The sequence below is a fragment of the Lysinibacillus sp. 10T31 genome (assembly GCF_056394365.1).
Genome location: NZ_JBFTHS010000014.1, coordinates 57,672 through 115,342 on the forward strand (window position 1 = coordinate 57,672; position 57,671 = coordinate 115,342).

Below are 57,671 nucleotides of genomic sequence, written 5' to 3' on the forward strand. Positions count from 1 at the left end.
CATTTGCCGCTGTCGCTTCGCTTTCGCGCAGAAAACATTTGCCGCTGTCGCTTCGCTTTCGCGCAGAAAACATTTGCCGCTGTCGCTTCGCTTTCGCGCAGAAAACATTTGCCGCTGTCGCTTCGCTTTCGCGCAGAAAACATTTGTTGCCTAAGCGGCTCATCTGACGCCCCCAGTCGGAACGGAAATCAACCACCGTTATGATGATTTCATCTTATTTTTTTACAATATAGATTAATTATGGAAATTAAATATTGTAGTTTCCCCTATAACTCAAAGTTTTGGACTTATAAAACAATACTATTTTTATGAATAACTTTTTCGACAAACACTTCTACTAAATTAGGGTCAAACTTAATACCCTTCTGTTCTTTTAAATAAGAAAGAGCTTCTTCTTTTGTCCAAGCTTTTTTATAAGCTCTATTACTTATTAAAGCGTCGTATACATCTACTATTGAAAGGACTCTCGCCTCAAAAGGAATTTCTTCTCCTTTTAAACCCATTGGATATCCTGTTCCATCCCAATTCTCATGATGATATTTAATAATATTTTCAGCCATTTTTTTGTCATCAAAAACTTTATTGTTCATTTCTTCAGATAGTTTATTCAATACATCTACCCCCATAAGAGGATGCATTTTCATAATTTTTTTCTCATAGACTGTTAGTGGCCCAGTTTTATAGAGAATCGATTCTGGTATACCTGTTTTTCCAATATCATGTAAAACGCTGTATTCTATAACTTTATTTATATACTCTAACGATAAATTATATGTTCTATCTTCAAAGAGGCTTAGTAAGAATTCCTCTAATAACTTTTGCACATTTAAAAGGTGTTCTGCTATACTTACATCGCGCATTTCACTTGATAGAGCTAACAACTTAAATAGCTCCTTTTTGTCAATTTGGTTCTGATTCACTTCTTCTATCAATAATTGTTCCGCTAAGCGCATTACTCCTATATAATAAACAATTCCTTTTATTTCAATTGGCGTAATCGTTATAAATGAGTACCTTAGCTCTAATGATTTGTTGATATTCACCATTGTCCCAGACCATGGTTGTCCTTTTTTTAATGTACTTTTTAACGATTTATACATAACGAATGGTGTTACACTCGATTTTAAACATTCTACCGGTAATCCGATAAGAAATTCTCTTTTATAGCCGGTGATCGTTTCATATTGTTGATTTACATCGATAATTAATTGATCTTCATCAATGATTACAACAGCATCACCCAATTTTAAATAATACGTTAATTCCTTCGGTATATTTTTACACATTTAGACGACTCCTCATCAATTGTTTAATTCATTAGCAAAACTAGCAAGCCGGTCAGCCTACAAAGCAACCTCTTCAAATGCTCTACCTAACTCATTTACAACATTGGCAAAAATATTAATTTCTTCTTGTGAATGTTCATTATGTTCTTGCGCCGAAAGAAGCTATTGAAAAATTAATCATTTTTATTTGTTTCTCTATTTCACTACCAATTTGAATATTCATTTTTATATTACTGTCGAGTAATAAAATGCCGTTACCTATCTCCTTCTCTTTACTTTTCCTAAACATAATTCAACCTCCATCCCCGTTAATTTCTTTAAACTTCACTTAATAAAGTTTTCAATAATAGCTTATTTGGCTGTTGGTATTTATTGAAATAGATTTCCTGTAGTTTTCTTGCTAATCTATCATAGTCTCTTCTGTCTGGAACTGTATTCCATACAAATATATCTTCTAAGTTTTTGTTAATATTTAAATATAAGCGATCTGTTATAATTAATTCCGCCTCTTCATCCTCAGAACATAACTCAACATGGATAAAAAGACGTTTAACTTGACTGAATAGATAAGGAACATCATTTATCATTGAAAATATTTTAATTTTAATTGAATCTCTATTTGCAAAATCAATTGTTTGTTTTAGTAATTTATGATATCTACCAATTAATACTTCTCTGCGTTTAAATACGATGGCGAAAGCCTTATTTTCTAATAGTCGATCATAAAACTGATTCATGATTTCTATTTGAGCAGTTTCATGCATTTCTAATCGCTTTTTATAAAGGTCTTCTTTAAATAAATTGGCTGGACCAGAAAAAGATAAAATAAAATAATGAAGATGCAGTAAGTTTACAAAGAGTGCCCCATATTCTTCTACATCTAAAGTAACTGAAAAATGCTCCACGAATATTTCCATCCAATATATAGTTGCTTGTACAAATAATTCCTGATTATGATGCTGTGCAAAGTTCATCAATGAACTTACTGCAGTATCTTTTTTCTGATAATTACGCATGCAACTAATTATGGAAAATGAAAACATTGTTTCCAATTCAATTTCTCCGTCTGATAAATCAGTAAATTCTTTAAATATATACTTAATTTTTTTTGATAATTGCTCATAGTTATGATGATGTTTCGTAAAGTTAGCATACATGGGATGATATTCAATTAAGCAACTTAGTTTTGCCCGCGTTAAGCAAATAGCCAGCCAATATAAAAGATGTTCGGAATAGGCTATGTCTACTTCTTCCATTAATTCTAGGATTTCTTCTCTTGAAACTAGAGTAAATGGCCATTCCTCTCCCCAACACGAATTCCAGTAGAACAAGAAATAAAAATAACGAAATTGCTTTTCTGTCCCTTCAAGACTGACTTCCGCATAAGATGTATACTTCAAGTGAAATTGATCTAACAAAGGCTTAACTTTTTTTATTCGTCGATACACGGATGCAGGGCTAGTGAAATTGTCCAAAACAAACATGTTAATATCAAAAAATTTATTGTAAAACATCTCATCAAAAGCTTTATATGTTAATGAGTTTTGTAAATAATATCTTTCTATAGTCTTCATAGAAAAATTATCTTTATAAATTAATTGAAAATACTTAAGCTCTTCTTTTTGGATAACAGCAGATTCTGTAATAAAATCTAAATCAATTGCTATCTCATCTACTATTTTCAAAATTGTTCTTTCAGACAAACCCATCATTTGAGATAACTCTAAACTTGAATATAGCCTCTGTTCTTCATAAATATGATGTAGAATTTCCACCTTCTGCAAAGATGTACGATCCAAAAAATTATACATAAATACACCTCAATGTCTTCCACCAGTAAACCCAGCTGTGTCATACTAATAAACCATTTATTTGAATTTAGATAAGTTTATATAACTCTTATCAATAAATTCTATTCCCGCTTTTTTACAACACTAAACATTAAAAAGCATTATTTTTAATACTTTATAACTACTCAGACAATAAATCAGATGTTAATGACTATTTAAATTTTCTTGCAAACGACAAATGCAGCTTATTTTCATCACATTCACTCATTTTGGGAAACTGTGAATATAGCCTCTTGTTTTCAAGCTTATTTACACTATAACAAGCATTTTAAAACAAGCAAAATCACTTTTTGTTCGTTTTCGTGCAAAACTTGATAATCCTATAAATCCATTCAAAACATCTATCTTTTAGGGATTTTCAATTCTAATTTTTCATCTTAAAACCATATCATCTACAGAATTTTTTATCGTGAGAGGGTGTTTCTCAGCGCCATAGACTTTCTCAAGGCTAGATGTAAAATTGAACATATGTCATAGGCACTTTTGAAGAAAACTAAAATATTTTCCTTGTAAAATACAAGTGGTGGTATACACATATCCCTTGATTTATCCTTATATCCTACAATGGCAACACTACCACTCAAACTCTCTATTATATAATCACCTTTACTATACCGTGTTCGTAAGTTGATAGATTATTAAGTGATTTTCCATTTACAAAAAATCTCTTTAATGTATAAATCAATAAAATCATACTTTGTTAGTTTTCGAGCAAAATTTGATAATCTTTTTTCTTGCAATTTTAAGTTTCATCAAAATCAGCTTCATTTTGTACGTTTACTAACTAAAACCCAAAGATATTTTATTTATTTTAGTAACCTATTCCGCATGATTCCATAGATTCGAGGTTAACTTCGGAAACTTGTTCTATCATTCGCTATCGGAGTTTAAACAATTTTTCTATTGAAGCCGATTTGACAAAAGTAACAACCTTTTGATAACTTTAAGTTGTTACTTGTTAATATTTAGATATATCTCATCCTATAATAAAGAGAGGGAGATTCTATGAGATTCAGTAAATTATTGAAGGTAGGATTGGCTTTAGCATTCATGTTCGTATTAACTGCTTGTAGCTCAGATAGTGAGGGCACGAAAAATAAAGAAAAAAATGAAGTGAACTTAGCCTATGTTGAGTGGGATACTGAAATTGCTTCTACAAACGTAGTAGGACAAGTTCTAGAAGATTTAGGATATGATGTAACACTAACACCATTAGATAACGGAATTATGTGGGAGGCTCTTGCCAAAGGAGAGGTCGATGGCATGGTGTCAGCTTGGCTACCACAAACACATGCTCCACAAGTTAAGAAGTACAAGGATAAAATAGACGATTTGGGTGAAAACCTAGCAGGCGCAAAAATTGGCTTAGTTGTCCCTAGTTATATGGATGTAAATTCTATCGAAGATTTAACAGATGAAGCTGGTAAAACGATCACTGGCATTGATCCAGGAGCAAATATGACAGCAACTACGGAAAATGCTTATAAAGAATATAGTAACCTTGAAGGCTGGAATGTAGTTACTTCATCTGCAGGCGCAATGACAGCAGCCCTTACTCAAGCCATTGCGAAAAATGAAGAAATCATCGTTACAGGTTGGTCTCCACACTGGAAATTTAACGCTTTTGATTTAAAATATTTAGACGATCCTAAGGGTATATACGGAACTGAAGAATATATTGGTACATTTGCACGTAACGGATTGAAAGAAGATAATCCGGGAGCGTATAGTGTTCTTAACAACTTCCACTGGACTCCAGAAGATATTGAAAGTGTTATGTTTGATATTATGAAAGGCACTGATCCTAAAGAGGCTGCAAAAAAATGGATTAAAGACAATGAAGATAAAGTTTCAGAGTGGACAAAAGATGCAAAATAATACAAATGATAGGCTTTTATATACTCTATCCAACAATTTGACTTTGAAATATGAAATTCAGGTCCTACATATAGTGTCATACAAATACTCACGCTAAAAGTTAGAGTACACTAGCGATACACGTAATTAACGAAAAAGCTCCATTCACTGAGCAATCAGTAAATGGAGCTTTTTATGTTAATACCTCCGGATGGAAATGACTCTCTTAAGTAAAGATACATAGGATTCTTGTCTAAACAAATGAAATTTTAAAATGAAACTATTTACTAAAAAGAGCAGACCAGCCAAAAAAATAACCCCTTTTATGTGGATTATTCCACTTAAATATCCCCCAAGTAAAGGACCAATTAGATTTCCTAAAAATAGAGCACTATGATAATAACCGAATGTTAAACTTTCCATATTTTCAGGTGCATTTTTTCGTATTAAACTTATTACCGACGGAAGAAGACCACCTATAAATATCCCCATTAAGAACCTAGCGAGCAGAAATAGCCATATAGAAGAAACTAACGCTTGGGAAACATAACAAATAAAATTCCCTAACAAAGAAATTAACAAAATAATTTCAGGACCCACTTGATCTGCTTTCCTACCTAAAATGGGAGAAAATATTGTAATAGAGAAACCCGAGATAGAAACCGCTAAACCTACCATCGTTGTTAAAAAGACATCATTGTTCCACATACTTTCTACATATGTGGCCAAAAATGGTGAAGTACTCATCGTTGAAAACTGAATAAGAAATCCAACCATAAACAAAACTCCAATTAGAGGTTCTTTCGTAATTTCCCGTAGTTCAGAGAAAAAATTAATACGTCCTCTCTTAGGAATAGGAACTTTCAATGTACTTGGTTCAGGTTTATTAATTTCTGTTAAAAAGAATAAAATAAGTGCCCCTGATATCAGTAACATAGCGCTAGACACATAAAGGATTTTATAAAATCCTATCCACTGTCCCAAAACTCCACCTATTAACGGTCCAAAAATATTCCCGGTGTAAGCACCCGATTGAGCTATACCGAGTGCATAACCTATTTTTTCTTTAGGCGTATTCATTGTGATGAATGGAGAAGAGGCAGGGATAAAACCACCAAAAATCCCTAAGATAAAACGTAGAACTAATAAGTGCCAAGCTGTTGTGCTATAGGTCATTAAGAATGTGGCAAATGCCATTCCAATGGCTGAACGGATTAGTATAGTTTTCCTACTCGTTCGATCTGCAATCTTTCCCCATATCGGCTGAAAAAGAAAAGCAGATAAAAAAGTAGCTCCAAAAATCATCCCTGTCCAAAGCTGAATATCAGTTTGAGAGTGAACATTCAAATCACTTTTAAGATACACTGGAATAAAAGGTATAATTAAGCTAAATGCAGACATGACTAAAAATTGTGCAATGCTCAAAATATACATATTCTTTTTCCAAACTTCCAATTATATAGCCTTCTTTCACTGATTTAATAGTTTCATAGAATGTACAGGATATCTATCACCAGCTGCTGAACCTACAGGTATCGCTTTATCTATGAAATCCTTTACATCCTTTGGCAATTCAAAATCTATTGCAGCGATATTTTCTTTTAAGTAGGATCTCCTTTTTGTCCCTGGTATAGGGATGATATCTAATCCATTAGACATCAACCATGTTAATGCTAGTTGTGCAGGACTAATATTCAGTTGGTTTGCTATATCTTCTAGCTGTCGAATCAAAGAAAGGTTTAGATTGAAGTTGCCTCCCTGAAATCGAGGTGCGTTCCTTCTAAAATCGTTCTCTACGAATTTATCGACTGACTTAATTTTTCCAGATAAAAAACCTCGTCCCAGAGGACTATATGGTACAACGGCGATATTTAGTTTACGGCAAAGTGGTAATATTTCCTCTTCAATATCTCTAGTCCATATTGAATACTCTGTCTGTAATGCAGCTATAGGATGTACTTTTTGTGCTCGTTTTATCGTTTGAGAAGATACTTCTGAAAGCCCAATATGTCGTACTTTACCTTCTTCAACTAATTCCTTCATAGCACCAACTGTCTCTTCTATGGGAACACTGGGATCTACACGGTGTAGATAATATATATCGATGTAGTCAGTATTTAACCGTCTTAGGCTTGCTTCACAGGCCTTTTTTACATATTCCGGGCTACCGTTAATTTTAATTACCTTCCCACTCTCATCTCTTTCAAAAGCAAATTTGGTAGCTATGTTGATCTGTTGTCTGACATTTTTTAATGCTTGACCGACTAATTCTTCGTTTTTCCCCACTCCATATTGATCAGCTGTATCAAAAAAGTTAACACCGAGTTCTAATGCGTAATGCAATGTAGCAATCGATTCCTCATCATTTTGAGTTCCATAGTACTCTGACATGCCCATACATCCTAATCCTAAGGATGAAACACTTAAATCTCCAATAGATCGATATTTCATTTTTTCTCCTCCAATCTTTCTTCAGCATGAAATTATATCGATTAGAGTGCACTCTAAGGCAAATGTATTTTTTCCCATTTCTCATAAAAAAAAGACCTTTTAGAAAGGTCTCTATCAACGTATTTAATTATATTACTTAACTTTTTCCTCCAAATTTTTATAGTAGTCAATTTTTTCATTAACCTTTATTAAACTATTTTCTAATTGCTTAATTTGGTTAAGAACGTTCTCTTGATGAGCTTCTAATAGTTCTCGTCTTTCAGTAACGGTAGAATCACCTTGACGTCTTAGGTCTGCAAATTTTTTCATGTCTCTTACAGGCATTTCTGTGTTACGTAACATAATGAGAAAGTCTATACATAAAATATCGCTCTTTGAGTATTTACGATATCCATTTTCATCTCTTTCAATCTCACATAAAAGACCAATATTTTCATAGTAGCGTAAAGTGTAAGAACTAAGACCAGTGATTGAGGATATATCCTGAATAGTTAATAATTTTTCCATATTTTTATTATATCACACTTGCTTTATAGTGCACTCTAAGGAGTATCTTTGATTCCAGATTCATTTTTTAATAGTTTTTAGGAGGAATTTTTAATGAATATAGGAATTTTTGTTTTAGCACTTGCCACATTTGTTGCTGGTACAGTGGAGTTGGTGATCGCTGGGATAATCAACATGATTGCAGAAGATTTACATGTTTCTGTAGGAGCAGTCGGTCAGTTAGTTTCAGTTTTTTCATTGGTTTTTGCCTTTGGGGCTCCAGTACTTATTGCTTTAACTTCTAAAGTAGAAAAACGTAAATTACTGCTCATAGCAATGTTAACTTTTCTAGGAGGTAATATTTTATCTATATTTAGTCCGAAGTTTACAACCTTATTAATAGCCAGAATTATTCTTGCAGCTAGCTGCTCTATCGTGGTTGTCACTTCCGTAACAATGGCTGCCAATACTGTTGCAACGGAATTAAGAGGAAGAGCTATTGGATTAATTTTTATGGGTTTAAGTGCATCATTAGTGTTAGGTGTACCACTAGGAACTATTATCGGTGAAAATTTTGGTTGGAGGATGACGTTCGTATTAGTTGCAGTCTTAAGTATTGTTTCTATGGTAGGAATCATTAAATTTTTACCTAAGGTTCCACCACAACCAGCAATTCCTTTACTTAAGCAAATAGCCACATTAAAAAGTAAAAAAATCGCATCAATACAGCTCATATCAGTTTTGGAGCTGACTGGTCATTTCATAGTTTATACTTATTTCACGCTTTTTCTTAAAACATCAATGGACTTATCAACAAATATGATTAGTATGGTCTTACTTGTTTTTGGTATAGCTGGAATAATAGGTGGTTGGATAGGTGGCTGGGCATCCGATAAGTTTGGAGGAGCAAAAACTATACTTACATTTCTTATACTTTTTGCCGTTTCCTTGTTCTTATTACCTTATGCAACAGGATCAATGCTCAGTTTATTGATCGTTGTCGTACTATACGGTGCGATGGTTTGGGCTCTTAGTCCAGCAGTACAAAATTATCTAGCCGAGTCTGCTCCCGATTCCTCAGATATCCAATTAGGTTTAAATACTTCATTTTTACATCTTGGAGTAGCTTTAGGTTCTGGTTTGGGTGGTATACTTGTAGATCGCTATTCTGTAACTATCAACACGTGGGTAGCTGGTATTATGGTAGTCTTAGCCCTCATCTCTGCTATTTATTCGCTAACGATAAACCGTAGAGGAAGTTCTTCGATTCAGGGGCTATAACTAAAAGGGTAGGAAGACGCCCACATGCCCATCATCAAGCTAAGATTTTAAAGTACCCCCTAATGGAAATTTTGTGTTTTTATAGTACCGAAGTTTATTTTTATCGTTTTGGGGAACAACAGATTTTTTAACTTGCTAGCAATGCGGCAGGACCTCTATTTACAATAACAAACGAATTAAAGGAAAATAAAAAGGAATGAGCCCTGTCCAATACAGAGTTCATTCCTCAATAACTGCTTAAAATATGTGTCTAACTTTTTGGGGTCACTTCATTTGAAGATCCTTATAAATTCGTTATCTTACAGGTTCTATAGATGAGATCCGCCACTTGCATCGAGCAATTGACCAGTTACCCAACGGCTGTCTGAGGAAGCCAGAAAGGCAGCAATATCTGCCACATCCTCGGGTTCTCCCCATCTGTTGAAGATTGAAAGACCAGCCGCATATTTTTGTCCATCAAGGTTTTCCAAAGTCTCAGCATTCATCTCTGTATTAATAATTCCAGGCTGGATGGCGTTTACCGTAATATTACGGCTCCCTAGTTGTTTGGCTAGAAGACGCGTAAATGTGTCGATAGCACCTTTAGACATACTGTACGTGAAGACACTTGGAGAAGCTGCACGTGTCACAAAAGATGAAATATTAATAATGCGTCCTCCATCTTTTAAACGTGGCAAAGCTTGTTGAGTAACAAAAAGTGGTGCTTTGACATTAATCTTCATAACCTCGTCAAATGATTCTTCCGTCGTCTCTTCTAAACTGATAATTTGACCAATTCCAGCATTGTTGACAAGAATATCGAATCCGTCACCGCCCATATATTCCCGAATTGTATCATCCAAAGTAGTAAATAAATCTTGAATGCCATCTAGAGTACTAAGGTCAGCACCAATCGCGCAAGCATTTCCTCCGCTTTGCTCGATCTGGTGAACAACTGCTTCTGCCTCATTACGTCTTTTCCCGTAATGAACTACGACAAAGGCTCCCTCTTGTGCCAGACGCAATGCAATACTGCGGCCAATTCCTCGACTTGATCCTGTAACTAAAGCTATTTTGCCTGCTAACTTACTCATGCTTCCATCTCCTTGTTCAAACATAGTTAAATTACATAGATAGTTATATCATGGAACATTATTTGAAATGTTGCTCTCCTATTCGGTTTCAAGGGGGCGTTTGCTTCAGATAACTTAGTTCATCGCTTGATTGCCAGCATTGCTTATATAAATCTTGAATACGTTTTTGACGATGTGCATCATATTGTTTAAATGCTTGTTCAACATAGTTATTTCTTTTAACACATTTTGCCAAAATATTTACATCTTTAATTGCTTGGTAAGCGTCTTGCCTCATAGAGGCATGGTTGCTCCTTCTCCCCCTATATGCGGGTTTTCTATTAAGAAAAGCAATGCTTATAGGGGGAGAAGTAATCCTACTAATAGATTCATAGTGACTTTCCCATGTAAAAACATAATCAGCTAGAGAAATCTACTAAAAAACGTGTTAATTTTTTCATACTGCTTATTATGTTCTTTGTAGAACTTGCGTGGTAAGCAGAATTTTGATGAAGCAAAAGGATTCCATTTATTCACAACTATATTTTGTGAATAAAAAAAGGACCGCCCTCAAAAGGCATTTTTCATTGCCTTTTGGGACAGTCCCTTGATTAATATCTTCTATTTTAATACTTCCGGATGGAAACCATCTTTTTGGAAATAATTTTGGTGTGACCAAATATTTAATTTTTCTTTTTCTGCATCTTGCTGGATTTCTCTAAATTGATCCTCAAACGTATTGTTTGGCTTATGGATAAAACGCACTGCTGCAAGTCCTTCTTTTAATAAAGATTCCTGTAGCATTACATCATCAATAAAGACATAGGCTAATAAACGATCATAATTATCTGTTTCTGGTCCAACATCGTAAACCGCTTCAACCTTTTTGGCGTGTTCTAACAATTTAATTGTATAGTCCTTTGCCTCTTCAGCATAAGGCTGCGCTTCACCTTTGTTATAATTCATCTCTGGTGTATCTACCATCAATAGGCGAATTTTTTGTTTCTTGCCATTTATTGTCGCCTGAATTGTATCACCGTCATATGCTTTAATATAATCTACATCAAAGCGTTTATTTCCTGTTTTTTCTTCAACCTGTTCAATCGAAATAGTACTATGCTGGTCAGTAGATGTTGTATCCTTTTCTTGGGCTGGTGATCTGCCAAAAATCATATACAATGCAACAGCGAGAATGATTGTACCACTCGTAATTAACGTTTTTATATCTTGCATTTTCATGTAGTAGGTCCCTCACAACTATTCATCTTCATTACACTTTAAGGAAGCTTCTAAAAGAATCCATCATTCATCAAAAGTCCTAAAAAGTTTCACGATGTTTCTATTGTAAAATATCAGGCTACTACATTCAAGCTATGTAGCTGCAATGGCAACCCAATGATTTGGGGATACTTCAACAAGCTCACTATTTTCTATCTCATAGAGTGTTTGTATGTCCTTAATTTCGGTATCCATATATTTTTGCTTTTCTATTGCTGGATCTGGAATCGGTATGGAGTGTAATAAAGCTTGTGTATATGGGTGCTGTGGATTAGAGTACAGCTCCTCACTTTCTGCAAGCTCTACAATCTTCCCACCATACATAACAGCTACACGATCGCTAATATGTTTAACCATAGACAAATCATGTGCAATAAATAAGTAGGTCAATCCCAGACGCTGCTGTAAATCCTTTAACAAGTCTACAATCTGCTTTTGAATAGAGACATCAAGTGCTGAAAGTGGTTCGTCACAAACAATAAAATTTGGCTCCACTGCTAAAGCTCTTGCGATACCAATACGTTGACGTTGTCCACCTGAAAATTCATGTGGATAGCGCATTGCATGTTCTTTATTTAAACCTACAAGTTCAAGTAATTCCTCCACACGTTGTTGACGCTCTTCATTCTTTTTAACGAGTTTATGAATATCTAGAGCTTCCCCAATAATATCTACTATTTTTTTTCGAGGATTCAATGAGGAGTATGGATCTTGGAAAATAATTTGCATATGACGACGCATTGCTTTAAGCTGCTTTTTCGTTAGTCTTGTAATGGGAACACCTTGATATAAGACTTCTCCATTCGTAGGCTGATGAAGCTGTAAAATAGTTCGACCTGTCGTAGATTTCCCTGAACCTGATTCACCTACTAAACCTAACGTTTCTCCTGGGTATATATGGAACGATAAGTCGTTGACGGCCTTTACTGTTTGACCATGTCCTAATGCGAATTCCTTTGAAAGATGTGTTACTTCAATTAAAGGTTTATTTTTATCTATTCCAAGTTGTACATTGGCAATTGGTTTAGGCTGCTTTTTCTCGTGGAGCTTTGGTAGAGCATTTAATAGTTTTTTAGTATAAGGATGTTGAGCATTTTCAAAGATTTCCTCTGTTGTACCTTGCTCAACAATCTCTCCTTCCTTCATAACAATAATGCGATCGCACATACCAGCAACAACACCTAAATCATGTGTAATTAATATGATTGAAGTGCCCATCTTTTTTTGCATATCTCGCATTAATTTCAAGATTTGCGCTTGAATAGTTACATCAAGGGCTGTAGTCGGTTCATCTGCAATTAGTAAAGATGGACGGCAAGCAAGTGCCATGGCAATCATAACACGTTGGCGCATTCCCCCTGAAAACTCATGCGGATATTGTTTATATCGTTCTTCTGCATTTCGAATGCCTACAAGCTTTAATAACTCTATTGTTTGCTTATATGCCTCAGCTTTGGACATTGACTGATGCTTTATTAAACTTTCAGCCACTTGTTCACCAATACGAATAGTTGGATTCGTAGATGTCATTGGATCTTGAAAAATCATACTAATATCTTGTCCACGGATTGCCTCCATTTGTTTTTCGCTCAATGAAGTAATCTCTTGTCCTTTAAACAAAATATTTCCTGACTTTAGATATGAAGGTGGTGATGGTAATAGGCGCATTATTGAACGAGCCGTTACACTTTTTCCACTACCTGATTCCCCCACAATTCCGAGTGTTTCACCTTGATTTACATGAAAATTAACGCCTTTAACGGCTTCAAACTCTGTCTCTCCCGTAATAAAAGATACACGAAGATCGCTGATTTCTAGAAGCTTTTCACTCATTCGATCCATCCTTTTGTAAATTTTGTGATTGACTTAATTATTAGTATAATCCATACTTTACAATACTGATAGGAATTATACAATATAATAATATTGAATCTTTCATCCTGCTAATTGTTCAATAGACCATACAAAAAATAAGCTGGCTAAGCGTGTGTTGATGTTGTTTTCCACACTCTATTATTTTACTTACGTCTGGAGGAAATGCATGGTTATTTCAAAAGCTCGTTCTACAACTAAGGAACATGTATTCTTTTTTTCAGTTTATCAAAAGCTCATGCACCATAAGTCATACAATGCACTACTCTTTCTTTTCAGTATTTTAGTACACCCATTTACATACTTATTTTATCGAACAAGAAAACATTCACACCAATACCGCCAAGCTTTTGAGCAACGAAGTCAGTACTACAAAGAAAAGGGTTTGTTTACACAATGGCAAGCTACATTTGCTGAGCAAGAATTAGCCAAAGCTACATTCTTTCATGAATGTGTGTCAGAAAAACAATTACAGGAAACTGCTTCGAAATTAGCAGAAACAAAAATGCAGCAGTTAGTAGAACAAGATTTATTGAAGGATGGTTTAGAAGATCCATCCTATTTACAATTTTTTAGCCAACAACTTAAAAATAAAAACTTTGTGGCCCTTACTTTTTTACCTGCTGTGTTATTTTATGTAGTCCTTCTATTGTTTGCGAATCCATTTCTGCAATTTGCCATTGAACGAATACTACAAAGTTTCATCGTTATTGTAGGTGTCGCGACACTAGTGTTTACAATTTTGTATTTGTCACCTTTCGATCCAGCAAGAAACTTACTTGGCGTTACGGCAACGCCTGAGCAAATAACTAATTTTAATCATATTCACGGCTTGGATCAGCCATATTTATCTCAGTTATGGAATTCATTATCTGGTCTCTTCACATTTGATTTAGGTACTTCCTTTGCAGGGAAAGAAAATATTACAAATAGCATTGTAAACAAATTTCCTATCACACTTGAAATAGCTATCCTATCACTATTAATGGCTATCGCTATTGCTATTCCAGTCGGCATTATATCCGCTGTTCGTCCGAATTCATATTTGGACTATACATTTATGTTTATCGCCTTGATTGGATTATCCATTCCAAGCTTTTGGCAAGGATTGATATTTATTTTAACGTTTGCATTAAAGCTACAATGGTTCCCAGCTACATACAATCCTCAAAACTGGCTATCTTTAATAATGCCCGTCGTTGTCTTAGGAACATCCATTACGGCTTCCATTGCCCGTATGACAAGATCCAGTATGCTTGAGGTGATACATGAGGATTACATTATTACTGCGAGAGCTAAAGGCTTGAATGAATTTAAAGTGATTTCAAAGCATGCTATTCGCAATGCCATGATTCCTATTATTACAGTGATTGGACTTCTTTTTGGTGGAATGTTAGGTGGGGCATCTGTTACAGAAAAGGTTTTCAATATTAGTGGTATTGGTAGCTATATTGTTGACAAGCAGTTTATTCCGGACATTCCAGCTATCCTTGGTGGAGTCGTCTATATTGCTATTACAATTTCGATCGTTAATTTATTCATCGATATTTTGTATGCCTTTTTCGATCCACGCATTCGCTCGAAAATGAAGAAGTCTTAAAGGGGGATCACCATTGAAAAACAGCTTACATGCCAAACTACTTTTGAAGATTACACAGGAATATGTCAATTCACATTTTACATTTGTCTTTTCCTTACTGTTTTCTTTATTGTTTCTAGCTTATAGCTATAATTTCTCTACTCAAAGCTGGCGACCAATCGTCTTAATCTTTTTCGTCATTTATGCAATTACCACAGCCTATGTTGGTTTCCTGACTTTACGAATTAAACAAGATTTAGCCAGCCATAATGACATACAAAAAAGCACTCGATTACTCAGTTATCCACTGTTATTGACGATAGTTTCAGGCAATATTTTTTCTACATCTTTTGCTTTTTTGCTTATGTCAAAAAGTAAGACAGCTGAATATACTTTTGCAGCTTATGCATTCATCACTCAGCTTTTTATTATCGGTATTTCAGCACTGAACTTATTTAAACCGTATGTCACAGATACGTTTTTACTAGCAATGGGGCTTTTCTTACTCCTTGCAATCTTTTATATCGTGATGTTAATTCTATGTACAAAATTTGTAACTTCCGAGGCTGCACCGAAATGGATGCTGTTTCCTGGCATTTTGCTGCTTATTGCCTCTTTGACTGGCAATCTATTTGCAACATTGCTAGGGTATAGCCTTATTCAAAAAGCTCGAAAGTCGAATCCATCTACAATTGAAAAATGGCAGAGAATTTGGGAAAAGATTTTACGCAATACGATGGCAGTCTTCGGGTTATTTTTCATAGTATTTATGTTCTCCTTATCCGTAACAAGCTCTTGGACATTTGACTATGACTTCGCTATTGAAAATAACTATGGAGCATTGTTACAAACACCTTCTTTAGAATATCCACTAGGCACCGATAATTACGGACGTGATTTATTTTCTCGCATTGTTTTCGGTGCACAAATATCGCTTATTGTCGGGCTTTGCTCAACGATTATACCTGCATTTATCGGCGGTACGCTTGGAGCATTTTCAGGTTATTACGGAAAAGCGACAGACAACATAATCATGCGAAGTCTTGATATTTTATATGCCATTCCTGGAATTTTACTAGCAATTGCTATTATCGCGGCGTTTGGTGCCAATACCATTAATTTAATCATCGCACTAAGTGTTGGAGCAATTCCAACGTATGCCCGTACCATGCGCGCTAATGTAATGCAGCTCTCTAATTTCGAATTCGTGGAATCAGCCAGAGCATTAGGAGCATCTGATGCTGCAATCATTTTTAAGCATATTGTTCCTAACTCTCTAGCACCGATGATTGTCAAAGCAACATTAACCATTGGTGGTGCTGTGATTTCAACAAGTAGTTTAAGTTTCTTAGGGCTCGGCATTGAGCCACACATTCCTGAATGGGGCAATATTCTAAAGGTTGGTAGTACGTACCTGGAAACACATTCCTATGTCGCTATTTTCCCAGGTCTTTGTATTATGCTTCTCGTTCTCTCCTTTAACTTCTTAGGAGATGGGTTACGAGATGCTTTAGATCCAAAATCAAATTAATAATGGAGGTTTTTAAATGAAAAGATTACTTGTATTCTTATTCATAGCAGTATTAGCATTAGCAGGCTGTGTACAAACAAAAACTGAAGTAGAAGGTAGTAAAGATGATTCAAAAGGTAAAGGTAAAAAAGCAATTGAAGTATTAGGAATGGCCGCTTCTGAGGAAGACATGAATATTGTTCGTGATCAACTAGTTAAAAATGGCTTTGATGTTAAACTAAATATTCAACCTGATTATGGTTCATTTTCAGCACAAAAAGAAGCTGGCAATTATGATTTAGCGCTTTCGAGCTGGACAACAGTAACAGGAAATCCTGATTATGCTGTTCGTGGTTTATTTAAAACGGGCGGTGACTATAGTATTCTATCTGATTCAAAATTAGATGCTCTCATCGAAGAAGCAAGTACATTATCAGGTAATGAAGCTACTGCAAAATATAAAGAATTAGAACAGCTCTTAGTATTCGATCAAGCTTATATTGCGCCGTTATATATTTCAAATAAATATCAAGGAATTTACTCTGAATTAGTAAACCCAAAAACAGTGCATCTACCAAAATCCCGTGCGCAAGTGTGGGAAAGCATTGAATTCAATGACACTTCCAAAAATGCAACTGAACCATTGATTTTACATCAAACAATTAGTTCGTTAACATCGCTTGATCCTATTAAAGGAAATGATGGTTCTATTAATACATTAAATACAAATATGTATGTACGACTTGTAAACTTAACAGATACAGATGACGTCGTTTCTGATGGATCATTATCTTATAATCATGCTGTTGCTGAAGGTAACCAAGAATATTATTTCATTTTACGTGATGATATTAACTTCGCTGCTGTAAAAGACGGTGCCGCTGTTGATACAGGTGAATTAGTTTCAGCAGAAGATGTTGTATTCTCATTAAATCGTGCAAAAGATCCAAAATCAGTGCCAGACCATCGCACATATAGTCTTCACGAAAATATTGAAAAAGTCGAAATCGTTTCTGACTTAGCTGAATTACAAAAGAAAAAAGTTGCGGGCTCTGATCAGTCTGTGTTTGATGCATTATCTCAACACCTTCCTGCTTCCGTATCGCAATTAGCAAAAGATAAAGGGACTGTTAATAATGCAGCTGGAGCATACCAAGTTGTTAAAATTACAACACCAACACCATTCCCACAAGTGTTAAACTATTTAGCACACCAATCTGGTGGTATCGTATCTGAAAAACAAGTAACAAGCATTAACACATATGATGTAGCAAACTATAATCCAGATAAGGATATCGCCTATGGTGATCAAACTACAGTGACGGAAGGCTCAGCATACAACAACCATCTTTATGCAAGTGGCCCTTACATTCTTGTGAAGAAAAATGATTATGAAGCACAATTTGTAAAAAATCCTGCTTACCGTGTAGGTAGTGAATATGAACCGAAGATCGCAAAAATTAATGTTCGTTTTATCGCTGATATCGATAGTGCTTTATCAGCATTACGTAATGGTGAAATTCATATTCTCCAGTCAGTACCAGAAACAAAGCTAGACATTGTAAAATCTGATAATAAACTAACGTTACACACTGCTGACAGTAATGCAGTATCATATCTACTAATGAACACATCTGGTCGCGCTGTATCAGATTCAGTAGACCTACGTAAAGCAATTCTTTACTCTATTAATCAGGATGAATTTATTAGCTACTATCAAGGCAATAAAAAACCTGCTGTATCTACTGTTTCACCACTAGTTAATACAGGATTAAAGCTTGAGGCAGACAGTGCAAAAGTAAAAGAATATTTAAAAGCCTATAGCGATTAATTATTAAAATTAAGTGTATGAGTATACGTATACAAAACAATTCATTAAGTATATTAAATAAGCAGAGCCTCCTCATATTATTGAGGAGGCTCTGTTTAGCTTTTCGGCAAAACGAGAGGTTGATTTCCGTTCCGACTGAGCGCTTTGCCGCTGACGCTTCGCTTTCGCGCAGAGCAGAGCTTCCTGGGGGCGTCCGATGAGCCGCTTCACTCGCGCTGCTCGCTCCAGGGTCTCATCTGTGACGCTGATCCCCGAGGAGTCGCTCAGTCTCCACTCCAATCAACTACTTTTACACAGCATGTCACTTTAATTTATAGTGAAAACGAAACTTCAGCAACATTGTTTTATTTGTGCGAAAGCGGCTCGACGCTCCAAAATGCCGATAATCGCTGATAACATCGAGAAAATACAAATTTATTTTTCAACACTAAAAAAACAGAGCCCTCACATACTTAAAGAAGGCTCTGTTATCTATAGTAATACTCTGACATCCGCCGGAGGATTTAACATCTTTCAGCGGGTGCTGAAAGATGTTAAATCTCATTATGTGATTTTGGTTTTGGTCCTAGCTCTTCGGGTTCAATATCAGCAAATGTCCCGCCCTCTTCTTCCAAGTCACGCATACGATGTGCAATACGGGATGCGGCAGACGCTGCAATACTGCCTACTAAATCATCTAAAAATGTATTTACATGATGGCCAGGTTCTGTATCCAACTTCTTAATTATCCCTATTTTTTGCTTATCTAAATGTCCGAAAGTCGTTACTGCTATGCTACCATATGTAAAAACAGATCCAAGTGCGATTGTTTCGTCCACACCAAATAAACCCTCATCGGATTCTATTATTTGCTGTAATGGTGCCGATAATAACTTTTTCTCTGCAAGTTCATCTAATTCAATTCCTACTAATAAAGCATGTTGAACTTCACGCTTACGTAATACACGTTCGACAGAATGAACACAGTGGTCTAACGTTAAACCTTCATTATAGGATTTTTGCATTTCATAAACGATTTTAGCAATATCCTCTAGCGATACACCACGACGAATAAGTGCAGCTTGGGCTGCCTTCGCTACTTCATCAGAGTGTATGCGAGTATTTTTATCATGCATAACTATCCCTCACTTCGATTTTATTGCTAGAATAGTGCTAGCCCAACCTATTATACCTTTACTTTGGGTATATGGTACAATTTCGTTACAAACACGAGAAGGAGTGTCATCATTGGATAAGGGAACTGTACAGGATTTAAAGTTCTATAGTGAAGCATTACAGGAGGAATTACAGCTCTATATTTATGTTCCTGCAAATTATTCCCCACTATATAAATATAATATTTTAATTGCATCAGACGGAAAAGATTATTTCCAACTTGGAGGTATTACAAAACTTGCTGATGAACTTATCGATGACTATGAAATCGAAAACTTAATCATTGCCTTCGTTCCTTATAAGGACATTAAGGATCGACGTCATAAATATATTCCAAGTGGAGAGCAACATGAAGCATATCTTCGTTTTTTAGCACATGAGCTTGTGCCGTATCTAGACGCTGAATACGCAACATATCAAATGGGAATGAGTCGTGGGGTCATTGGTGACTCAATGGCTGCAACCGCTTCCTTAATGGCCGCATTAAAATACCCAAGTATTTTTGGCAAGGTCATTTTACAATCACCGTATGTTGATGAAGATGTTTTGCAAGCTGTAGAGAATTTTAAAGATCCAGGTGCAATTTCCATTTATCATATTGTCGGAAAAGAAGAAGATAAAGTTGTCACGATGGATAAAACAGTTAAAGATTTTTTAACACCAAATCGTCAGCTTCATAATCTCATGTTAAACAAAGGATTCTCTTTATTTTATGAAGAATTTGATGGCAATCATACATGGAAATATTGGAAACCTGATCTACGTCGCGCATTAATCGAAAATTTTAATTAATTTAGACGATTCAAATTACGAAATCGGAAAGTTCTGTTATACTTAAATAAAAAATTGTTTATTTTCGGGAGGTAATGGCCTATGAAATATGGTATTGTGGCATTTCCATCAAAAAAATTACAAGATTTAGCGAATACTTATCGAAAACGTTACGATCCTCATTATGCGAAAATTACTCCGCATATCACATTAAAGGATAGCTTTGATGCAACGGATGAAGATATTCAATCTGTCGTAAAACAATTAAATGGGCTTGCTGCCAAATATGCACCTTTAAACATTCATGCATTACGCATAAGTTCATTTTTCCCAACAACAAATGCGATTTATTTCCGCATTGAACCAACTGAACAATTAACAGCATTCCGCCAAGCTTTAGAAGAAAAAGTACCTTTTGGTGAATCAAAACACGTATTTGTACCACATATTACTATTGCTCAAAAAATGACAGATTCCGAGCACGATGATATCTTTGGGCAATTACGTATGACAGGTGTTGACGAAAAAGATACAATTGATCGCATTCATCTTTTATACCAATTGGAAGATGGCTCGTGGACAACATATGAAACTTTCCGTTTGTCAGGAGCTGAGTAATCCTGTATACCGTTAAGATTGTTGAAACAGCAAAAGAACATGAGGATGCGTTTGCAGTCCGCAAACAGGTTTTTGTTGAAGAGCAAGGTGTGCCGCTTCATCTAGAGTGTGATGCTGAGGATGCATCTGCAACGCATTTCATTATGTATGAAGACAATGACCCTGTAGGTGCTGCACGTTTACGAAGTATCGAGAATGATACTGCAAAAATTGAACGTGTTTGTATTTTACAAGATCAACGAGGTAAAAAACTAGGTGCTTTAATAATGAAGGAAATGGAGAAGCACGCCATTTTAATTAATAAGAAAAAACTAAAACTTAATGCACAAAGCTATGCGATTCCGTTTTATGAAAAGCTTGGCTATACGGTAACATCTCCTGAATTTATGGATGCTGGTATCCCACATCGTGCTATGGAAAAAATAATCTAACAAATAGGTGTTACGAAATGCTGATGCATATCGTAACACCCTTTTTATTGCACTACAATGCTTTAAAGGTTGATTTATAAATGAAAATCCATTTAAATCAACCTTTTAAATATATTGCTTTGCATAGTAGATTCATGTTATTTCATCATTTTAGTAATTTTATCTAAATCTAGTGAATTACCATCTTGAATAATAGATTGTACTAATTTATCTTCTAGCTCTTGCGTAATTTGTCTCTTGGACATTTTACTTACGCGTCGTACGATTTTTCTTACTTGTTTTTCATTTTTAAAATCAGCATGTTGAATTTCATTTGCTAATGCGAAGATTTCATCCATTGATACCCCAGTTTTTTGTTCAATAGAATTAAAAAGCGAGCGATTCATGTTCCCCCTCCTATCAGTTAAAATTCGAAATTTATTTGTTCTCGTGCACAAACATATGACAACTAGTGAAGGCTTTAAACTTTATTCAGAAAATGGAGCACTCTGAAGAAAAGCTAAAGCCTCTATCTACTGTCACAATCAATTATGCCTCGGCATAATTGCGTTCGGAATCGGCTTTGTGCTTGCACAAAGAACTCCTTTCCGATTCCGTAACATCCGCCGGAGGCTTTAGGCCAACACGAGGTTGGTCACTCAGTCGTTGCCACAGGACGTGGCGTTCTTAGACTGAGTTCCTCTATTTCAGCAAATGTTTGGACATCCGCTGAAAAATAGCTAAACCCGCATTCATCTCACCACCTATAAAGGTGGGAGACTTCTGCTGAAAGAGTTAATCAAATTATATGCAAGCAGCACCGACAATGATCAGAAGAATGAATAAGACAACAATTAAGATAAATGTTGAACTATTCCCATGTCCGTAGCCATAGTAACCTCCATGGCCACCGTCATGGTGACCTCCATAGTAACCGCCATAATCTCCTCCGTAACAACCATCAGCATGCCCTCCATACGGATGCGCACCCCAGCCTTGATATCCCATAAAAATACCCCTCCCTTCTACAACCTATAATATGTTAGTGTTGTAAAAATGGGTGGGGTATTCGTCTAATCAACATTTCCTTTAGGTTTAAATATTAATGCTCCGATAAAGCCAAAAACAACGGCAGCACTGATTCCTGAGCTTGTCACCTCAAACATCCCAGTTAACACACCTACAAGCCCATGTTTTTCTGCTTCAACAATTGCACCATGCGTCAAGGAATTTCCAAAAGATGTAATAGGGACAGTTGCACCGGCGCCAGCAAAATTAATAAGTGGTTCATACAAACCCATTCCGGCAAGAATTGCACCAGCTACGACTAAAGTACTCAATGTATGTCCAGGCGTTAGTTTACCAACATCCATTAATAATTGACCTATGGCACAAATAATGCCTCCTACAAAAAATGCAAACACAAATGTCATAACCATAGTTTTTGCCTCATTCCATTGTAATTTCAATCGCATGTGCCGTACATGGGATTGTCTCGCCTTGCTGAAATGTAAGCGGAGACAGTAATGCTCCTGTCGCCACAAGAAGTACTCGTTTATAGGTACCTGCTCGCATTTCTTGGATCACATAACTTAAAAAAACAGCTGCCGAGCAACCTGCACCACTTGCACCTGATTGGAATGTATCATCCTGTCCGTAAAACTCCGCACCTGCATCACGTAAAGGCTGTAACTCCTCACTCTTTATGCCACTTTCAACAAACATTCCTTTCAGAAGTTTTAAGCCAAGTTGACCTAAATCACCTGTTAAAATTAAATCATAGTGGTAAATTTTTTGATTACGCTGTTCTAAATGTGATTGAATCGTCTGAAAAGCGGCTGGTGCCATTGCAGCGCCCATGTGAAATGGATCATCCATTCCGTAATCAACCGATTTTCCAACAGTTGCTGCTTCAATAGAAGGGTATTCCTCATGATGTTTACCAATTAGAGCATATCCAGCAGCCGTTACAGTCCATTGAGCAGTTTGGGGCTTTTGTGAGCCATAATTGATTGGATAGCGGAATTGTCGCTCAACCGAATTGTGTTGACTAGATGCACCAGCTAGCGCTAAATTGGAGGCACCCACTTCTGTTAAAAGGCTCGCAACAATTATTGAAGATATAGAGGTGGCACATGCTGAGAATAATCCGATAAAAGGAATATCTAAGTCTCTGGCCGCAAAATTGGTTGGTGTCATTTGATTAACTAAATCGCCGCCCATAAAGTAATCAATATCCTTATTTTTCACGCCTGCTTTTTTCATGGCAAATTCACAGGCCTCTTCAACCATTTTTCGATGGCCTTGTTCATTTGTTTTCATTTGCCAACGTTCATCATCGTAGGTCGCATCAAAATATTGACTAAATATACTGCGTTTCTCTAGTGGACCTGCTACCACACCACCTGCTATTAAGGAAGGCTTGGATTGAAAGACAATTACCATGAAACCACTCCTATCGTCACAAGAATGAATTTAATAAGTGCAATAAAAAAGGCGGAAACAACACCAAATAATACAACTGATCCAGCTAATTTAAATAAATTCCCACCGACACCAAGTACTAATCCTTCAGATCTATGCTCAATGGCAGCAGAAATAACAGCATTACCAAACCCTGTTACAGGCACAGCTGATCCAGCTCCAGCAAATTGACCAATTTTTTTATATAAGCCAAGCCCAGTTAAAATCATAGCGAAAAATATCATTGTTGCAACTGTTGGATTTCCGACTGTCGCTTCGGTAAAATCAAAGAAAATCATATAAAAAAGGGATACGGCCTGTCCGATTGTACAAATGAGTCCACCTACTAGAAACGCCTTTGCAACATTTTTAAAATAGGGTGGATTCGGCGTGACATTTTTCTCTAATTGCTGGTATTGTTCTTTTTCCACTATGTTTCCTCCTTTGCAAGCTTTTTCAATTTCGTAATTTTCTCTTTCAGTTTATTATCTTCAACTTGTTCCCTTTTTATTTTATTGGCTTCATAAAATATTTTATAATCAGCTGAGACAAAAACATCTTTGTTTGGATATTTTTCCTCAAATTTCTTTTGCAACTTTTTCTCTAATTTAGCCTTTTTCCACTTATCCCATTGTTTAATTTGCACCGCTACAAGCATACTATTGTCATATTGGATAACCGTAGTTTTGTCTACATAGTCCTGTTCTTTTATAATTGCTTCAACTTCCTTTTCATTTTCCGGTGAACCATAGACAATAACTTTTTCTTTTTCACCGCAACCACTTAAAAGCGATAAACTGACTAATAGAGGTAACATAATTCCTAATAGCTTCAAGCTTTTACCCTCCTTTTCTTTAAAGTTTCTCCATACATAAAAAAACTATTCATTTAACTATATATACGAAAGCCCGAGTCCATTTTTCATACGCACATATTGTAGAAGTAGTAACAAGGAAAGGAGGTGACAATATGGGTTGTGGCAAGCCAACAAATCCTATTGGACCAATCCATTCAGCAGGCTGCGTTTGTGACGTAGTACGCGCTATTTTAGACATTCAGAATCAAGCGGTGAGAGATGAATGTCAACCATGTACAGCTAACTGTTTCTTAGAACCACTTGGAGGCATTGTAAGTCCTGCACGCTCTCATGCAGATACACGTGTATTTATGTTAATAACAAAAGACGGTACTCCTTTTAAAGCATTTTTCAGTTCACCAACAGCAGATCCATGTATATGTACATCAGTATTTTTCCGTGTAGAAGATATGTTCGATGAATGCTGCGCTACTTTGCGTGTTTTAGAGCCTTTATGTTCATTTGACTCCAGCGAAAGTACAGTAGATCTATTAAGTCGAGATGGTTGCTGTGTCAACATGAAAAAAATATGTAAAGTAGACGATTGGAATTCAACTGAGAGCTGTATCACTGTAGATTTATCATGCTTCTGCGCTGTACAATGTATTGCTGATGTTGACTTAGGGATTTGTGAATAGTCTTTTCTCCTTTGACACACTACACATATAAAAAAAGTGTACAGCATCCTCTGCTGTACACTTTTTTCATAAGGTAGGTAATTGTTTACCTCGCCATAATACTTGAGTTATGTCCTCAAAATAGATAATCTCTTGCGTCTTTAATTCGAAAGAAGTAAGCATCAATGAATCGGTCTGTACATCAGATGCACTACCACGTAATTCTCTACCATCCTTTAAACATATAAGTAACGGTTGATAGGCTTTTTGCCGAAAAGGCTTCTCTAAAAATTGAAGCTGCTTTAGTAAATACGGATCTATTTGTACCTTTTCAACCACTTCTTCTTTTTCTTCAATAGTCTGCTCATTGAAATAGCCGTCCTTTGTATACACTGACGTACTTTCATCCAATTCAAGTTCATGTAGCATCTTGGAGATATTTAGAAAATATGATGGTGACTTTATAAACAAGCGTGGTTCATGACCCACATTACTCACTTCCCTTTTTTCATACAATATGCAAAAGGAAGAAATTTGGTTCTCAGCCTATTTGACTTAAGAATACTGTTGCTAAACCTAAATAAATTAAAATACTTGTAATATCATTTAACGTTGTAATAAATGGACCTGATGCGACAGCCGGATCAATCTTCAGGCGATGCATTAGTAGTGGAATAAAAGAACCTGCAAGTGTTGCTACTAAAATAGAACCACAAAGCGCTGCTCCTACCAGCATTCCAAGAATCAACTCTTGTTTCCAAACATAGATGATGCCGATTACAATCAACCCACAAACAATTCCAGACATTAAGCCTGTACCGGCTTCACGTAATAGTAATTTTAGTTTGCTATGTTCTTCGACGTCTCCTGTTGCAATTCCTCGAATAGCTACCGCTAGTGCCTGTGTTCCACTATTTCCAGAAGTACCTGAAATGAGAGGGATAAACACTGCAAGTAACGCAACCTGTTCTAACGTTGCCTCAAAGTGTCCCATCAAATTTGCTGTCAACATCCCTAAAAATAATAATATAACAAGCCATGGTAAACGCTTTTTAGCCGCTTGGAACGAGGTTGTATCAAATTTATCCATATCGGAAATACCCGCTAATTTTGAGTAATCCTCCGATGCTTCCTCATCAATAACGTCGATAATATCATCGACTGTAATAATCCCTAGTAATTCTCCCTTATCGTCAATAACTGGTGTCGCTAAGAAGTTATAGTCCTTCATAATTTGAGCAACCTCTTCTTGGTCATCCCCTGCGTGCACCATCACAACACGTTCATTCATAATCGAACGTATAAGGGTATCTTCATCAGCAATAATTAAATCACGAAGCGTAATAACGCCTGTTAATCGATGTGCTTCATCAACGACAAATATATAATAAATAGTTTCGGCATCAGGCGCCTCTTTCCGTAAAATCGCCATTGCCGAACGAACAGTTGAATTTTCTGGTATCGCTACATATTCCGTCGTCATGATAGAACCAGCTGTACCTTCGTCATAGCTTAATAACTCATTAATCTCTTCTGCTGTTTCCTCATCCATCATGCCTAAATAGCTTTCACGTTGTTTCGTATCCAACTCATTTAAAACGTCTGCTGCATCATCTGCATACATATGAGAAAGCATTTCTGCACCATATGACGGATCCATCTCAGCTAAATATGCTGTGTATTCATCATCATCTATTTCGATTGCCTCAAAAATATCAGCCATTTCCGTCGGAGACAAGAACGAATAGATGATCTTTCGTATATCAGGCTCCACCTTCTCATAAAACGTTGCCTGATCATATGGATGAAGCTCTAAAAACTCATCGCGGAATGCGTTTATATCATGTGCTTCGAGCATTTCTCGCAAACGTGCTTCGTCGAATTGCACATCATTCTTTTCATTTCTTTCCTCTATCATGCTTGTCCCCTCCTTCCGAGCAATCAATTATGCCTCGGCATAATTGCGTCCAGAATCGGCTTTGTGCTTGCACAAAGCACTCCTTTCCGATTCAGTGACATCCGCCGGAGGCTTTAAATTATTTCAGCGGGTGTTTGACCAACCGCCGAAAAATAAATTCATTTGTACCTATCGCTTTGCTTTCTGTACAGAAAACATTTGCTGAAATAAGTTAAATCATTGATACGGCCACGCCGTAAATCTACCTTTTATATAATAGTGTGTAATATGCCTTTTCTGCAAACCCTTTTTTTACTACTTAACAATCTACGACATCACTGCAATCTAATTGGATAAATCTGTGGATGAATATTTTCTATTTTTCACCTTTGCTGAATAAAAAATGGATTATCAATAAAAGTTGGAAAAGATATTTATTATAACGTATGAAATGGATATTAGTTGATTGGAGTGGAGACTGGGCGACTCCTTGGGGTTCAGCGTCACAGATGAGACCCTGGAGCGAGCACAGAGAGGAACGAAGGCTAAAACCATCACGTCCTGTGATAACGCCTTCGTGACCAACATCCTGCTGCTGACGCTTCGTTAGCACTACGCTTTCACGCAAAAAACATCCTGCTGCTGCCGTACGTTGCACTACGCTTTCGCACAAAAAACATCCTGCTGCTGACGCTTCGTTAGCACTACGCTTTCGCACAAAAAACATCCTGCTGCTGACGCTTCGTTGCACTACGCTTTCGCGCAAAAAACATCCTGCTGCTGACGCTTCGTTAGCACTACGCTTTCGCACAAAAAACATCCTGCTGCTGCCGCTACGTTGCACTACGCTTTCGCGCAAAAAACATCCTGCTGCTGACGCTTCGTTAGCACTACGCTTTCGCGCAAAAAACATCCTGCTGCTGACGCTACGTTGCACTACGCTTTCGCGCAAAAAACATCCTGCTGCTGACGCTTCGTTAGCACTACGCTTTCGCGCAAAAAACATCCTGCTGCTGACGCTTCGTTAGCACTACGCTTTCGCGCAAAAAACATCCTGCTGCTGACGCTACGTTGCACTACGCTTTCGCGAAAAAAACATCTGTTGCCCCAAGCAGCTCATCGGACGCCCCCAGGAAGCTCTGCTCTGCGCGAAAGCGAAGCGTCAGCGGCAAAGCGCCCAGTCGGAACGGAAATCAACCCCACATTGTGGTAATGGCCTAAAAAAATCCACTACTTTACTATACCCTACAATTACTTTTTGTTCTGTTAACGTGCTGTTAAGAAAAACATATTACTCTTATTGAGCTATAAAATGATAAAGAGATGCCCGTTTGTGCGAACATCCCCTTAAATATATAACATATTCAGTAATAGTTTTCACTCTTAGTGAACTAATGAAGTCTTCGTTCATAAATAGGTTTTGTGCCGAGCTTCAAACTAAGGAATCATTCAATAATCGCTGCATATCTTCATTTAAGTTACTTGTAAATTGTAAACTCTCATCTGTCAAAGGGTGAAGCATCTTCAAGGACACACAGTGTAGGGCTTGTCTATTTATATGTTCGCGACTTCCACCATATAGTTCATCTCCAACTAGAGGATGTCCCACATAGGCCGTATGCACACGAATTTGATGCGTACGCCCTGTGTGCAATTTTAGTTGTATATGTGTCATCGGTTCATTCTGTAAATAAAAGCGCCTTAAAACTGTCATATCTGTATGCGCAAATTGACCGTCCTCACGCACCTCTCGCTCAATGATACTCGTCTCCTTGCGTCCAATAGGAGCGATGATTGATTGTACATCCTGTGCCACATGTCCATGTACAATTGCTTGATATTGTCGAGAAATCTCTCCACTGCGTTGTGCAAGTCCCGTTAAATGATGAATATGAGCATGTTTGGCAATGCATAGTAAGCCAGAAGTATCACGATCAAGTCTCGTTACAATATGGGCTGTTGATGCTAGACCTTGCTGTTGAAAATGACCACACACTAGATTAGCTACGCTATATGTTGGATGCTCACGCGAAGGAATCGTACTCTGATGTGCTGGCTTATTAAGCACTAAAATAGCTTCATCTTCATAAATAATAGAAAGTTCACCATGTTCAACAACAAGCCCTTCACTTTTCTCTTCAGGAGGGAATTTAACTTCAACTTGATCCCCAACGTGAAGGGGATGTCGAACATTGCGCTCAACATCATTCACGGTCAGCAAGCCTCCATCAAATTTAATTGCCGTTAAAGCTCGCTTGGAGATGCGCCATTCAGATAAGGCCTCCCTTAATAGTTGGCCTTCCTTTTCTGCTATAAAATGCAGTGTAAATCTTGTATCCATTTTACTCATTTGCCACGAATGATTCATGTACTCGTTCCCAGAATGGGAATGGACGGAAACGAGCAAAACGTACTCTTTCAGTTGCTACATTAAAAGCAATCGACTTCACATCGCCTTGCGTAACTTGTAAATGATCAACTGTCATATTAAAGTTTTGTTCATTTACTGGACGTAAAACACAATGATGGTGTGCTGGTAAAATGAGTGGTGAACCAACTGTACGGAAGACACGGTTATTGATAGATGCTATCTCCGTAATTTGGAGTGCCGCTAAAGTTGGGTGAATAATTGCTCCACCGAGGGCTTTATTATAAGCTGTACTACCAGAAGGAGTTGACACACAAAGACCGTCTCCACGGAAACGTTCAAACTGATTACCATTTAACTCCACATCCATAACAAGCGTGACATCAGGTGATTTCACAGTTGCTTCATTTAACGCTAAATACGTATTGGATTCCGCATTATGATGCTCCACCTTTACCTCTAATAGTGGATACTCAACAACGTTAAAGTCCTTTTTGGCAATGGACAAAACAAGCTTTTCTAATTCAGATGGCTTCCAATCCGCATAAAATCCTAAATGTCCAGTATGGATACCTACGAAGGCAACCTGATCTAGTAAATGAGCATATCGATGAAAGGCATGTAGTAAAGTGCCATCTCCTCCAATAGAGATTACGATCTCAGGAGCCTCTTCATCATAAGTTAACCCAAAGTCCTGCAAATACGTTCTTGCTAGCTCCATTAATTCGTTCGACTGTGCATCTCTACGTGATTGAATGGAAAATTTCATTTTGTGTCACGCTCCTTCTCCGATAGTAAATTAGGATTCGATGCTTCTTTGTATTCACTAAAATAGGCCTGCGCTTCTTGTATCTCACTACGAATGGACGACATTTCCTCATCCAATCGGAAGGCGGCCTCTGCTGCACTTTGAAGGCGATTTTTAATCTCCTCAGGGAACATGCCTTTATATTTATAATTTAAAGAATGCTCAATAGATGCCCAGAAATTCATAGCTAGTGTTCTTATTTGAATTTCAGCTAATACCACTTTTTTCCCCTGTATCGTTTCTACAGGATATTCGACAATCATATGATATGAACGGTAGCCACTTGGCTTATTATGTGTAATATAGTCACGCTCTTCCACTACACGCATATCTTTACGTTGACGTATTAGCTCTGTAACTGTTGAAATATCATCTACAAATTGACACATAATACGTAAGCCTGCGATATCCCCCAGCTCATCACCTAGCTGTTTAGAAGGCTCAAATGAGAGTCCTTTTTCTAATGTTTTATCGTATATACTTGCTAAAGGTTTTACACGTCCTGTCACAAATTCAATTGGTGAATTTGCATTAACAATACCAAACTGTGAACGCATACCCTTTAATTTTACTTTTAACTCATCTACCGCTTGTTTATAAGGACTTAAAAATATTTCCCATTGTCCCATCGTAAAAACCTCCCGACATTCGGTATCGAACAAAACCAACACCGTCTGTTCGTTTTGTCTTTTTATTCAGCAAGAATTGTCTTGAAGTGTTGTTCCACCTCTTGGACAAATTCCGCCCCATAATTGTAATTTCCTTCAATATTATATACGAGCATTTCCAGTTCATCGTAGAAATTTGTAAGCTCGATAACTTCTGCACCTAGTTGTAGCTTTGGATTTTGCTTTTTTTGTAAAATATGTACAAGTTCATCCCAACTACTTGGTGGAAAACGCAAGTAATGATAATTCTCTCCTGCATCAAGTAAATAAATAAACGCAAAGTCATCAGAATCTGCTATTAATTGCGCAGCAGGTTTTAACTGTAAATTTGCTTCAATGTCGTTTAAACTAAAATGAAGTTGCTCGTTTTCAAAATTCAATGTTTCTATTGTATAAATTTTACGCACATGCGGTTCCCCTTTTCGTCGTACTCTTCCTCTTATTTTAGCATAGAGGGTAAATAGTTGCAGTGTGTAAATACTAAATCAATGAAATAACGAACTAAACTTTTTATCATAGCGTGTAGTTGATTTCCGTTCCGGTTGGGCGCTTTGTTGCTGTCGCTTCGCTTTCGCACAGAGCAGAGCTTCCCGGGGGCGTCCAGTCTCCACTACAATCAACTAATTTTGAGCTAATTTAAAAAGTGCATTGACGAACTATTCAGAAAATAGGAAGGTTAACTTTTTCTAAAAGGTGTAACACAGCGTTGGTTACTTTGCGAAAAGGAATAAATCATTTTAATCCTTTCTTTCTCTTAAGCAACAAACGCAAAAAAATTTAAATAAACAGGTGAGCGTAATGGCACAACAACTTGAAATAGAATTTAAAAATCTCTTAACAAAACAACAATACGAACATTTATTGCAAGCTTTCGACATTCCCGAAAATGCTATTCATCGTCAAACAAATCATTATTTCGACACACCCTCACAAGCTATTCGGAAACTACAAAGCGGGCTTCGTATTAGACAAATCGACAAATATTTTGAATGTACTTTAAAAGAAAAAAATGCAGAGCATGCTCATTTAGAGACAACTGACGAATTGACTGCTGAGCAAGCTACGAAAATGCTTGCTGGAGAAGGTTTCTATGCCCAAGAAGTAGGAAAAAGACTAGCTCTCTTCAACATTCCTATCGAAGAATTAGCAGTATTTGGTTCACTGACAACCGATCGTGTCGAAATTCCTTATAAGGACGGTCTTCTAGTATTCGACCATTCTTTCTATTTGCAGTGCGACGATTATGAGGTAGAATATGAATCAAAAGATGCAATAAAAGGAAATGCAATCTTCGACGAATTTCTACAGCAATATGGTATTGAAAAACGGGCTACAGATAAAAAGATCGCACGTTTCATGAAAGCATTACAAATGAATAATTAACAGTAGCTTTACTAGTTTACAAGAAAGGGTGGAAATTCCTTGGATATCCAATCACTCAGAACTTTACTTGACATTCAAGCATTACAAACACTAGGATCTTCAGAAAATTCATCGTCAAACAATCTTACAGACAGCAATTCTATGTTTTCTGATATGATTAGCGAATTGCTCAGCGACTCAACTACTACTAACAATGCAAAATTATCTAGTTTGCTCGGGGGCGTATCAAGCGCTTCGTCATTGATGAGCCAGTTTAGTAGTTTAAATGGGTTATCTGAAAACATGCAAAATAGTGCGTATCAATCATTACTTTATAATGGTTCTAATGACGTTTTTATACCTTCTGCTGTACAGACGGCATTAGCAAATACACAATCTAGTACAAAACTCGACTCCTATGTTTCGGATAATGTAATTGGTTCAACAGCTTATGCCAATTCATTAGCAGGTGCGAACCAATACGCTTCGATTATTCAAAAGGCAGCAGCTACATATAATGTACCTGAGAAACTTATCGCTTCAGTGATTAAGCAAGAGTCTAATTTTGATTCAAATGTGGTTAGTCATGCTGGAGCACAAGGATTAATGCAATTAATGCCAAAAACAGCGCAATATTTAGGGGTTACAAACGCCTTTGATCCTGAGCAGAATATTATGGCAGGGGCAAAATATTTACGCCAATTGCTAGATAAGTTTGATAATGATCCTACATTAGCGTTAGCTGCTTATAATGCAGGCGCTTCACGCGTAACAAAGTACGGTGGCATTCCTCCTTTCAAAGAAACACAGAATTATGTCAACAAAGTGATGAATTACTACACAGTTTAACTTCTTTAGCAAATTCGCTGAAATAGAGGAACTCAGTCGTTGCCACGTCCTGTGGCAACGACTGAGTGACCAACATCATGTTGCTGTCGCTGCGTTAACACTACGCTTTCGCACAGAAAACATTTGCTGCTGCCGCTTCGCTTTCGCGCAAAAAACATCTGTTGGCCTAAAGCCTCCGGCGGATGTCATGGAATTAGGCCGAGGCATAATTGATTCGCATAAACATTGTTAATACAGTCTTTTCCGGCAAATTTCACCCGCGTGGTGAAATTTGTGCTTTTCTAGCGAAAAACATTTCGGAAGAGCGCTTTGTTTGTGTTAACGAAAAGACGTTGATAGAATGTAGGTAGTCACAAGAAATTCACATTTGTAAAGATGACCAAGTATAAAAATATACTTTACGATATAAAGAATTAAAGGGGCATTTAACTTATGAGTCGAAAATACACTGTTCCTTATGAGGAGCTGGGGGCTGAAAAGCTTTCAGAGCTAATCCATGCATTCTATAAAAGAGTTGCTCAGCATCCTGACCTTATTCCAATCTTTCCGAAAGATTTGACAGAGACAGCTCGCAAGCAAATTCAATTTCAAACACAGTATTTAGGTGGACCAAATCTTTTTACTGAGGAGCATGGACATCCAATGATGCGTGCACGCCATATGAATTTTCCGATTACACCTGATCGTGCTCAAGCTTGGCTTGAATGTATGTCCGAGGCGATGGATGAAGTTGGGCTGGAAGGGAAGTTCCGTGAAATTTATTATCAACGTTTAGTATTAACAGCTCATCACATGATTAATACACCAAATGACGATGAGGGGGAATTGTTACGTGAATAATATTCAAATGCTGCAGAAGCCAACTCCTGAGATTTCTACTGCTAATAAGCCTATTGAATTGTATATTTTCGTAGATCCACTTTGTCCAGAAGCATTTAATATGCAAGCCATTCTTCGTAAGTTACATTTAGAGTACAACCATTACTTTACATGGCGCTTTGTACTAAGCACAGAGCTTGCCTCTTTGAATTGTTTAAGCAAACGTGTAAAGGGTTGTATGTCAGGTATTGAGCTCGACATTAATCACCCTGTTTTACCATCTATCGCTATTAAAGCGGCAGAGTTACAGGGCAAACGTGTAGGAGCACGCTATCTGTCGAAACTACAAGAATATGTACTACTAAACCAGCAAGATGTCAATTCTTATGCAACGCTGTTAAAAATTGCAGAAGATGTTCAATTAGACATGAATGAATTTTCTGCAGACTTTGGTTCCAAGGAAGCAGCACGTGCCTTCCAATGCGATTTATATATTAAACGTGAAATGGAAGTTGATGAAGTACCTAGTATTGTATTTTTCAATGAATGTATTGAAGATGAGGGTCTTAAAGTTAATGGTAACTATTCCTATGAAGTTTATGAACATATTTTACAAGAAATAATGGATGAACAGCTTGTGCGTCAACCATTACCGACATTGGAAGAGCTATTTACAAAATTCCATACACTTTCAACAAATGAAGTAGCTGTCATCTACTCAGTAACAGAACAAACAGCTGAACGCGAATTAAAAAAGCGTATGCTGCAACAAAAGATTGAAAGAATTCAGACAGACCACGCTATATTGTGGCGTATTAAATAATGCAATTATACTATTATTCTATAAAATAGGGACTTGTCCAAGATGCCCCTTAAAATAAAGCAAGTGAAGAAAACTTCACTTGCTTTTGTTACGTTCTCTCGGATTATACAAGCTTACTGTAAATAAATGCACAACTTCATCTATCATCTCATCAATATCCGGATTAATATGCTCATTTATATATGGTAATGTCAATTGGAAAACTAAAATTGACGACAGCAATGAATAGAAAAAATTCGCTGTATATTTAAAGTTCCCTTTTGGAATTTTCCCTTGCTCATGTAATTTAATTAAATAATTCTCTAAATGGTGAAATAACTTATTCGGGTATTCAAAAAACATTTTTTCAAAATCTTTATCTTGTTGAATCTCACGCATAAGTACCCAAATAGTTTCCTTGACAGGAATGTTTTCTTCAAAATAAGCTCGCGCCAAGATTTTAAGATCATGCTCTATATCCCCTGTAAACGCCTCTTCTATTTTAGGAAAATAATCTCTGTCTGTTTTATGTGAAATAACACTTTCACGAAACAAATTCTCCTTATTTCCAAAGTGTCTAAAAAGTGTAATGTGATTCACACCGGCACGTTCAGCAATTTCACGTGTCGAAGTTCCAGCAAACCCTTTTTCACCAAAAAGTGTCAAAGCAGCATTTAGAATTTTTTCTCTTGTTTTCAACTTTGCCATCATGCCCTCTTTCCTCCTCCGAACATAATTTGCTCAATATTATATCTGAATCAGAAATTGATAGCAATCAGTTGCATTCAGTATACGCAATTATACCTCTGCATAATTGAGTCCGGGATAGGAAAGGAGGCTTTAGGCAAACCGATATTCTTTGTGCGAAAGCGTAGCGGCAGCAGCATGATGTTTTTTGCGCGAAAGCGTAGTGCTAACGTAGCGGCAGCAGCATGATGTTGGTCATTCAATCGTGTGATGTCGCTTCGCTTTCGCTACCAAAACATCTGTAGCTGACGCTTCGCTTTCGCTACCAAAACATCTGTAGCTGACGCTTCGCTTTCGCTACCAAAACATCTGCTGAAAAAAGTTAACGTTTCATAGCAACCTCAAAGTTACGTTCCTTTATATATTTCTTCATTCTTCTTGCATTTATGCCATTCAAATATGCGAAAACAGCACCAATTAACATGACAATTGCTCCAAATCTAAACACTGCTTTATATGCTAAGGAAATATGATCCTTAATTATTTTTTCTAAAGCTGGATAAAGATTAATTATTTCCTCTCTTTCAATGGCAAAGCTCTTCTTAATTTCAGCACGTGCGTTATCTGGTGAAGATTTTAATAGTTTTTCCTCTTCGTCTGTTAGCTTATGTAAAACATCCTGTAGTGACGATTTATTTTCTGTTAGCTCATTTCTACCTTTATAATTTTCCAATTGAAGCTTTAGCTTTTCCTTCGTATTATCACTAAGTTTACTTATCTCAATCTTTTCGATCATTTCCTTTTTTGCCGCTTTCATTTCGTTCTGCATCGTATGCTGTAGCATCACTACTAAAATTGCCACGCCAACCGCAGCCCCAATTACACGACTTACTTGAAATAACCCTGATGCAATCCCAGCCTTTTCTTCTGGAACCTGCAAAATGAGCGCTATTGATAATGGGCTAAAGATTAAACCAGATCCGAAACCGACGATCATTAAAACCCCGACAATAGTCCAAACCGATTGATCTGTCGATATAAAACCTAACAAGTAAGTTCCAATACTAAATAGTACATAACCAATGACACCAAACCATAATGTTCCCCATTTATTTGCTTTAGCTGCAAGAGGTGTAATGAGCATTGTCGCTATAGAAGATGAGCTAAGAATTAAGCCCACCTGTATCTGAGAAATTCCTTTTACTGTTGTTAAATAAAAAGCCATTAAAAAGTAGACACACATCATACCGATTCCTAAACATAACAATGCGATATTCCCACTTGCAAATTGATAGTTTTTAAACAACTGAACTGGGAGCATTGGGTCTTTATTTTTTGATTCAATCATTACAAACAATAGTAAGCCTATTACACTACCAATTAAACAACCAACAACAAGTGGTGATGACCATCCAACTTCCTTCACTTGTAAAAGCCCGTATATGAGTGCAAACAATGAAATACTAATGGTAATCATACCAATCCAGTCAATCTTCTTAGAAGCAGTAGGATCATACGATTCATGTACAAAAGTATGAATTAAGGTTACTGCTAAAATCCCTATTGGTAAATTAATATAAAATATCCACTGCCATGAAAAATACTCTGAGATTACTCCTCCAATTGTCGGCCCCAATGCTGTCGATATCCCTGCCATAATTCCAAATAGCGCCGTTACAATACCAACCTTTTCATTCGGAGTATGAACAAGTACTAAAGGAACACATATTGGAACAATCATTGCTGCAGCCAAACCTTGAATCACACGAAATAAGATTAATAACTCAATAGATTGCGATATTCCACAAAGAACTGATGCAACTACAAACAAAATAAGCCCTATTTGAAATATTTTCTTCCTACCAAATTGATCTGCAAATCTAACCGCCGTTAACAAAACAACGCCAAATGCAATGTTGTAGCCATCAACAACCCAAGAAATTTGATCAATTGTAGTTTCATAGTATGCTGTAATTTTTGGCAAAGATACATTCACAATTGTGGTATCCAATAAAGCCATAAAAAAACCTAGAGCCGCAGCAATTACAGGTATCATATAACTTTGTTTACTCTTCACTTTCTAGCCTCTTTTCTATCAATTTCGCCTTGGCGTAATTGCCGCTGACGCTTCGCTTTCGCTACAGATAAACAATGCGTCCGGATTTTGAATTGTGCTCAGGCCTGCACGAGGGCCGACACTATGTCGGTCATTTCGGTAATGCCACAGGACGTGGCGTTTTTACCGATGCAGGTCAGTTAGCCGTTTTCGCAGGATGCGAAGGTTTTAGGCTAACATCCTTATATTCATTCCTTTAAAAATCCGTGCCATCCGCCGAAGGCTTTATCTTCATTCAGCGGGTGTCAAACACCCACTGAATGAGATATATAATGCAACCACTTGATTGCATTATAAATAAAAAATAAAATGAATGCAACCGGTTGCATTCATTTTATTTTTGGAAAATCAGCGGTTAGGCAATATATTTATCGGAATGTTCTAGTGATTTATCGGAACATATTAGTAATTTGTCGGAACATATTAGTAATTTGTCGGAACGTTTCAGTGATTTATCGGAACATTTTTGAGTTTTATCGGAATACTTCACCGTTTGATTGAGATTTAAAACAAAACAAAGAAGCGCCACTATCCTCGACAGATAGTGACGCCTCTTTTTCACAAAGGGGATGGGAGAAATGTTCACGTTCAAACAAAGGGGTGTATGTTTGTTTTTGTGATTTATTTCACATGAATCAATTTATCATGGAATAGTAAATATAGCAACAAGTCCGATGATAGATTCACAAATTTGTCAAATAGAAAGCGATTACAAACAGTATTTTTTCAAGATACACACTTTTAAACATTTAGAAATCAAAAAAAATCATTATTCCTTAAATGTTTATTATTTAATTAATCATAGAAAAAAGGCTGTAGTGAAATACCTACAGCCTTTGAAATTAATTATTCAACAATAATTTTTCTAACTCATTTAAACGTTCTTCAAATACTTTACATGCATCATCAATCGGTTTAGCAACGTTCATATCAACACCCGCTGCCTTTAATACCTCAATTGGGAAATCAGAGCAACCTGCTTTTAAGAAGTTATTAATATAACGTTCTACAGCTGGTGTACCCTCTTCTAAAATCTGTTTACTTAATGCTGTTGCAGCTGATTTACCTGTAGCATATTGATACACATAGTAATTATAGTAGAAGTGTGGAATACGAGCCCATTCTAAGCCAATTTCCTCATCTACAACAATATCCTCGCCGAAGTATTGTTTATTTAAATTATAGTAAACCTCTGTTAAACGATCTGCTGTTAAAGATTCACCATTCTTATCCATTTGGTGGATTAGGTGTTCAAATTCAGCAAACATTGTTTGTCTGAAAACAGTACTTCTGAAGCCATCTAACCAATGATTTAATAAATAAATTTTCTGTTGTGGATCTTCAATTGTTTTTAGTAAATAATCATTTAACAGTTCTTCATTACATGTCGAAGCTACTTCAGCCACAAAAATAGAATAATCACCATAAACAAACGGCTGATTTTTACGTGAATAATAACTGTGTACACTATGACCAAATTCATGAGCTAGAGTGAATAGATTATTAACATTATCCTGCCAGTTCATTAAAATATATGGATTTGTTCCATAAGCGCCTGAAGAGTACGCACCACTGCGTTTCCCTTTGTTTTCTAAGACATCCACCCAACGGTTATCAAGACCACCCTGAACAATACCTTGATATTCCTCACCTAGTGGCGCTAAAGCCTTTACTAAAATATCCTTCGCTTCGTCGTAAGAGACTTTCATATCGACTTCCTTAACGAGTGGAGCAAATAAATCCCACATATGCAGTTCGTCCACACCTAAAAGTTTCTTACGTAATGAAATGTAGCGCTGCATAGCTGGTAAATGCTTATGAATTGTTTCTACTAATTGATCATAAACACTTTCTGGAATGAAGTTATTAGACATTGCTGCGTGTCGTGCGGAATCATAATTACGGATACGTGCGCTGACATTATGCTTTTTAACATTGCCAGTTAATGTAGACGAAAACGTATTTTTAAAGTTACCGTAAGATTCATACATTGCTTTAAAGGCATTTTCACGAACAGTGCGATCTTTGCTTTCTAGAAACTTAATATAGTTACCGTGTGTTAGTTGTACTTCTTCTCCATCTTCATTTTTCACTTTAGGGAAGACCATATCAGCGTTGTTTAACATACTAAATGTATTTGAAGCACTACCTGTAACCTCAGACATTTGTGCAAGTAATGCTTCCTGTTCTGCAGGTAATACGTGTGGACGTGCCATCGTTATTTCTTTTAAAGATTGCTTATACAGTTGTAAGTCTTTGTTTTCTGTTAAGTAACTTTCTATTGTTTCTTCACTCAATGATAAAATCTCTGGTGTTAAAAACGATAGGGCAGCTGAGATACTAGTCGCTAATGTTTGAATACGACTATTCATATCCTGGTAGAAGCTATTTGTCGTATCTTGGTCATAACGCATATGAGCATACGTGTAAAGCATCATTGTACGTTGATAAATATCATCGTGATAAGTTAGAACTGCTAATAACGCATCCGAACCATTTGTTAAAGTACCTGCATAGCTAGACGCCTTTTTTGCAATTTCTGCAACTTCTTTATACTCTTCTTCCCATAGGGCATCAGTTGCAAATATATCCTCCAAGCGCCAAGTTAACTCTTCTGGAACTTCATTTCTTACTAAAACTTGATTACTAGCCATGTGCCAGCCCCCTTTATATGTGAGTTTTTCCTATACTCTCATATTTTCTCAGTATATTGCGGCAATTGCAAATAAATGTGCGTACACTTGCTCACAAATATCCGGAAAACAATCATTTTCTTCGTAACTTTTCGCCAGTACCATTCTGTAATTTTTGATTGCTTGTACTGCTTGGTTTGTTACCTCTACATTTTGTTCGATTAAAAACGATCGAATATTTTCCTCGTTTAGTTCATGAGGTACTAATTGTAAACGACGACAAAAATGATGTAAGATCGTTTGCCACTCGATAGGAGAGATCGGTATCACTTCCGCATTTTTTACCGGAACACCTACGTAATCAGGCATAGCCTTTAAAGCAAAACGTAACTCATAACAACTTCGTAAAAATGAATCTTGTACCCCATTTTTACTATGTAATAAACGTTGGTACACGAATTGCTTACAATGCTTTTTATAAAGCTGCCAATAAAGATGAAATTCCTCTTTCGTAATTGACTTAGGCTCATAAAAAGGAAAACGTTGCTTGTGAATAGTTAGTTCCTGTACTTTACCTATAAAAGTATGCCCATGAACATGAAGAAGATTCGTCCAATAAATAAATTTCGATATGTTTGCATCATAGGTCACCAAATAAGCCAAGTCTTGTGCTGTGGTAATTATCATCTTTTGCATAATTGGGGAAATAGAAATTTTTTGAATACCTTGTGTAGATTGTTTTTGAGGTGTTTGAAAAAGCCACAATGGCTGTATAGAATTTTTCTCATATCCAGATGTACGCAGTAGCCACTTTTCATGTGAAATTGTACTACATTGAAATTCAATAGCAATTTGCTTTTGTTCCTTTATCAAAAGCATATCTGGTCGCTGTGAAAGTTTCTGTAAATATGGCTCCAGCTTTACTGTATGCCCGAGTTTTCTCAGCCATTCAAATAATTGGACTTTTCCTTGTAAATGAAGTTTGGATTCCCCCTCTGCAAATAACTGCTCACACCTATTATTAGCAATATGAGCGAAATGAGGGATATTATATTTACCTATCTTTAATTGGACAGACTGCTGGCATTGGGGACAAAAAAATCTCATCTGCTGCCTATATCGTTGTAAAGTTTCCCTTGAATATTGGTATGGAAGGAAAATCTGCTGCTGCTCGTTATAGGCTATAAGCATAAAATCATCTCCTTTTTGACCAATTGTAAAGGAGTGTTTTTATAGCAACAAATAAAGAACGGCTTTTTCTTGAAATATCAATTTTGCTATGCCTCGGCATAATTGTAGCTGTCGCTTCGCTTTCGCCACAGAAATCATTTGTTGCTGTCGCTGCGCTTTCGCACAGAAATCATTTGTTGCTGTCGCTGCGCTTTCGCACAGAAATCATTTGTTGCTGTCGCTGCGCTTTCGCACAGAAATCATTTGTTGCTGTCGCTGCGCTTTCGCACAGAAATCATTTGTTGCTGTCGCTGCGCTTTCGCACAAGACTGTAAACAAACTTGATAATCACCAAGTTTGTTTACAGTCTAAGGCACTGAATCAAGTACTTATTACTTTAAATAAAATATTTTCGTACTGTTTCAAAGCAATTAAATTCCATAATTTTTTCGCCATATTCCTCTAAGCGATGGATTGTGAAATTTGATGGTATTAAAAATTCTTTGATAACGGCATTTCTATCGTGATGATTTAGTTCTTCATCTGCGTTCGCAAAGTCAACTACCAAATAGTACCAATTTTCATATTTAAATAATGAGGAATCCACTAATTCATCTGTTATGCGTTTCGCTACAGGGATTAACTCATCAATATCTTTAAATTTATAAACATAAATGTCTGTATCCATAAATAACTCTGAATCATCTAAGTCACCAAACTGAGTTAGTTGACTGAGAAGATCCTCTCCAACGTCCTCGAATGGGGCAAACAACTCTTTGTGATCGTCAAATTGCGAAGAACCATCTAAGGTTTCACCGTCTTTTAAAATATGTGCACGTGTGACAATGATTTCTAAGCCTACTTCAGACGCATTGATATGAATCCAAATAGGACCTTCTACATCAAAGTAATCCTCCGTGTTTACTTCATCAATCATATCCCAAAAAAGTTGTTCACCCTTTGCTCGATTGTACCAAATTTCTTCACGACTATAGCCGCGATCCTCTATATCATTGTACGTAATAAAGAGCTTGAGTGTATTTTCGTTTACACGTTCGATGTCCACTAGACCTCATCTCCCTTCACTGTCATTTGTCGAAAAACAGTTTTGTTTCATTAGTATGCTTTTATTCATTGTTTTTAACCTCATACTCCGTTTTTGTTTTTCAACCTTTGACCACACTACAGTAAACCGTTGAGCAACCGAAATCAAAAAATAATTGTCCACAGTTGTCTCTAATTATATTGTATGCTGTTCTGTCATAAAATGAAAAGGATATACACCGTTTCACAGAAGATATTTGAATTATTGAAATTGTAGTAAACTATTAAGTTTAAATCAAGTTTAACATACTTTACGGAAATATATGACTTTTCCCTATTATTTATTATACTTTATATAGAAGGTTTTACATAAGTAAAACACAAAAAAATAGATGTCACAATATGCTTGTTGCATACGTAACATCTAATACTTATTCTATGCAGAATATGGAGATTTTAGTTCACCATACGTTGTGCTTCTTGCAATTGATACGCACGAACTTTACGAGGTAGGAAACGTCTAATTTCATCCTCATTGTAGCCAACTTGTAAACGTTTCTCATCTAAAATGATTGGACGACGTAATAAACCTGGATATTCTTGAATTAACTCATATAAACGTTGTAATGGTAAGCTTTCAACATCAACATTCAATTTTTGGAAAATCTTAGATCGAGTTGAAATAATTTCATCCGTACCATCCTCTGTCATACGCAAAATTTCTTTAATTTCACTAATGCTTAATGGTTCGGAAAATATATTACGTTCTGTATATGGGATTTCATGCTCCTCTAACCATGCTTTCGCTTTTCGGCAAGACGTACAACTTGGTGATGTAAATAAAGTTACTATCATACTGACACATCCTTTCCATTTAATCATTATCTATAAACCAGTGTGTTAAATTAGAATTAATGTAATGTAATCTACATACCATTATACAGTACTCTGTGATGTTTGAATATAGTTCCAATAAAAAAAAGAATAACCTCATCACGCGAAATTTTCTGTCTAATTATATAACTTTTCAAAGCAGCAGTTACTTTTTGGCATGTCTAATGGACTACTAATAATATTCCCATTCGTAGCGCATTTTAAACACTCATTTCCGATTGTTTTTGTTCTCATTTAAAAAATTTAAACGAGAATATTGTCAGTTCAGTGTGTACAATATAGACGTATATTTACTAATATTGGTTGCATTTTCAAAAAATAGCCCATCACCATTACGTTTAGTTGATTTCCGTTCCGACTGGGCGCTTTCCTGAGATGCTAATTAGATAAAAAAAGCAGCAAAAATAGCATATAATTTTTTTTGGAGAATGAACACCGCCAAAAGTCTGACTTTGCACACTTGCATTTCACCGAGCGTTTATAATATAATTTTTTGCAATAAATCAATTATGTCTTTGGTGAGTTCTCCTCATCTATACAGATGGAAGACGGTTATTGAACTAAATAAAAAACGCTGACGAAGAGTAGTACATATGCATTTTACACGTTTAGAGAGTCTGTGGTTGCTGCAAACAGATCGTGTAAGCATTTGGAATGGACTTCCGAGTTAGCTTTGTGAACGTCTTAGTTTCCTTACTGGAGTCTATTAGCAGAGCTCGTCCCTTCACGTTACGAAGTAAAGTGGCCGATTTAGGCAAGCTGGGTGGTACCGCGGATTCAAACATCATTCGTCCCTTCATTAGAAAACTAATGAGGACGCATGATGTTTTTTATTTTGGATCAATGGATCAGGTCTTATGTAAAGACTATCTGAGGTAACAAAGTTCAAGGAGGAAATGACAATGACAACTATTTTTTCAGGCGTACAGCCAACAGGTATTGTAACTCTAGGGAATTATTTAGGGGCGTTTAAGCAATTCCCTGCATTACAAGATGAAGGAGATGCTGTTTATTGTATCGTCGATCAGCATGCAATAACAGTTGCACAAGATCCACAGGAATTACGTCAAAATATTCGCAACCTAGCAGCTACTTATATTGCTACTGGTATCGATCCTAAAAAATCTACATTATTTATTCAATCAGAAGTGCCAGCTCATGCACAAGCAGGCTGGATGTTACAATGTGTTGCATCGATTGGTGAGCTTGAACGTATGACACAGTTCAAGGATAAATCTCACGGTAAGGAAAGCGTATCTGCCGCTCTACTAACATACCCACCATTAATGGCAGCAGACATCCTTTTGTATAATACAAACATTGTGCCTGTCGGTGATGATCAAAAGCAGCATATTGAGCTTACTCGTGATCTAGCAGAGCGCTTTAACAAACGTTATGGTGACGTTTTAACGATTCCTGAAATTCAATTACCAAAAGCAGGGGCTCGTATCAAATCACTACAAGAACCTACTAAGAAAATGAGTAAATCTGATCCAAATACAAAAGCGACAATCAAGCTTTTAGATTCAGCGAAAGATATTGAGAAAAAAATTAAATCTGCTGTTACTGACTCTGATGGTATTGTGGCATTTGATGTGGAAAATAAACCTGGTGTTTCTAATTTACTAACAATCGAATCTGCCATTTCAGGCGTATCTATTGACGATCTTGTAAAAAAATACGAAGGCGTTGGCTATGGTGGTTTCAAACAAGGTGTGGCAGCAGCGGTTATCGATCACCTGACTCCAATCCAAGAGAAGTTCTATAATTTGGTAGAATCCTCAGAATTAGATATTATTTTAGATGCAGGTGCTGAAAAGGCAAATGCAATTGCAAGTGCTACATTAAAACGCATGGAAGAAGCAATGGGCCTTGGTCGTGCACGTCGCTAAAAAGAATACTTTATCATAGAGATGATCGTAAGAGCTTGGCCAAAAAGAGAGTAATTTAAGAGTCACATCTTATCTTTTTCATCTATAGTTTTATCGTAACCAAGATCAAGCACAACAGCGCATAATACAACGGCTGATCCAATGGCCATGTAAAACGCTGATGTATGTGCCATGTACTTAAAAACTACTAGCCAGGAATATCCGAGTGTCCGATAATTCAAATACAAGATGAGATTCCCTACAGAGAGAATCAATAAGCCATAGCTCATTAAAAATAAAAAGAGTCGGAACAAGATTATGGCATCCTTTCTATTTCTTCTTACTTATCATCTATTCACAAAACTATAAAAAAAGACGTCAGCCACGTAAATTGGCTGACGTTTTTTTATTGATCATATTAAATAAAGTAAGGCTCTTCTGTAAAACAAGGTGTTGATTTCCGTTCCGACTTGGCGCTTTGTTGTTGCTGTCGCTTCGCTTTCGCACAGAGCAGATCTTCCTGGGGGCGTCCGATGAGCCGCTTCACTCGCGCTGCTCGCTCCAGGGTCTCGGGCCACCACGATGGTGGTCACGAAGGCGTTATCACAGGATGTGATGGTTTTAGCCTTCGTTCCCCTATCGCTGATCCCCAAGGAGTCGCCCAGTCTCCACTCCAATCAACCACTTCTCTTAGCGTGTATCTTCTGGCATGTCAATCTAATTTATAGTGATAAAACAGCCCTTTTGGTGAATACTAAAAAACAGTGGGAGATGAAGAACCTCCCACTGATTATAGTTTTACTTTATTATTCCTCGATTTTTTTGAATAGTAGACTAGCGTTGTGTCCACCAAACCCAAGTGAGTTACTCATAGCATATTTAATCTCTGCTTTTCGAGCTTCATTCGGTACATAATCTAAATCACAATCTGGATCTGGATCTGTTAAATTAATTGTTGGTGGTATAATGCCTTCTTTAAGTGCTAGCGCTGTGAAAATAGCTTCAACACCACCAGCTGCACCTAATAAGTGACCTGTCATTGATTTTGTAGAACTCATTGCAAGCTTATAGGCATGTTCACCAAAGACTGTTTTTACTGCCTGTGTTTCAAATAAATCATTATAAGGTGTACTTGTTCCATGTGCGTTAATATAGTCTACTTGTGAAGCCTCTACGCCGCCATCATTTAAAGCTTGCATCATTGCACGAGAAGCACCTTCTCCTTCTGGAGCTGGAGCTGTAATATGATGTGCATCCCCTGTTGCACCATAGCCAAGAACTTCTGCGTAGATTTTTGCACCGCGTGCTTTTGCGTGCTCATACTCTTCCAAAATAACAATACCCGCACCTTCACCGATAATGAAACCATCGCGATTTTTATCGAATGGACGGCAAGCAGTTTCTGGATCTGTATTTAAAGATAATGCAGTATTTGCGCAGAAGCCTGCTACTGCCATCGTAACGATTGGCGACTCTGCACCACCAGAAATCATTACATCTGCATCGCCACGTTCAATTACTTTAAAAGCATCCCCAATGGAGTTTGTACCTGAAGCACAAGCAGTTACTGAACAAGAGTTAATGCCCTTTGCCCCAAAGTGAATCGATACTTGGCCTGAAGCCATATCCGGAATCATCATTGGAATGAAGAATGGACTTACACGTCTTGCTCCGCGCTCTTGGAATGTTAAAAATTGTTGTTCGTATGTTTCCATACCACCGATTCCAGAGCCAATCCAGACACCTGCTCGTGGTGCTAGTTCTTCATCGATTGTTAATTGTGCATCTTCCATCGCCATGATAGACGCTGCTAAGGCATACTGTGTAAAGCGATCCATTTTACGAGCTTCTTTACGTTCAATATACGTTTCAATATTGAAGTCTTTCACTTCAGCGGCAATTTTTGCTGCGAAAAGATCTTTATTTAAACGTGTTAATTCACCAACGCCAGATTTTCCTGCTTTAATGTTAGTCCATGTTTCTTCGATGCTATTTCCTAGCGGTGTAACTGCGCCAATTCCTGTAATTACTACTCGTCGTTTACTCATTGTCTTACTCCCCTCAAGCATTTTCGTTTTTTATTTTCCCCATCTAATTGTAACGGCACCCCATGTTAAGCCACCGCCAAATCCAACAAGTACTAATATATCATCATCTTTAATCTTACCTGCCTCAAGCTCATCTACCAAGGAAATACCAATAGATGCTGCCGACGTATTACCATATTTGTGAATCGTTTTCGACATTTTTTCCGGTGGTAGTTCTAGACGCTCACGAGCAGATTCCATAATTCGAATATTCGCCTGATGCGGCACTAAAAAATCTACGTCTTCTTTTGTTAAACCAGCTTTTTCTAATACGTTTACTGCAGATTCACCCATTTGACGAACTGCAAACTTAAATACTTCACGACCATTCATAGCGATTGTGTCTTGCTGTGTTAAATACAAATTCTTTCCACCTGTACCGTCAGCACCAAGCTCAAATGATAAAATACCTCTACCTTCTGATACTGGACCAACAACTGCTGCACTTGCACCGTCACCAAATAACACAGCGGTATTACGGTCTTCCCAATCAAGTACTTTCGACAGTTTTTCAACACCTACTACTAAGACATATTTATAAGCATTTGATTCTACAAATTGCTTTGCTGTCACTAAACTATATATAAATCCTGCACATGCAGCCGCTTGGTCCATCGCAGCTGCATTGACTGCTCCAATTTGCTCCTGAACCATACATGCTACACTTGGAAAGTTTTGATCTTGTGTTACTGTTGCTACAAGTATTAAGCCTATTTCCTCTGGTGTAATACCTGCTTTTGCAATAGCCTCTTTTGCTGCAGCTACTGCTAAATCTGAAGTTTCTTGGTCATCTGCGGCAAAATGGCGTTCTTCAATCCCTGTGCGAGTACGAATCCATTCATCCGAAGTGTCCATAATTTTTTCTAAATCAAAATTTGTAACGACCTTCTCCGGAACGTATTTGCCAATTCCTATAATACCAGCGTTCATTTAGCAACCCCTCTGCTTTCTTACTATCAATTATTAGTAACTGGTCTTAATTATAACTCATAATGAAGGAGAGGTGCAAGATGAATTAAATTTAACGTTCCTCATTACCATAACGTGGGGGGTGATTTCCGTTCCGACTTGGGGCGTCCGATACGCACAGCCTCCACTCCAATCAACTTATATACATGGCATACGATTTAACAAATGTCATCTCCAATTTTTAGAGCTGATGCAAGAAAAGCATTTTTTTTTGAAAAGTGAGGCTAAAAAATTTAATAATGGCGGTTAATGAAAAAAAAGCTGCAAATAAATCCGCAGCTTTAGCCTACCAATTGTTAACATATATATTATCAACAACGCAAAAGTCGATATCGTAAAAAGATGAAAGGTGGCTCTCGCATGAATCTGCGTACGTCCAAACTATTCTCTAATAGGTCGTTAAGGATCACGTTCTCTTTGGAACACTTAGTGATCTGAAGAAATCGCTTGATGGGTTGCAGCACAGAAGGTTTCAAACGACGTGTTGTACGTTTCTTTTTGTTAGGTTTGCTACCGTAGTTGTGTCAACGTAATGGCTGACGCTTTAATCGTCTGGTGTTGTGGTGGTGTTTTTGGTTCAATAAACAACGTTGAGTAATACGCATCCGCAATGGTAATCAAGTAAATCACAAAAAGTAATTGCTTCATTCAATGGTTCAAAAATTCATTTCTCCCTTTTTTCAGTTCTATTAATTCGAATTGTCTAGTTATAATACGAATGGTACGTAAAAAAGTTTCAAATAAAAAATGACTAACGCACAGATGACCCAATAAGCCACCTCGGTATGAGATAGCTTAGAACTACAACATTAGTTTGAATAATAGATAACCATACGTTAACCCTTTTACACCATAAAATAAAATTGCAGTGAGTATGAACCATGCTTTTTTTTATCCAATACTTCAACCTTTTCTTTACTAGTCTTTTTCTCTATAACTTCTTCAATTAAACAACCACAGACACTCCCTAGCAATCAGCATTTACGACGTCTTCGAATTTCGCCGATCCTACTGAAATTGCATGCAAGTACAAAAGGAAGATTATCGTTGTGACAAATTCGCCATGTTTCACAGAAAAGGTTTTTTTTTTTTCGATTTATGTTATGATATGATAATGATATAAAAAAGTTCGGTTGAGGTGAAATTAATGCAATATATCGTAACATTCATATGGTCATTTCTACTAGTTTCAATGTTAAACTACGTAGTAAGCTCTGTACTTGGTACAGATTTTGATTTCCAAACTGCTGTTGTGACATCAGTTGTATTTACAATTCTTGTTTTCATCATCGGTGCAGTTATTCCAAACGAGTCAACTCCAGAAGCTGCAGACAATCATTAATTCAACTAGAAAAAACCTGTTTCGCTCAATGCGGAACAGGTTTTTTTGTTATTTTTCAACGATGCATTGACCGTCATGCATTCGAATGTGCAATGTTTCTCCTGGTAATACTTCACCTCGAAGCAATTCTTTTGCAACCGCAGTTTCAATATAACGTTGCACGAAACGTTTTAGCGGTCTAGCACCAAACTGAGCATCTGCTCCTTGTTCTACGACCCAGTCAATTACATTTTGTTCTACTTGTAAAGTAATATCTTGCTCTGCCACTCGTTTGACAAGCTGTTCGACATATTTCCAAGCAATCGCTGTAAAGTGCTCATCTGATAGTGCATGGAACATAATAATATCATCCATACGATTTAACAACTCTGGTTTAAAGTGTTGACGCAGTGCAGCCATCACTAAATCCTCCACTGCTGCATCGTCTTCTTTTGCTTCCATTAAATAGCTTGAGCCAATGTTAGAGGTTAAAATGACCACCGTGTTCGTAAAGTTAACCATACGACCTTGGCTATCTGTAATGCGTCCATCATCTAAAATTTGCAGTAAAATATTCGCAACATCAGGGTGGGCTTTTTCAATTTCATCTAATAATACAACTGAATATGGATTTCGGCGAACAGCTTCTGTTAATTGCCCACCTTCTTCATAGCCAATATAGCCTGGAGGTGCCCCTACAAGACGTGATACGCTATGCTTCTCCATATATTCACTCATATCAATGCGAATAAAATGATCCTCAGAATCAAACAGCTGTGCCGCTAGTGCCTTTGCAAGTTCTGTTTTACCAACACCTGTTGGCCCTAGGAATAAAAAGCTACCAATAGGTCGATGCGGGTCTTTGATACCAGCTCGAGCACGCCATACCGCTTCTGTAACAAGCTGTACAGCATTATCTTGTCCAACTACACGTTCATGCAATGTATCTTTCAAGCGCAATAATTTTTCACGCTCACCTTCTACTAGTTTCGTCACTGGTATGCCTGTCCAACGTGAAACGATAGATGCGATTTCTTCAGCTGTTACCTCTTCACGTAAAATACGTGATTCAGTACCATTCTCTAATTGTTTTTCCATCTCTTGAATTTCCTTTTCAAGTGTAGGAATTTTCCCATGACGTAGTTCGGCTGCTTTATTTAAATCATACTTACTTTCTGCTTCGTCTAAGTCACGGCGGTATTTATCAAGTTTTTCACGTTTTTTCTGAATGCCATGTAACGCTTCTTTTTCGGTTTCCCATTGTTTACGCATGCCCTCAGAGGATTCCTTCAGCTTTGTTAATTCCTCACTGAGTTGCTCTAGACGCTTTTTACTTGCCTCGTCCTTTTCCTTACGTAGTGCTTGCTCCTCAATTTCGAGCTGCATAATACGGCGTGTGACTGCATCCAATTCCTGTGGCATAGAATCAATTTCTGTTCGAATCATCGCACATGCTTCATCGATTAAATCGATGGCCTTATCTGGCAGGAAACGCTCCGTAATATAGCGATTTGAAAGCTCTGCTGCCGCTACGATCGCACGGTCATGAATACGCACCGCATGATGTAATTCAAAGCGCTCTTTCAAGCCGCGTAAAATGGAAACTGTATCTTCAATAGACGGCTCACGTACTAGCACTTGTTGGAAACGACGTTCTAAAGCAGGATCTTTTTCAATATACATACGGTATTCATCTAATGTTGTAGCTCCGATACAATGTAGCTCACCTCGTGCAAGCATTGGCTTTAACATATTCCCCGCGTCCATCGCACCATCCGTTTTTCCTGCACCAACAATCGTATGAATTTCATCGATAAATAAAATGATGCGTCCCTCTGAGTCTTTTACCTCTTTCAAAACACCTTTTAAGCGCTCTTCAAATTGTCCACGATAACTAGCACCTGCTATTAAGGCACTCATATCTAACTCATACAATATACAATCCTTTAATCCCTCAGGAACATCGCCCTTTACGATACGTTGGGCTAACCCTTCTACAATAGCTGTTTTACCAACCCCCGGCTCACCTATTAAGACAGGATTATTTTTCGTTTTGCGTGTTAAAATACGAATAACGTTACGAATTTCTTCATCACGGCCGATTACCGGGTCCATTTTACCGTTTTTTACTTCTTCAATTAAATTACGTCCAAATTGTTCTAATGGTTTTTTGTCATTTGTTTGTTGAAATTGCATATTTAGCACCCCTTTTCAATAATGTTAAGCGGAATCCCGTTTGCCATTCTGTTTCACGAAAAATGTTTGACCTTTTTTGACTAACTTTATTTTACAACACACGACAAACCTTCGCAAAGAATTAGCCCTAAAATTTCTCCCCTTACAACTGGAAAATTACGTTATAATAAAAGTATGTTGCTTAGATTTAGTATGTAAATTGTTCACCATCCTTTTGTAATAATTATTTAATTTTTACAAAAAGAAAGCGATGTGTTGGAGATATGGTTATTATGGATAGAATACAAGAAAAATTTCACGATCTTTTTCAAAAGCACGGTGTTTTTATTAAAGTGAATAAGTATAGTAAAATTTTTTTAGAGGGCGAACGTGCGAAAGAAATTTATTATATAAAAACAGGAGCTATCTCGATTAGTCAGGAAACAGAGAATGGAAAGGAATTAACCATTCGTATTTGTGGTCCAGATAGTATTATTGGTGAAGGCTCATTATTTTGTAACCTTACGTACAATTCTATGACTGCTAAAGTTTTAGAACCTTCTAGTTTATATGTACTAAGCCGTGATTCATTGGAACTTTTACTAGTGGAACAGCCTAATTTAATGGTTGAGTATATGAAGTGGTTGCAAACAGAAAATTTAAAGCATCAAAGTCGTTTGCGCGATTTAGTTTTAAACGGTAAAAAAGGCGCTTTATTTTCAACGCTCATCCGTCTTTCCAATACTTATGGTAAACCTTTAGAAAATGACACTATTTATATTGACCTCCCATTAACAAATACAGAAATCGCTAATTTATGTGCGACGAGTCGCGAGATGATTAATCGCATGCTGAATGACTTAAAGAAGCACAATATCATATCGTTCGAAAAAGGTTATATTACCATTCACGATCTACAATTTTTAAAGGATGAAATCGCCTGTGAGAATTGTCCGTTACAAATATGTCGTATCGATTAATTCGTTACACGCAAAATCCCCGCTTATGAGTTGTAAGCGGGGATTTCATATAATGATCAAGGAAATCATTGTGAATATTTTAATCTTTAAATGAGGGGGATTTCCGTTCCAGGCTACTCGCTTTCCTGTGGGCGAGCGTCGAGCCGCTTCCTCCGCTACGCTCCGTGCAGGGTCTCGCCTGTCTCGCTTTCCCACGGGAGTCGAGTAGCCTTCCACTCCAATCAGCGATAACGTAGAACTTTTATAAATTTTATATTATTTCAAAAGTGAACGCTATGGCTACTCACCATAATCAAACAGAAGAAATTTATAACAGTAATGCTATTGTACACCTAATCTTGCTGACGCTTCACTTTCGCACAAAACACTTCTTGCTGAAATTCCGTTTTATCGCTATAAATTAAAGTAACATGCCAGAAGATACATACTAAGAGAAGTGGTTGATTGGAGTGGAGGCTGGGCGACTCCTTGGGGATCAGCGTCACAGATGAGACCCTGGAGCGAGCATCGCGAGTGAAGCGGCTCATCGGACGCCCCCAGGAAAGCGCCCAGCCGGAACGGAAATCAACCCCTTATTTTGCAGAAGACCATACTTTATTTTATATGACCTCTTAATTCATTGACAAGATAGTTTTTTGACAGTAAAAAACCCCCGCTTACTGTTGTAAGCGGGGATTTTTTATTGTGCTTTAAGTGGACTTAGCGTACACCTAATGCCATTTTTGCATAGCGTGACATTTTATCTTTTGACCAAGGTGGATTCCATACAATGTTGACATTTGTACTTTTTACCTCCGGCAGCTCACTTAATGCCGTATTCACTTGATCAACAATAACAGGTCCCATTGGGCAACCCATAGACGTTAACGTCATTGTAACGGTTGCTACACCTTCTTCATCTAACTCTACATCATATACTAAACCTAAGTTGACGATATCAATACCAAGCTCAGGGTCAATTACATTTTCTAATGCACCTAACATGCTGTCTTTCATATCTTGATCCATCTGTATTTCTCCTTCCATCACAGTGTTAACTTAATCATAGCAGATGCATCTTATTATGCCAAATGCTGTGCAAGCCATTCAGTGGCTGCTAACATACCGTCTCGTGACACAGCATGGCCCGCTCTTTTATTAGCTAAGAATTTTAAGTTTTCTGTATTTGTTTCATAATATTTTTGTAAAGTTAAATAGAAATTATACGTATCATTGAAAGGTACAGTTTTGTCTAGCTCTCCGTGCCAAAATAACACAGGTCGTCCTGCGAATTTTTCTGGTGTTAGACTGATATCATATTTAGCAAGAAGCTCATTCGTTTGTTGTACTTCTTCTTCGGACATTGGCCAATCCACACCGCTTTTAGTGAATTGCTGTAATTGATACTCCGCTAATTTAAGAAACCCTGGTGCACCCATGCATACTGCTGCTGTTTTGATCCAATCATATTGCTTTAAACAGCCTGATGTTACTATTCCACCCATCGATGTACCAGCAATTCCAATTTTATCATTCACTAATAATTTTTTATTCTTTAATTCATTATATAATTGTTCAACTTCATGAATAGAATTTAAAACAATATCCCAAAAATGTAAGCTCATTTTCATCTCAGATAGGCCTTCACTACGGTCGCCATGTAATTTTGCATCTGGCAATAGGACACGCACCCCGCTGCCTACTAGCTGGTATGCATAATGTAAGTTATGTTCTTTTGCACTCATAAAGCCGTGTAAAAAAATCACTACTGGGGTTGTTTCATTCATATCTTCTGTATGTATATGTAATAAAGGAATATTTCCCCATAATTCTTTTTCAACAATCATCTTTGTCACTCCCAATTTTTGTCTCATCTTTATGTTAGCAAACTTTTCTCGATGTGACAAAATTTTGACGAATGGTTTACAAAGAGATACTATTCAAATTATAGGAAAGGGGCAATGAGCTATGAAACCGCATTTAATCGTTTTAGACTTAGATGGTACGTTATTAACGGACCAACAACAAATTTCAGCCAAAACTAAAAAAACATTATTGCAGGCAAAGGAACAAGGCCATCAAGTTATGATTGCTACAGGTCGTCCTTATCGTGCGAGTGATATATATTATCACGAGCTTGGCCTTACAACGCCCATCGTGAATTTTAATGGTGCTTATGTCCACCATCCAAAAAATGCTGCTTGGCAGACTATGCATACTCCTATTGATTTAGGCATAGTGCATAATGTCGTCGAGTCCATTAATAGCTATGAATACGAAAATATTATTGCGGAAGTTAAGGACGATATTTACGTGCATACAGAGGATGAACGTATATTAAATATTTTTAACATGGGGAATCCAAAAATTACTCTTGGAGATCTCTATACCCATTTACTTGATAACCCAACTAGTTTACTGATTCAAGCTAATGAAGTAAATTCCATGATTATTCGTGATCATTTACAGGCAGTTCATGCTGAGGTCATTGAGCATCGCCGCTGGGGAGCACCACTTCACATTATAGAGATTGTTCGCCGCGGCTTAAATAAAGCAGTGGGAATCGCTCATGTAGCAAAAGATTTAGGTATCCCACGCGAACGTATTATTGCATTCGGTGATGAAGATAACGATTTAGAAATGATTGATTACGCCGGCATAGGTGTAGCAATGGGCAATGGCATTTCTTCTTTAAAAAATATTGCCAATGAAATTACCACAACCAATAATGACGATGGCATCGCTAAAATACTCATCGATCGCTTGAAATTATCCTAGTTAAGTAGTGATACCCCATTTCCTGGATCATCACCGAAATTGTGGATGACACCTATTGAAACTTATACCAAGTTGATTGGAGTGGAGACTGGGCGACTCCTTGGGGATTAGCAATAGAGGAACGAAGGCTAAAACCATCACATCCTGTGATAACGCCTTCGTGACCACCATCGTGGTGGCCCGAGACCCTGGAGCGAGCAGCGCGAGTGAAGCGGCTCATCGGACGCCCCCAGGAAGCTCTGCTCTGCTCTGCGCGAAAGCGAAGCGGCAGCAACAAATGTTTTCTGTAGCGAAAGCAAAGCGACAGCTACAAAGCGCCCAGTCGGAACGGAAATCAACCACACGTTATGGTAATGAGTCATTTTTTCATTTTAACTTTATTCAGGAGTACTCTTTATTCGATGGGTACTTATTGAATAAAGTTAAAAATCCTGGGTTGCAATTATACTGAAACTCGATATGATAATATATCTATATAACATTTCATTAGAAATAGTTTAGAGAAACATAGAGTGGAAAGTGAAAGCTCGACACTTGTTCACCTGTTATGTAGTATAGGTATTTGAAAACTTCTCATATAGAATATTAAATTAGGGGGACAAATGATGAAAATTTTTACTGATAGTGGATGTGATTTACCAAAGTCTTACTATGAAGAAAACAATGTTGAACTTCTTCCACTACGAGTGCAATTGAACAATAATGAATATGATGATGTCATTTCAATTGATTCCAAAGAAATTTACGATGCTATTCGTCAAGGTGCTCGCCCAAAAACATCCCAAGTATCACCAGAGCTTTTTCTCAAGCATTTCGAAAATCTAGCAAAAAATGATGAGGAAGGAATCTATATTGCCTTTTCATCAGAATTATCAGGCACCTATAATACAGCTGTCATGATTCGCAATCAAGTACAGGAGCAATATCCTTCCCTTAAATTAGCTATCATCGATTCTAAATGTGCTTCGCTAGGTTTTGGCCTAGTAGTAGAAGAAGCCGTTCGACTCCGAAATACAGGTGCTTCATTGGAGGAACTCGAAGCAAAAATTACAGCCCTTACCCCTCAAATGGAACACTTATTTACGGTTGAAGATTTAGATTACCTCGCTAAAGGTGGACGTGTATCAAAGGCAAGTGCATTTCTTGGAGGGCTCCTAAGCATTAAACCTATTTTAAATGTAGAGGACGGTAAGCTTATACCGATTGAAAAATCTCGCGGACGCAAAAAAGCCATCGCTCGCATGTTAGATTTAATGCAAGAACGTGGCGATGATTTTTCTGAGAAAATTATTGGTATTAGCCATAGTGATGATGTGGACTTTGCCAACGAAGTAAAAACTTATATCCAAGAAAGATTTTCACCAAAAGCCATTCAAGTAACTATGATTGGTTCAGCTATCGGTTCACACGTAGGACCAGGTACAATTGCCATCTTCTTTACGAATAAAAGCTATCAAGCTTAACAAAAACCCCCTCCGCACTTAAAAAGTGTTGAAGGGGGTTATCATTTTATCTTGTCTTAACTACCTATAAAATCAATGAGGGATAAAGCTGCTCTTTATTATTGAGCATCTTGCTCCTTACGTCGTACTTTACCTCGTTTAATAATAACAACTACAAATCCTATGAATATAACCCATACTAATCCTAGTGCTACCATATAAGGTACATTTAATCCTTCATCATTTCTAACTTGATAAATCTCTACCATTTCACGATTTAAAATAACCGGATACACGTCTTTTTCATTAATACGAACTTTTTCCTCATGTAAAATACCATTTAGCATTTTACCTTCTCCAAGCTGAGCAGGTGTTAAATCAACGCGTTGTGTTTTACTAGTGTTGTTAACCATGATGACCCATTTCTCTTTATCAGATGTTCGTGTAAATACAAGTAGGCCATTTTCATTTGTAATAACTTCAAAATCACCGTTGCGTAATGTCTCAGATTTATTACGTAAAGATTGAACATTTTTAATATATTCGATTAACTCATCATCTGTTTTAAAGTTGAAAATTTGGTGCGTATCTGGCTTTGTTTCCCCGTTCATCGCAATTTCTGTACCATATTGCACAACTGGAACCCCTGGCATCATAAATAAAGCACCCATAGCCATTTTCAAACGCGTTGGTGGGAACATATTTTCAGCTGCAGAATCAAATGTAAAA

Annotated in this window: 62 protein-coding genes and 1 other annotated feature (2 of these 63 cut by a window edge); of the genes, 20 read left to right on the top strand and 42 right to left on the bottom strand. The window is 37.0% G+C overall.

The annotated features are described in order from the left end of the window. The 4 genes from AC1DCY_RS10070 to AC1DCY_RS10085 form a co-directional block, all read right to left on the bottom strand. Positions 1-163: the 5' portion of a hypothetical protein gene (locus tag AC1DCY_RS10070; RefSeq protein ID WP_477349722.1), read on the bottom strand. Its footprint begins 20 nt before the window's first position; 163 of the gene's 183 nt are visible here — the first part of the coding sequence; its start codon is at positions 161-163; its stop codon lies beyond the left edge, outside the window. Positions 164-287: 124 nt separating this feature from the next. Continuing rightward, positions 288-1,286, bottom strand: a complete 999-nt coding sequence (locus tag AC1DCY_RS10075) for an HD domain-containing phosphohydrolase (protein WP_477349724.1) — start codon at positions 1,284-1,286, stop codon at positions 288-290. Between the two features lie 139 nt (positions 1,287-1,425). Next, positions 1,426-1,575 carry a hypothetical protein gene (locus tag AC1DCY_RS10080; protein WP_477349726.1) on the bottom strand — a complete coding sequence of 50 codons (150 nt, stop codon included), beginning with the start codon at positions 1,573-1,575 and terminating at the stop codon, positions 1,426-1,428. A gap of 28 nt (positions 1,576-1,603) precedes the next feature. Next, positions 1,604-3,097, bottom strand: a complete 1,494-nt coding sequence (locus AC1DCY_RS10085; protein ID WP_477349728.1) for a helix-turn-helix domain-containing protein — start codon at positions 3,095-3,097, stop codon at positions 1,604-1,606. Positions 3,098-4,141: 1,044 nt separating this feature from the next. Here AC1DCY_RS10085 and AC1DCY_RS10090 point away from each other — a divergent pair. Beyond that, complete coding sequence (locus tag AC1DCY_RS10090) at positions 4,142-5,014, top strand: glycine betaine ABC transporter substrate-binding protein (protein WP_477349730.1); 873 nt, start codon at positions 4,142-4,144, stop codon at positions 5,012-5,014. A 177-nt stretch (positions 5,015-5,191) separates the two neighbouring features. Here the strand turns inward: AC1DCY_RS10090 and AC1DCY_RS10095 are convergent, their stop codons facing one another. From AC1DCY_RS10095 to AC1DCY_RS10105, 3 genes are all read right to left on the bottom strand, one after another. Next, entirely contained in the window at positions 5,192-6,448 is a 1,257-nt protein-coding gene (locus AC1DCY_RS10095; protein WP_477349731.1) for an MFS transporter, read from the bottom strand. Positions 6,449-6,463: 15 nt separating this feature from the next. Next, entirely contained in the window at positions 6,464-7,444 is a 981-nt protein-coding gene (locus AC1DCY_RS10100; RefSeq protein ID WP_477349733.1) for an aldo/keto reductase, read from the bottom strand. 132 nt (positions 7,445-7,576) lie between these two features. Next, entirely contained in the window at positions 7,577-7,951 is a 375-nt protein-coding gene (locus AC1DCY_RS10105; protein ID WP_370076790.1) for a MerR family transcriptional regulator, read from the bottom strand. A 93-nt stretch (positions 7,952-8,044) separates the two neighbouring features. On the opposite strand from AC1DCY_RS10105, the gene AC1DCY_RS10110 reads away from it, so the two are divergent. Then, positions 8,045-9,211: an MFS transporter gene (locus tag AC1DCY_RS10110; protein WP_477349735.1), complete on the top strand. Its 1,167-nt coding sequence runs from the start codon at positions 8,045-8,047 to the stop codon at positions 9,209-9,211. A 308-nt stretch (positions 9,212-9,519) separates the two neighbouring features. Here AC1DCY_RS10110 and AC1DCY_RS10115 read toward each other — a convergent pair whose 3' ends face one another. The 4 genes from AC1DCY_RS10115 to AC1DCY_RS10130 all read right to left on the bottom strand — a co-directional run bounded on the left by AC1DCY_RS10115 (position 9,520) and on the right by AC1DCY_RS10130 (position 13,374). Beyond that, complete coding sequence (locus tag AC1DCY_RS10115) at positions 9,520-10,284, bottom strand: SDR family oxidoreductase (protein WP_053595484.1); 765 nt, start codon at positions 10,282-10,284, stop codon at positions 9,520-9,522. Positions 10,285-10,372: 88 nt separating this feature from the next. Further along, positions 10,373-10,561 carry a hypothetical protein gene (locus AC1DCY_RS10120; protein WP_477349737.1) on the bottom strand — a complete coding sequence of 63 codons (189 nt, stop codon included), beginning with the start codon at positions 10,559-10,561 and terminating at the stop codon, positions 10,373-10,375. Positions 10,562-10,884: 323 nt separating this feature from the next. After that, positions 10,885-11,502, bottom strand: coding sequence for a thermonuclease family protein (locus tag AC1DCY_RS10125; protein WP_477349738.1), 618 nt, complete (start codon positions 11,500-11,502; stop codon positions 10,885-10,887). A 132-nt stretch (positions 11,503-11,634) separates the two neighbouring features. Continuing rightward, positions 11,635-13,374: an ABC transporter ATP-binding protein gene (locus tag AC1DCY_RS10130; protein WP_477349740.1), complete on the bottom strand. Its 1,740-nt coding sequence runs from the start codon at positions 13,372-13,374 to the stop codon at positions 11,635-11,637. Between the two features lie 208 nt (positions 13,375-13,582). On the opposite strand from AC1DCY_RS10130, the gene AC1DCY_RS10135 reads away from it, so the two are divergent. Genes AC1DCY_RS10135 through AC1DCY_RS10145 form a run of 3 tightly spaced genes read left to right on the top strand, consistent with a single transcriptional unit; the run spans position 13,583 to position 18,333 of the window. Next, positions 13,583-15,013, top strand: coding sequence for an ABC transporter permease (locus tag AC1DCY_RS10135; protein WP_477349742.1), 1,431 nt, complete (start codon positions 13,583-13,585; stop codon positions 15,011-15,013). Positions 15,014-15,026: 13 nt separating this feature from the next. After that, positions 15,027-16,523 carry an ABC transporter permease gene (locus tag AC1DCY_RS10140; protein ID WP_477349744.1) on the top strand — a complete coding sequence of 499 codons (1,497 nt, stop codon included), beginning with the start codon at positions 15,027-15,029 and terminating at the stop codon, positions 16,521-16,523. A 16-nt stretch (positions 16,524-16,539) separates the two neighbouring features. Further along, on the top strand, positions 16,540-18,333 hold the full coding sequence (locus tag AC1DCY_RS10145) for an ABC transporter substrate-binding protein (RefSeq protein ID WP_477349745.1): 1,794 nt from the start codon (positions 16,540-16,542) through the stop codon (positions 18,331-18,333). A 72-nt stretch (positions 18,334-18,405) separates the two neighbouring features. Here AC1DCY_RS10145 and AC1DCY_RS10150 read toward each other — a convergent pair whose 3' ends face one another. Continuing rightward, positions 18,406-18,612 (bottom strand): hypothetical protein, encoded by a 207-nt coding sequence (locus AC1DCY_RS10150; RefSeq protein WP_477349747.1) that lies wholly within the window; start codon positions 18,610-18,612, stop codon positions 18,406-18,408. A gap of 254 nt (positions 18,613-18,866) precedes the next feature. Then, entirely contained in the window at positions 18,867-19,448 is a 582-nt protein-coding gene (locus tag AC1DCY_RS10155; RefSeq protein ID WP_477349749.1) for a phosphatidylglycerophosphatase A family protein, read from the bottom strand. A 112-nt stretch (positions 19,449-19,560) separates the two neighbouring features. Between AC1DCY_RS10155 and AC1DCY_RS10160 the strand changes: the two genes are divergently transcribed. The 3 genes from AC1DCY_RS10160 to AC1DCY_RS10170 all read left to right on the top strand — a co-directional run bounded on the left by AC1DCY_RS10160 (position 19,561) and on the right by AC1DCY_RS10170 (position 21,308). Next, on the top strand, positions 19,561-20,280 hold the full coding sequence (locus tag AC1DCY_RS10160) for an alpha/beta hydrolase (RefSeq protein WP_477349751.1): 720 nt from the start codon (positions 19,561-19,563) through the stop codon (positions 20,278-20,280). Positions 20,281-20,361: 81 nt separating this feature from the next. Beyond that, a complete protein-coding gene (locus tag AC1DCY_RS10165) occupies positions 20,362-20,877 on the top strand; it encodes a YjcG family protein (protein ID WP_477349753.1) in 516 nt (171 codons plus the stop codon). Positions 20,878-20,879: 2 nt separating this feature from the next. Continuing rightward, the gene (locus tag AC1DCY_RS10170) at positions 20,880-21,308 is read left to right on the top strand and encodes a GNAT family N-acetyltransferase (protein WP_477349846.1); all 429 of its coding nucleotides are present in this window, start codon (positions 20,880-20,882) and stop codon (positions 21,306-21,308) included. Positions 21,309-21,445: 137 nt separating this feature from the next. Here the strand turns inward: AC1DCY_RS10170 and AC1DCY_RS10175 are convergent, their stop codons facing one another. From AC1DCY_RS10175 to AC1DCY_RS10200, 6 genes are all read right to left on the bottom strand, one after another. Further along, positions 21,446-21,694 carry a stage VI sporulation protein F gene (locus tag AC1DCY_RS10175; RefSeq protein ID WP_132363905.1) on the bottom strand — a complete coding sequence of 83 codons (249 nt, stop codon included), beginning with the start codon at positions 21,692-21,694 and terminating at the stop codon, positions 21,446-21,448. Between the two features lie 397 nt (positions 21,695-22,091). After that, entirely contained in the window at positions 22,092-22,295 is a 204-nt protein-coding gene (gene yjcZ / locus AC1DCY_RS10180; protein WP_477349755.1) for a sporulation protein YjcZ, read from the bottom strand. 65 nt (positions 22,296-22,360) lie between these two features. Next, positions 22,361-22,720, bottom strand: coding sequence for a stage V sporulation protein AE (spoVAE, locus tag AC1DCY_RS10185; protein ID WP_477349848.1), 360 nt, complete (start codon positions 22,718-22,720; stop codon positions 22,361-22,363). A 16-nt stretch (positions 22,721-22,736) separates the two neighbouring features. Continuing rightward, positions 22,737-23,732 (bottom strand): stage V sporulation protein AD, encoded by a 996-nt coding sequence (locus AC1DCY_RS10190; RefSeq protein ID WP_477349757.1) that lies wholly within the window; start codon positions 23,730-23,732, stop codon positions 22,737-22,739. After that, on the bottom strand, positions 23,726-24,181 hold the full coding sequence (gene spoVAC / locus AC1DCY_RS10195) for a stage V sporulation protein AC (RefSeq protein ID WP_477349758.1): 456 nt from the start codon (positions 24,179-24,181) through the stop codon (positions 23,726-23,728). The genes AC1DCY_RS10190 and spoVAC overlap by 7 nt, the downstream gene beginning before the upstream one ends. Then, complete coding sequence (locus tag AC1DCY_RS10200; RefSeq protein ID WP_477349760.1) at positions 24,181-24,585, bottom strand: YhcN/YlaJ family sporulation lipoprotein; 405 nt, start codon at positions 24,583-24,585, stop codon at positions 24,181-24,183. Before AC1DCY_RS10200 ends, spoVAC begins: the two co-directional genes overlap by 1 nt. 134 nt (positions 24,586-24,719) lie before the next feature. Between AC1DCY_RS10200 and AC1DCY_RS10205 the strand changes: the two genes are divergently transcribed. After that, positions 24,720-25,244, top strand: a complete 525-nt coding sequence (locus AC1DCY_RS10205) for a CotY/CotZ family spore coat protein (RefSeq protein ID WP_132363913.1) — start codon at positions 24,720-24,722, stop codon at positions 25,242-25,244. Positions 25,245-25,310: 66 nt separating this feature from the next. Here AC1DCY_RS10205 and AC1DCY_RS10210 read toward each other — a convergent pair whose 3' ends face one another. The 9 genes from AC1DCY_RS10210 to AC1DCY_RS10250 all read right to left on the bottom strand — a co-directional run bounded on the left by AC1DCY_RS10210 (position 25,311) and on the right by AC1DCY_RS10250 (position 31,584). Next, positions 25,311-25,712, bottom strand: a complete 402-nt coding sequence (locus tag AC1DCY_RS10210) for a hypothetical protein (protein ID WP_477349761.1) — start codon at positions 25,710-25,712, stop codon at positions 25,311-25,313. 52 nt (positions 25,713-25,764) lie between these two features. Beyond that, positions 25,765-27,141: a magnesium transporter gene (gene mgtE / locus AC1DCY_RS10215; protein WP_477349763.1), complete on the bottom strand. Its 1,377-nt coding sequence runs from the start codon at positions 27,139-27,141 to the stop codon at positions 25,765-25,767. 355 nt (positions 27,142-27,496) lie between these two features. Beyond that, a complete protein-coding gene (locus AC1DCY_RS10220) occupies positions 27,497-28,072 on the bottom strand; it encodes a hypothetical protein (RefSeq protein ID WP_477349765.1) in 576 nt (191 codons plus the stop codon). Then, positions 28,057-28,197 carry a hypothetical protein gene (locus AC1DCY_RS10225; protein ID WP_477349767.1) on the bottom strand — a complete coding sequence of 47 codons (141 nt, stop codon included), beginning with the start codon at positions 28,195-28,197 and terminating at the stop codon, positions 28,057-28,059. The genes AC1DCY_RS10220 and AC1DCY_RS10225 overlap by 16 nt, the downstream gene beginning before the upstream one ends. Positions 28,198-28,552: 355 nt before the next feature. Continuing rightward, positions 28,553-29,461, bottom strand: a complete 909-nt coding sequence (locus AC1DCY_RS10230) for an RluA family pseudouridine synthase (RefSeq protein WP_477349850.1) — start codon at positions 29,459-29,461, stop codon at positions 28,553-28,555. A gap of 1 nt (position 29,462) precedes the next feature. Next, positions 29,463-30,257, bottom strand: a complete 795-nt coding sequence (locus AC1DCY_RS10235; RefSeq protein ID WP_079559569.1) for an NAD kinase — start codon at positions 30,255-30,257, stop codon at positions 29,463-29,465. Further along, entirely contained in the window at positions 30,254-30,925 is a 672-nt protein-coding gene (gene yjbM / locus AC1DCY_RS10240; RefSeq protein ID WP_477349769.1) for a GTP diphosphokinase, read from the bottom strand. Before yjbM ends, AC1DCY_RS10235 begins: the two co-directional genes overlap by 4 nt. A 62-nt stretch (positions 30,926-30,987) precedes the next feature. Next, positions 30,988-31,371 carry a UPF0738 family protein gene (locus tag AC1DCY_RS10245; protein WP_477349771.1) on the bottom strand — a complete coding sequence of 128 codons (384 nt, stop codon included), beginning with the start codon at positions 31,369-31,371 and terminating at the stop codon, positions 30,988-30,990. Positions 31,372-31,449: 78 nt separating this feature from the next. Further along, positions 31,450-31,584: a hypothetical protein gene (locus AC1DCY_RS10250; protein WP_477349773.1), complete on the bottom strand. Its 135-nt coding sequence runs from the start codon at positions 31,582-31,584 to the stop codon at positions 31,450-31,452. A gap of 178 nt (positions 31,585-31,762) precedes the next feature. Here AC1DCY_RS10250 and AC1DCY_RS10255 point away from each other — a divergent pair, with 178 nt between their 5' ends. Further along, the gene (locus tag AC1DCY_RS10255; RefSeq protein ID WP_477349775.1) at positions 31,763-32,347 is read left to right on the top strand and encodes a CYTH domain-containing protein; all 585 of its coding nucleotides are present in this window, start codon (positions 31,763-31,765) and stop codon (positions 32,345-32,347) included. 39 nt (positions 32,348-32,386) lie between these two features. Further along, a complete protein-coding gene (locus AC1DCY_RS10260; RefSeq protein ID WP_477349777.1) occupies positions 32,387-33,175 on the top strand; it encodes a lytic transglycosylase domain-containing protein in 789 nt (262 codons plus the stop codon). A gap of 32 nt (positions 33,176-33,207) precedes the next feature. Here AC1DCY_RS10260 and AC1DCY_RS10265 read toward each other — a convergent pair whose 3' ends face one another. Next, positions 33,208-33,333 carry a hypothetical protein gene (locus tag AC1DCY_RS10265; protein WP_477349778.1) on the bottom strand — a complete coding sequence of 42 codons (126 nt, stop codon included), beginning with the start codon at positions 33,331-33,333 and terminating at the stop codon, positions 33,208-33,210. A 274-nt stretch (positions 33,334-33,607) separates the two neighbouring features. On the opposite strand from AC1DCY_RS10265, the gene AC1DCY_RS10270 reads away from it, so the two are divergent. After that, positions 33,608-34,015, top strand: coding sequence for a globin domain-containing protein (locus AC1DCY_RS10270; RefSeq protein ID WP_134025340.1), 408 nt, complete (start codon positions 33,608-33,610; stop codon positions 34,013-34,015). Continuing rightward, positions 34,008-34,817 (top strand): DsbA family protein, encoded by an 810-nt coding sequence (locus AC1DCY_RS10275; protein WP_477349780.1) that lies wholly within the window; start codon positions 34,008-34,010, stop codon positions 34,815-34,817. Before AC1DCY_RS10270 ends, AC1DCY_RS10275 begins: the two co-directional genes overlap by 8 nt. A gap of 75 nt (positions 34,818-34,892) precedes the next feature. Here AC1DCY_RS10275 and AC1DCY_RS10280 read toward each other — a convergent pair whose 3' ends face one another. From AC1DCY_RS10280 to spxA, 6 genes are all read right to left on the bottom strand, one after another. Beyond that, a complete protein-coding gene (locus tag AC1DCY_RS10280; protein WP_477349782.1) occupies positions 34,893-35,507 on the bottom strand; it encodes a TetR/AcrR family transcriptional regulator in 615 nt (204 codons plus the stop codon). A 358-nt stretch (positions 35,508-35,865) separates the two neighbouring features. Then, positions 35,866-37,560, bottom strand: coding sequence for an MFS transporter (locus tag AC1DCY_RS10285; protein ID WP_477349784.1), 1,695 nt, complete (start codon positions 37,558-37,560; stop codon positions 35,866-35,868). An 881-nt stretch (positions 37,561-38,441) separates the two neighbouring features. Beyond that, positions 38,442-40,253 carry an oligoendopeptidase F gene (pepF, locus tag AC1DCY_RS10290; protein WP_477349786.1) on the bottom strand — a complete coding sequence of 604 codons (1,812 nt, stop codon included), beginning with the start codon at positions 40,251-40,253 and terminating at the stop codon, positions 38,442-38,444. Between the two features lie 48 nt (positions 40,254-40,301). Continuing rightward, positions 40,302-41,423 carry a competence protein CoiA gene (locus AC1DCY_RS10295; protein ID WP_477349788.1) on the bottom strand — a complete coding sequence of 374 codons (1,122 nt, stop codon included), beginning with the start codon at positions 41,421-41,423 and terminating at the stop codon, positions 40,302-40,304. A 376-nt stretch (positions 41,424-41,799) separates the two neighbouring features. Then, positions 41,800-42,468, bottom strand: coding sequence for an adaptor protein MecA (gene mecA / locus AC1DCY_RS10300; RefSeq protein ID WP_477349790.1), 669 nt, complete (start codon positions 42,466-42,468; stop codon positions 41,800-41,802). 434 nt (positions 42,469-42,902) lie between these two features. Continuing rightward, a complete protein-coding gene (spxA, locus tag AC1DCY_RS10305) occupies positions 42,903-43,298 on the bottom strand; it encodes a transcriptional regulator SpxA (RefSeq protein ID WP_024362527.1) in 396 nt (131 codons plus the stop codon). A 607-nt stretch (positions 43,299-43,905) separates the two neighbouring features. Then, positions 43,906-44,139: a binding site (T-box leader), on the top strand. 103 nt (positions 44,140-44,242) lie between these two features. Between spxA and trpS the strand changes: the two genes are divergently transcribed. After that, positions 44,243-45,232 (top strand): tryptophan--tRNA ligase, encoded by a 990-nt coding sequence (gene trpS, locus AC1DCY_RS10310; protein WP_477349792.1) that lies wholly within the window; start codon positions 44,243-44,245, stop codon positions 45,230-45,232. Positions 45,233-45,624: 392 nt separating this feature from the next. On the opposite strand, the gene AC1DCY_RS10315 is transcribed toward trpS, so the two are convergent. The 3 genes from AC1DCY_RS10315 to AC1DCY_RS10325 all read right to left on the bottom strand — a co-directional run bounded on the left by AC1DCY_RS10315 (position 45,625) and on the right by AC1DCY_RS10325 (position 48,228). Continuing rightward, entirely contained in the window at positions 45,625-45,864 is a 240-nt protein-coding gene (locus AC1DCY_RS10315; protein ID WP_477349794.1) for a hypothetical protein, read from the bottom strand. A 153-nt stretch (positions 45,865-46,017) separates the two neighbouring features. Continuing rightward, the gene (fabF, locus tag AC1DCY_RS10320; RefSeq protein WP_477349795.1) at positions 46,018-47,259 is read right to left on the bottom strand and encodes a beta-ketoacyl-ACP synthase II; all 1,242 of its coding nucleotides are present in this window, start codon (positions 47,257-47,259) and stop codon (positions 46,018-46,020) included. A 30-nt stretch (positions 47,260-47,289) separates the two neighbouring features. Beyond that, entirely contained in the window at positions 47,290-48,228 is a 939-nt protein-coding gene (locus AC1DCY_RS10325) for a beta-ketoacyl-ACP synthase III (protein ID WP_477349797.1), read from the bottom strand. Between the two features lie 1,186 nt (positions 48,229-49,414). On the opposite strand from AC1DCY_RS10325, the gene AC1DCY_RS10330 reads away from it, so the two are divergent. Beyond that, positions 49,415-49,609 carry a YjzD family protein gene (locus tag AC1DCY_RS10330; RefSeq protein ID WP_477349799.1) on the top strand — a complete coding sequence of 65 codons (195 nt, stop codon included), beginning with the start codon at positions 49,415-49,417 and terminating at the stop codon, positions 49,607-49,609. 48 nt (positions 49,610-49,657) lie between these two features. Here AC1DCY_RS10330 and AC1DCY_RS10335 read toward each other — a convergent pair whose 3' ends face one another. Next, positions 49,658-51,784: an ATP-dependent Clp protease ATP-binding subunit gene (locus AC1DCY_RS10335; RefSeq protein ID WP_477349801.1), complete on the bottom strand. Its 2,127-nt coding sequence runs from the start codon at positions 51,782-51,784 to the stop codon at positions 49,658-49,660. A 272-nt stretch (positions 51,785-52,056) separates the two neighbouring features. On the opposite strand from AC1DCY_RS10335, the gene AC1DCY_RS10340 reads away from it, so the two are divergent. Beyond that, entirely contained in the window at positions 52,057-52,743 is a 687-nt protein-coding gene (locus AC1DCY_RS10340; protein WP_477349802.1) for a Crp/Fnr family transcriptional regulator, read from the top strand. Positions 52,744-53,211: 468 nt separating this feature from the next. Then, positions 53,212-53,358: a hypothetical protein gene (locus AC1DCY_RS10345; protein WP_477349804.1), complete on the top strand. Its 147-nt coding sequence runs from the start codon at positions 53,212-53,214 to the stop codon at positions 53,356-53,358. Positions 53,359-53,442: 84 nt separating this feature from the next. Here AC1DCY_RS10345 and AC1DCY_RS10350 read toward each other — a convergent pair whose 3' ends face one another. Together AC1DCY_RS10350 and AC1DCY_RS10355 are read right to left on the bottom strand one after the other, a co-directional pair. Continuing rightward, entirely contained in the window at positions 53,443-53,751 is a 309-nt protein-coding gene (locus AC1DCY_RS10350) for a metal-sulfur cluster assembly factor (RefSeq protein ID WP_477349806.1), read from the bottom strand. 53 nt (positions 53,752-53,804) lie between these two features. Next, positions 53,805-54,569 carry a prolyl oligopeptidase family serine peptidase gene (locus tag AC1DCY_RS10355; RefSeq protein WP_477349808.1) on the bottom strand — a complete coding sequence of 255 codons (765 nt, stop codon included), beginning with the start codon at positions 54,567-54,569 and terminating at the stop codon, positions 53,805-53,807. 121 nt (positions 54,570-54,690) lie between these two features. Between AC1DCY_RS10355 and AC1DCY_RS10360 the strand changes: the two genes are divergently transcribed. From AC1DCY_RS10360 to AC1DCY_RS10370, 3 genes are all read left to right on the top strand, one after another. Beyond that, positions 54,691-55,500, top strand: coding sequence for a Cof-type HAD-IIB family hydrolase (locus AC1DCY_RS10360; protein ID WP_477349810.1), 810 nt, complete (start codon positions 54,691-54,693; stop codon positions 55,498-55,500). 100 nt (positions 55,501-55,600) lie between these two features. Further along, entirely contained in the window at positions 55,601-55,951 is a 351-nt protein-coding gene (locus AC1DCY_RS10365) for a hypothetical protein (protein ID WP_477349812.1), read from the top strand. Positions 55,952-56,105: 154 nt separating this feature from the next. Further along, complete coding sequence (locus tag AC1DCY_RS10370) at positions 56,106-56,963, top strand: DegV family protein (protein ID WP_477349814.1); 858 nt, start codon at positions 56,106-56,108, stop codon at positions 56,961-56,963. A gap of 98 nt (positions 56,964-57,061) precedes the next feature. Here the strand turns inward: AC1DCY_RS10370 and AC1DCY_RS10375 are convergent, their stop codons facing one another. Further along, positions 57,062-57,671, bottom strand: the end of a protein-coding gene (locus tag AC1DCY_RS10375) for an alpha-amylase family glycosyl hydrolase (protein WP_477349815.1). It continues 857 nt past the right edge of the window; 610 of the gene's 1,467 nt are visible here — the last part of the coding sequence; its start codon lies beyond the right edge, outside the window — the gene reads right to left on this strand; its stop codon occupies positions 57,062-57,064.

Bases quoted from the DNA above. Each gene is read 5' to 3' on its own strand.
- AC1DCY_RS10075 (WP_477349724.1), bottom strand. From the start codon at position 1,286: ATGTGTAAAAATATACCGAAGGAATTAACGTATTATTTAAAATTGGGT.
- AC1DCY_RS10080 (WP_477349726.1), bottom strand. From the start codon at position 1,575: ATGTTTAGGAAAAGTAAAGAGAAGGAGATAGGTAACGGCATTTTATTA.
- AC1DCY_RS10085 (WP_477349728.1), bottom strand. From the start codon at position 3,097: ATGTATAATTTTTTGGATCGTACATCTTTGCAGAAGGTGGAAATTCTA.
- AC1DCY_RS10090 (WP_477349730.1), top strand. From the start codon at position 4,142: ATGAGATTCAGTAAATTATTGAAGGTAGGATTGGCTTTAGCATTCATG.
- AC1DCY_RS10100 (WP_477349733.1), bottom strand. From the start codon at position 7,444: ATGAAATATCGATCTATTGGAGATTTAAGTGTTTCATCCTTAGGATTA.
- AC1DCY_RS10105 (WP_370076790.1), bottom strand. From the start codon at position 7,951: ATGGAAAAATTATTAACTATTCAGGATATATCCTCAATCACTGGTCTT.
- AC1DCY_RS10110 (WP_477349735.1), top strand. From the start codon at position 8,045: ATGAATATAGGAATTTTTGTTTTAGCACTTGCCACATTTGTTGCTGGT.
- AC1DCY_RS10115 (WP_053595484.1), bottom strand. From the start codon at position 10,284: ATGAGTAAGTTAGCAGGCAAAATAGCTTTAGTTACAGGATCAAGTCGA.
- AC1DCY_RS10120 (WP_477349737.1), bottom strand. From the start codon at position 10,561: ATGAGGCAAGACGCTTACCAAGCAATTAAAGATGTAAATATTTTGGCA.
- AC1DCY_RS10125 (WP_477349738.1), bottom strand. From the start codon at position 11,502: ATGAAAATGCAAGATATAAAAACGTTAATTACGAGTGGTACAATCATT.
- AC1DCY_RS10130 (WP_477349740.1), bottom strand. From the start codon at position 13,374: ATGAGTGAAAAGCTTCTAGAAATCAGCGATCTTCGTGTATCTTTTATT.
- AC1DCY_RS10135 (WP_477349742.1), top strand. From the start codon at position 13,583: ATGGTTATTTCAAAAGCTCGTTCTACAACTAAGGAACATGTATTCTTT.
- AC1DCY_RS10145 (WP_477349745.1), top strand. From the start codon at position 16,540: ATGAAAAGATTACTTGTATTCTTATTCATAGCAGTATTAGCATTAGCA.
- AC1DCY_RS10155 (WP_477349749.1), bottom strand. From the start codon at position 19,448: ATGCATGATAAAAATACTCGCATACACTCTGATGAAGTAGCGAAGGCA.
- AC1DCY_RS10165 (WP_477349753.1), top strand. From the start codon at position 20,362: ATGAAATATGGTATTGTGGCATTTCCATCAAAAAAATTACAAGATTTA.
- AC1DCY_RS10175 (WP_132363905.1), bottom strand. From the start codon at position 21,694: ATGAATCGCTCGCTTTTTAATTCTATTGAACAAAAAACTGGGGTATCA.
- yjcZ (WP_477349755.1), bottom strand. From the start codon at position 22,295: ATGGGATATCAAGGCTGGGGTGCGCATCCGTATGGAGGGCATGCTGAT.
- spoVAE (WP_477349848.1), bottom strand. From the start codon at position 22,720: ATGACATTTGTGTTTGCATTTTTTGTAGGAGGCATTATTTGTGCCATA.
- AC1DCY_RS10190 (WP_477349757.1), bottom strand. From the start codon at position 23,732: ATGGTAATTGTCTTTCAATCCAAGCCTTCCTTAATAGCAGGTGGTGTG.
- AC1DCY_RS10205 (WP_132363913.1), top strand. From the start codon at position 24,720: ATGGGTTGTGGCAAGCCAACAAATCCTATTGGACCAATCCATTCAGCA.
- mgtE (WP_477349763.1), bottom strand. From the start codon at position 27,141: ATGATAGAGGAAAGAAATGAAAAGAATGATGTGCAATTCGACGAAGCA.
- AC1DCY_RS10230 (WP_477349850.1), bottom strand. From the start codon at position 29,461: ATGGATACAAGATTTACACTGCATTTTATAGCAGAAAAGGAAGGCCAA.
- AC1DCY_RS10235 (WP_079559569.1), bottom strand. From the start codon at position 30,257: ATGAAATTTTCCATTCAATCACGTAGAGATGCACAGTCGAACGAATTA.
- yjbM (WP_477349769.1), bottom strand. From the start codon at position 30,925: ATGGGACAATGGGAAATATTTTTAAGTCCTTATAAACAAGCGGTAGAT.
- AC1DCY_RS10255 (WP_477349775.1), top strand. From the start codon at position 31,763: ATGGCACAACAACTTGAAATAGAATTTAAAAATCTCTTAACAAAACAA.
- AC1DCY_RS10265 (WP_477349778.1), bottom strand. From the start codon at position 33,333: ATGTTTTTTGCGCGAAAGCGAAGCGGCAGCAGCAAATGTTTTCTGTGC.
- AC1DCY_RS10270 (WP_134025340.1), top strand. From the start codon at position 33,608: ATGAGTCGAAAATACACTGTTCCTTATGAGGAGCTGGGGGCTGAAAAG.
- AC1DCY_RS10280 (WP_477349782.1), bottom strand. From the start codon at position 35,507: ATGATGGCAAAGTTGAAAACAAGAGAAAAAATTCTAAATGCTGCTTTG.
- pepF (WP_477349786.1), bottom strand. From the start codon at position 40,253: ATGGCTAGTAATCAAGTTTTAGTAAGAAATGAAGTTCCAGAAGAGTTA.
- AC1DCY_RS10295 (WP_477349788.1), bottom strand. From the start codon at position 41,423: ATGCTTATAGCCTATAACGAGCAGCAGCAGATTTTCCTTCCATACCAA.
- trpS (WP_477349792.1), top strand. From the start codon at position 44,243: ATGACAACTATTTTTTCAGGCGTACAGCCAACAGGTATTGTAACTCTA.
- fabF (WP_477349795.1), bottom strand. From the start codon at position 47,259: ATGAGTAAACGACGAGTAGTAATTACAGGAATTGGCGCAGTTACACCG.
- AC1DCY_RS10325 (WP_477349797.1), bottom strand. From the start codon at position 48,228: ATGAACGCTGGTATTATAGGAATTGGCAAATACGTTCCGGAGAAGGTC.
- AC1DCY_RS10330 (WP_477349799.1), top strand. From the start codon at position 49,415: ATGCAATATATCGTAACATTCATATGGTCATTTCTACTAGTTTCAATG.
- AC1DCY_RS10335 (WP_477349801.1), bottom strand. From the start codon at position 51,784: ATGCAATTTCAACAAACAAATGACAAAAAACCATTAGAACAATTTGGA.
- AC1DCY_RS10340 (WP_477349802.1), top strand. From the start codon at position 52,057: ATGGATAGAATACAAGAAAAATTTCACGATCTTTTTCAAAAGCACGGT.
- AC1DCY_RS10350 (WP_477349806.1), bottom strand. From the start codon at position 53,751: ATGGATCAAGATATGAAAGACAGCATGTTAGGTGCATTAGAAAATGTA.
- AC1DCY_RS10355 (WP_477349808.1), bottom strand. From the start codon at position 54,569: ATGATTGTTGAAAAAGAATTATGGGGAAATATTCCTTTATTACATATA.
- AC1DCY_RS10360 (WP_477349810.1), top strand. From the start codon at position 54,691: ATGAAACCGCATTTAATCGTTTTAGACTTAGATGGTACGTTATTAACG.
- AC1DCY_RS10370 (WP_477349814.1), top strand. From the start codon at position 56,106: ATGAAAATTTTTACTGATAGTGGATGTGATTTACCAAAGTCTTACTAT.